Annotated in this window: 57 protein-coding genes (1 of these 57 only partly in view); 41 read left to right on the top strand and 16 right to left on the bottom strand. The window is 44.7% G+C overall.

The window, feature by feature from the left end; translation table 11 throughout:
• Nucleotides 1–311 (top strand): hypothetical protein (locus SLU01_RS17920; protein ID WP_176589725.1); only part of this gene is annotated, 311 nt, incomplete at its 5' end.
• Between the two features lie 263 nt (nt 312–574).
• Here SLU01_RS17920 and SLU01_RS07385 read toward each other — a convergent pair.
• On the bottom strand, nt 575–1,654 hold the full coding sequence (locus tag SLU01_RS07385) for a CdaR family transcriptional regulator (protein WP_147056813.1): 1,080 nt from the start codon (nt 1,652–1,654) through the stop codon (nt 575–577).
• Between the two features lie 144 nt (nt 1,655–1,798).
• On the opposite strand from SLU01_RS07385, the gene SLU01_RS07380 reads away from it, so the two are divergent.
• The 11 genes from SLU01_RS07380 (at nt 1,799) to SLU01_RS07335 (ending at nt 12,778) form a co-directional block, all read left to right on the top strand.
• Nucleotides 1,799–2,926, top strand: coding sequence for a glycerate kinase (locus tag SLU01_RS07380; protein ID WP_147056811.1), 1,128 nt, complete (start codon nt 1,799–1,801; stop codon nt 2,924–2,926).
• Between the two features lie 19 nt (nt 2,927–2,945).
• Nucleotides 2,946–4,292, top strand: coding sequence for a GntP family permease (locus SLU01_RS07375; RefSeq protein WP_147056809.1), 1,347 nt, complete (start codon nt 2,946–2,948; stop codon nt 4,290–4,292).
• A 321-nt stretch (nt 4,293–4,613) separates the two neighbouring features.
• On the top strand, nt 4,614–5,078 hold the full coding sequence (locus SLU01_RS07370; RefSeq protein WP_246110913.1) for a flavin reductase family protein: 465 nt from the start codon (nt 4,614–4,616) through the stop codon (nt 5,076–5,078).
• Nucleotides 5,079–5,251: 173 nt separating this feature from the next.
• Entirely contained in the window at nt 5,252–6,799 is a 1,548-nt protein-coding gene (locus SLU01_RS07365) for a 4-hydroxyphenylacetate 3-hydroxylase family protein (protein WP_147056807.1), read from the top strand.
• Nucleotides 6,796–7,656 (top strand): alpha/beta fold hydrolase, encoded by an 861-nt coding sequence (locus SLU01_RS07360; RefSeq protein WP_147056843.1) that lies wholly within the window; start codon nt 6,796–6,798, stop codon nt 7,654–7,656. Before SLU01_RS07365 ends, SLU01_RS07360 begins: the two co-directional genes overlap by 4 nt.
• Nucleotides 7,649–8,356 carry a carboxymuconolactone decarboxylase family protein gene (locus tag SLU01_RS07355; protein ID WP_147056805.1) on the top strand — a complete coding sequence of 236 codons (708 nt, stop codon included), beginning with the start codon at nt 7,649–7,651 and terminating at the stop codon, nt 8,354–8,356. Before SLU01_RS07360 ends, SLU01_RS07355 begins: the two co-directional genes overlap by 8 nt.
• A complete protein-coding gene (locus SLU01_RS07350) occupies nt 8,357–9,046 on the top strand; it encodes a CoA transferase subunit A (RefSeq protein ID WP_174842625.1) in 690 nt (229 codons plus the stop codon). It begins immediately after the preceding gene.
• 1 nt (nt 9,047) lies between these two features.
• Nucleotides 9,048–9,677: a 3-oxoacid CoA-transferase subunit B gene (locus SLU01_RS07345; RefSeq protein WP_147056803.1), complete on the top strand. Its 630-nt coding sequence runs from the start codon at nt 9,048–9,050 to the stop codon at nt 9,675–9,677.
• Nucleotides 9,658–10,773, top strand: coding sequence for a muconate cycloisomerase family protein (locus tag SLU01_RS18085; RefSeq protein ID WP_174842624.1), 1,116 nt, complete (start codon nt 9,658–9,660; stop codon nt 10,771–10,773). The genes SLU01_RS07345 and SLU01_RS18085 overlap by 20 nt, the downstream gene beginning before the upstream one ends.
• A 15-nt stretch (nt 10,774–10,788) precedes the next feature.
• Nucleotides 10,789–11,982 carry a thiolase family protein gene (locus tag SLU01_RS18080; protein ID WP_174842623.1) on the top strand — a complete coding sequence of 398 codons (1,194 nt, stop codon included), beginning with the start codon at nt 10,789–10,791 and terminating at the stop codon, nt 11,980–11,982.
• A gap of 4 nt (nt 11,983–11,986) precedes the next feature.
• Complete coding sequence (locus SLU01_RS07335; protein WP_147056801.1) at nt 11,987–12,778, top strand: dioxygenase family protein; 792 nt, start codon at nt 11,987–11,989, stop codon at nt 12,776–12,778.
• 59 nt (nt 12,779–12,837) lie between these two features.
• Here SLU01_RS07335 and SLU01_RS07330 read toward each other — a convergent pair whose 3' ends face one another.
• From SLU01_RS07330 to SLU01_RS07315, 4 genes are all read right to left on the bottom strand, one after another.
• The gene (locus SLU01_RS07330; protein ID WP_147056799.1) at nt 12,838–13,461 is read right to left on the bottom strand and encodes a hypothetical protein; all 624 of its coding nucleotides are present in this window, start codon (nt 13,459–13,461) and stop codon (nt 12,838–12,840) included.
• Nucleotides 13,462–13,482: 21 nt separating this feature from the next.
• A complete protein-coding gene (locus tag SLU01_RS07325; RefSeq protein WP_147056797.1) occupies nt 13,483–13,767 on the bottom strand; it encodes a hypothetical protein in 285 nt (94 codons plus the stop codon).
• A 1-nt stretch (nt 13,768) separates the two neighbouring features.
• The gene (locus SLU01_RS07320) at nt 13,769–14,332 is read right to left on the bottom strand and encodes a hypothetical protein (protein WP_147056795.1); all 564 of its coding nucleotides are present in this window, start codon (nt 14,330–14,332) and stop codon (nt 13,769–13,771) included.
• 97 nt (nt 14,333–14,429) lie between these two features.
• Nucleotides 14,430–15,065, bottom strand: a complete 636-nt coding sequence (locus SLU01_RS07315) for a BMQ_0737 family morphogenetic spore coat protein (protein WP_147056793.1) — start codon at nt 15,063–15,065, stop codon at nt 14,430–14,432.
• A gap of 202 nt (nt 15,066–15,267) precedes the next feature.
• On the opposite strand from SLU01_RS07315, the gene SLU01_RS07310 reads away from it, so the two are divergent.
• Nucleotides 15,268–15,924, top strand: coding sequence for a hypothetical protein (locus SLU01_RS07310; RefSeq protein ID WP_147056791.1), 657 nt, complete (start codon nt 15,268–15,270; stop codon nt 15,922–15,924).
• A gap of 126 nt (nt 15,925–16,050) precedes the next feature.
• Nucleotides 16,051–16,698: an exosporium glycoprotein BclB-related protein gene (locus SLU01_RS07305; protein ID WP_170232628.1), complete on the top strand. Its 648-nt coding sequence runs from the start codon at nt 16,051–16,053 to the stop codon at nt 16,696–16,698.
• 239 nt (nt 16,699–16,937) lie between these two features.
• Here SLU01_RS07305 and SLU01_RS07300 read toward each other — a convergent pair whose 3' ends face one another.
• Nucleotides 16,938–18,167, bottom strand: coding sequence for an MFS transporter (locus tag SLU01_RS07300; RefSeq protein ID WP_147056787.1), 1,230 nt, complete (start codon nt 18,165–18,167; stop codon nt 16,938–16,940).
• A gap of 136 nt (nt 18,168–18,303) precedes the next feature.
• Here SLU01_RS07300 and SLU01_RS07295 point away from each other — a divergent pair, with 136 nt between their 5' ends.
• The 3 genes from SLU01_RS07295 (at nt 18,304) to SLU01_RS07285 (ending at nt 20,794) form a co-directional block, all read left to right on the top strand.
• A complete protein-coding gene (locus tag SLU01_RS07295; RefSeq protein ID WP_147056785.1) occupies nt 18,304–19,587 on the top strand; it encodes a helix-turn-helix domain-containing protein in 1,284 nt (427 codons plus the stop codon).
• A gap of 19 nt (nt 19,588–19,606) precedes the next feature.
• Nucleotides 19,607–20,152 (top strand): HAD-IIIA family hydrolase, encoded by a 546-nt coding sequence (locus SLU01_RS07290; RefSeq protein WP_147056783.1) that lies wholly within the window; start codon nt 19,607–19,609, stop codon nt 20,150–20,152.
• Nucleotides 20,153–20,221: 69 nt separating this feature from the next.
• Nucleotides 20,222–20,794, top strand: a complete 573-nt coding sequence (locus tag SLU01_RS07285) for a carbon monoxide dehydrogenase (RefSeq protein ID WP_147056781.1) — start codon at nt 20,222–20,224, stop codon at nt 20,792–20,794.
• Nucleotides 20,795–20,985: 191 nt separating this feature from the next.
• Here the strand turns inward: SLU01_RS07285 and SLU01_RS07280 are convergent, their stop codons facing one another.
• Nucleotides 20,986–21,702: a dihydropteridine reductase gene (locus SLU01_RS07280; RefSeq protein ID WP_147056780.1), complete on the bottom strand. Its 717-nt coding sequence runs from the start codon at nt 21,700–21,702 to the stop codon at nt 20,986–20,988.
• Between the two features lie 97 nt (nt 21,703–21,799).
• Nucleotides 21,800–22,564, bottom strand: coding sequence for a class I SAM-dependent methyltransferase (locus tag SLU01_RS07275; protein WP_147056778.1), 765 nt, complete (start codon nt 22,562–22,564; stop codon nt 21,800–21,802).
• A gap of 126 nt (nt 22,565–22,690) precedes the next feature.
• On the opposite strand from SLU01_RS07275, the gene SLU01_RS07270 reads away from it, so the two are divergent.
• The 8 genes from SLU01_RS07270 (at nt 22,691) to SLU01_RS07235 (ending at nt 27,552) form a co-directional block, all read left to right on the top strand.
• Entirely contained in the window at nt 22,691–23,557 is an 867-nt protein-coding gene (locus SLU01_RS07270; RefSeq protein ID WP_147056776.1) for an aminoglycoside phosphotransferase family protein, read from the top strand.
• Entirely contained in the window at nt 23,547–24,041 is a 495-nt protein-coding gene (locus SLU01_RS07265) for a phosphoribosylanthranilate isomerase (RefSeq protein ID WP_147056774.1), read from the top strand. The genes SLU01_RS07270 and SLU01_RS07265 overlap by 11 nt, the downstream gene beginning before the upstream one ends.
• Nucleotides 24,042–24,330: 289 nt before the next feature.
• Entirely contained in the window at nt 24,331–24,873 is a 543-nt protein-coding gene (locus SLU01_RS07260; RefSeq protein ID WP_246110912.1) for a DinB family protein, read from the top strand.
• A gap of 74 nt (nt 24,874–24,947) precedes the next feature.
• Nucleotides 24,948–25,370 (top strand): cytidine deaminase, encoded by a 423-nt coding sequence (locus tag SLU01_RS07255; RefSeq protein WP_147056773.1) that lies wholly within the window; start codon nt 24,948–24,950, stop codon nt 25,368–25,370.
• 21 nt (nt 25,371–25,391) lie between these two features.
• The gene (locus SLU01_RS07250) at nt 25,392–25,904 is read left to right on the top strand and encodes a GrpB family protein (protein WP_147056771.1); all 513 of its coding nucleotides are present in this window, start codon (nt 25,392–25,394) and stop codon (nt 25,902–25,904) included.
• A gap of 18 nt (nt 25,905–25,922) precedes the next feature.
• Nucleotides 25,923–26,438: a nucleoside/nucleotide kinase family protein gene (locus SLU01_RS07245; RefSeq protein ID WP_147056769.1), complete on the top strand. Its 516-nt coding sequence runs from the start codon at nt 25,923–25,925 to the stop codon at nt 26,436–26,438.
• Nucleotides 26,438–26,785 (top strand): DUF6176 family protein, encoded by a 348-nt coding sequence (locus tag SLU01_RS07240; protein WP_147056767.1) that lies wholly within the window; start codon nt 26,438–26,440, stop codon nt 26,783–26,785. The genes SLU01_RS07245 and SLU01_RS07240 overlap by 1 nt, the downstream gene beginning before the upstream one ends.
• Nucleotides 26,782–27,552, top strand: a complete 771-nt coding sequence (locus SLU01_RS07235; protein ID WP_147056765.1) for a class I SAM-dependent methyltransferase — start codon at nt 26,782–26,784, stop codon at nt 27,550–27,552. Before SLU01_RS07240 ends, SLU01_RS07235 begins: the two co-directional genes overlap by 4 nt.
• A 53-nt stretch (nt 27,553–27,605) precedes the next feature.
• Here the strand turns inward: SLU01_RS07235 and SLU01_RS17915 are convergent, their stop codons facing one another.
• The 4 genes from SLU01_RS17915 to SLU01_RS07220 form a co-directional block, all read right to left on the bottom strand.
• Nucleotides 27,606–27,779, bottom strand: a complete 174-nt coding sequence (locus SLU01_RS17915) for a hypothetical protein (protein ID WP_170232627.1) — start codon at nt 27,777–27,779, stop codon at nt 27,606–27,608.
• 63 nt (nt 27,780–27,842) lie between these two features.
• On the bottom strand, nt 27,843–28,295 hold the full coding sequence (locus tag SLU01_RS07230; RefSeq protein ID WP_147056763.1) for an SRPBCC family protein: 453 nt from the start codon (nt 28,293–28,295) through the stop codon (nt 27,843–27,845).
• On the bottom strand, nt 28,264–29,070 hold the full coding sequence (locus SLU01_RS07225) for a LytR/AlgR family response regulator transcription factor (protein WP_147056761.1): 807 nt from the start codon (nt 29,068–29,070) through the stop codon (nt 28,264–28,266). The genes SLU01_RS07230 and SLU01_RS07225 overlap by 32 nt, the downstream gene beginning before the upstream one ends.
• Nucleotides 29,051–30,346, bottom strand: a complete 1,296-nt coding sequence (locus SLU01_RS07220) for a sensor histidine kinase (protein WP_170232626.1) — start codon at nt 30,344–30,346, stop codon at nt 29,051–29,053. The genes SLU01_RS07225 and SLU01_RS07220 overlap by 20 nt, the downstream gene beginning before the upstream one ends.
• Nucleotides 30,347–30,479: 133 nt before the next feature.
• On the opposite strand from SLU01_RS07220, the gene ccsB reads away from it, so the two are divergent.
• A complete protein-coding gene (gene ccsB, locus SLU01_RS07215) occupies nt 30,480–31,652 on the top strand; it encodes a c-type cytochrome biogenesis protein CcsB (protein ID WP_147056757.1) in 1,173 nt (390 codons plus the stop codon).
• Nucleotides 31,653–31,731: 79 nt separating this feature from the next.
• Here ccsB and SLU01_RS07210 read toward each other — a convergent pair whose 3' ends face one another.
• Nucleotides 31,732–33,252 (bottom strand): CoA-acylating methylmalonate-semialdehyde dehydrogenase, encoded by a 1,521-nt coding sequence (locus tag SLU01_RS07210; protein ID WP_147056755.1) that lies wholly within the window; start codon nt 33,250–33,252, stop codon nt 31,732–31,734.
• Nucleotides 33,253–34,623, bottom strand: coding sequence for an aspartate aminotransferase family protein (locus SLU01_RS07205; RefSeq protein WP_147056753.1), 1,371 nt, complete (start codon nt 34,621–34,623; stop codon nt 33,253–33,255).
• Between the two features lie 214 nt (nt 34,624–34,837).
• Here SLU01_RS07205 and SLU01_RS07200 point away from each other — a divergent pair, with 214 nt between their 5' ends.
• The 6 genes from SLU01_RS07200 (at nt 34,838) to SLU01_RS07175 (ending at nt 41,971) form a co-directional block, all read left to right on the top strand.
• The gene (locus tag SLU01_RS07200; RefSeq protein WP_147056751.1) at nt 34,838–36,079 is read left to right on the top strand and encodes a Zn-dependent hydrolase; all 1,242 of its coding nucleotides are present in this window, start codon (nt 34,838–34,840) and stop codon (nt 36,077–36,079) included.
• An 80-nt stretch (nt 36,080–36,159) separates the two neighbouring features.
• Nucleotides 36,160–37,563, top strand: coding sequence for a dihydropyrimidinase (gene hydA / locus SLU01_RS07195; protein ID WP_147056749.1), 1,404 nt, complete (start codon nt 36,160–36,162; stop codon nt 37,561–37,563).
• A gap of 28 nt (nt 37,564–37,591) precedes the next feature.
• The gene (locus SLU01_RS07190) at nt 37,592–38,935 is read left to right on the top strand and encodes an NAD(P)-dependent oxidoreductase (protein WP_246110911.1); all 1,344 of its coding nucleotides are present in this window, start codon (nt 37,592–37,594) and stop codon (nt 38,933–38,935) included.
• A gap of 12 nt (nt 38,936–38,947) precedes the next feature.
• Nucleotides 38,948–40,210 (top strand): NAD-dependent dihydropyrimidine dehydrogenase subunit PreA, encoded by a 1,263-nt coding sequence (preA, locus tag SLU01_RS07185; RefSeq protein ID WP_147056745.1) that lies wholly within the window; start codon nt 38,948–38,950, stop codon nt 40,208–40,210.
• A gap of 85 nt (nt 40,211–40,295) precedes the next feature.
• Nucleotides 40,296–41,753, top strand: coding sequence for an NCS1 family transporter (locus tag SLU01_RS07180; RefSeq protein ID WP_147056743.1), 1,458 nt, complete (start codon nt 40,296–40,298; stop codon nt 41,751–41,753).
• 17 nt (nt 41,754–41,770) lie between these two features.
• Entirely contained in the window at nt 41,771–41,971 is a 201-nt protein-coding gene (locus SLU01_RS07175) for a hypothetical protein (protein ID WP_147056741.1), read from the top strand.
• 96 nt (nt 41,972–42,067) lie between these two features.
• On the opposite strand, the gene SLU01_RS07170 is transcribed toward SLU01_RS07175, so the two are convergent.
• Nucleotides 42,068–42,637 carry a uracil-DNA glycosylase gene (locus SLU01_RS07170; RefSeq protein WP_147056739.1) on the bottom strand — a complete coding sequence of 190 codons (570 nt, stop codon included), beginning with the start codon at nt 42,635–42,637 and terminating at the stop codon, nt 42,068–42,070.
• A gap of 190 nt (nt 42,638–42,827) precedes the next feature.
• Nucleotides 42,828–43,307, bottom strand: coding sequence for a hypothetical protein (locus tag SLU01_RS07165; protein WP_147056737.1), 480 nt, complete (start codon nt 43,305–43,307; stop codon nt 42,828–42,830).
• A 278-nt stretch (nt 43,308–43,585) separates the two neighbouring features.
• Here SLU01_RS07165 and SLU01_RS07160 point away from each other — a divergent pair, with 278 nt between their 5' ends.
• From SLU01_RS07160 to SLU01_RS07115, 9 genes are all read left to right on the top strand, one after another.
• Complete coding sequence (locus SLU01_RS07160; protein ID WP_147056735.1) at nt 43,586–44,113, top strand: cysteine hydrolase family protein; 528 nt, start codon at nt 43,586–43,588, stop codon at nt 44,111–44,113.
• 12 nt (nt 44,114–44,125) lie between these two features.
• On the top strand, nt 44,126–44,905 hold the full coding sequence (locus SLU01_RS07155; RefSeq protein WP_147056733.1) for a nucleotidyltransferase domain-containing protein: 780 nt from the start codon (nt 44,126–44,128) through the stop codon (nt 44,903–44,905).
• 132 nt (nt 44,906–45,037) lie between these two features.
• Entirely contained in the window at nt 45,038–45,976 is a 939-nt protein-coding gene (locus tag SLU01_RS07150) for a nuclease-related domain-containing protein (protein ID WP_246110910.1), read from the top strand.
• A 221-nt stretch (nt 45,977–46,197) separates the two neighbouring features.
• Nucleotides 46,198–46,884, top strand: a complete 687-nt coding sequence (locus SLU01_RS07140; RefSeq protein ID WP_174842622.1) for a response regulator transcription factor — start codon at nt 46,198–46,200, stop codon at nt 46,882–46,884.
• A gap of 10 nt (nt 46,885–46,894) precedes the next feature.
• Nucleotides 46,895–47,917 (top strand): sensor histidine kinase, encoded by a 1,023-nt coding sequence (locus SLU01_RS07135; protein ID WP_170232625.1) that lies wholly within the window; start codon nt 46,895–46,897, stop codon nt 47,915–47,917.
• 100 nt (nt 47,918–48,017) lie between these two features.
• Nucleotides 48,018–48,794, top strand: coding sequence for an ABC transporter ATP-binding protein (locus tag SLU01_RS07130; RefSeq protein WP_147056727.1), 777 nt, complete (start codon nt 48,018–48,020; stop codon nt 48,792–48,794).
• A complete protein-coding gene (locus SLU01_RS07125; protein WP_246110909.1) occupies nt 48,772–50,712 on the top strand; it encodes an ABC transporter permease in 1,941 nt (646 codons plus the stop codon). The genes SLU01_RS07130 and SLU01_RS07125 overlap by 23 nt, the downstream gene beginning before the upstream one ends.
• Before the next feature lie 332 nt (nt 50,713–51,044).
• On the top strand, nt 51,045–52,436 hold the full coding sequence (locus SLU01_RS07120) for an alanine/glycine:cation symporter family protein (protein ID WP_147056831.1): 1,392 nt from the start codon (nt 51,045–51,047) through the stop codon (nt 52,434–52,436).
• A gap of 153 nt (nt 52,437–52,589) precedes the next feature.
• Nucleotides 52,590–54,209, top strand: the 5' portion of a protein-coding gene (locus tag SLU01_RS07115) for a methyl-accepting chemotaxis protein (RefSeq protein WP_147056726.1). The gene runs 483 nt beyond the window's last position; only the first 1,620 of its 2,103 coding nucleotides appear in the window; its start codon is at nt 52,590–52,592; the stop codon falls past the right edge of the window.

Here is a 54,209-nt window from a genome sequence, read left to right as displayed (position 1 = left end):
AACCACAGCCGCAGCCAGATCCACAGCCGGAACCGAATCCAGAGCCGCAACCGGATCCGAATCCAGAGCCGCAACCGGAACCGAATCCAGAGCCGCAGCCGGATCCGAATCCAGAGCCGCAGCCTGACACGAATTCGGAGCCAGAACCTGAGTCGGAAAATTTTTCAGACACTGACAAGGAATCCTCGGAAGTTACCGATAAAGTAAATGATTCCGATATCCAGGATAGAAAGAGTATAAAGGATCGAATAAAATCGAAAAGTGGTAGAATCATTTACAATGAAACAAATCCATCTTTTTTAGATTTATGAGATTGAGAGAGATGTATAATTATAACGTGGAACTGATTATGTATTGAGTGAAGCAATGCAACCTATTAATGGGTGCATTGCTTTTTGTCTCTTTATGTTAACAAGGGAGGCTGTAATGGAGCGGATTTGTGGCTAAGTGGTGATAAACCTGCTCTGAGTGGTGATAAAGTATGTTTAAGTGGTGATGAACTCATCCTGAGTGGTGATAAACTGTGGCTAAGTGGTGATAAACTCGCCTTACTCACTGGTAACACCCGAAGCTATCACGTTTCTCGTAGAGAAAGCGCGATATAGAAAAGGATGGCGTCTTGAAAGCGGGTTGGGTCAAGTGAAGTGAGCTCCTTCACCTTCCGCAATCGATAGGTAAGTGTGTGGCGATGGATGGAAAGTGCATCGGCGGTTTCACCGATTGCTTGGTTATGGTCGAAAAACACGGTCAATGTTTCAATAAGTTGATTGGACAATCCGGTGAGAATGCGTGGCGCGAATCGTTCTTTCGTTAAGGAGGAACTGCTTTTTAACAGGGCAAGCAATTCAATATCATCATAAAAATGAAGATGCTGATGTGCAGGCCCGTAGTTTATCGCTAACTTTGCGGTTTCGTAGGAATGTGTGATGCCCTCCAATTCATCCGCAAGGAGTCCGACTCCAATTTTAACAGCTGAATCCGCTTGGAATAAATTATGGATCTTATTAATTTTCATTTCCAATACAGAAGGTTTTACATCGGATAAAACGATGAACAGTTCATTAAGTTGAGAATATCCGATCAAAGCTGTATTCCGATCAAATTGCTCCTCCATGACCTCGATTAGACGTTGTGGCGATGTTGGGAGGTTTTTCGTTTGCACTAGCAAGGTCAAATAGGGCTCTTTCATTTCAAATTCCAATAACGAAAGTCTATCGATGACAAAGGACGATAATGACCCACCGCCGATCAATTCTTCAAAAACCAACTCCTTGATTTTCCGTTTCCACTCCACTTCAGATGTAATCATAGATTGGTGGACCATCATTTCAGTTGTCAATTGAACGAGAGTGGCGATATCCTTTAACTCTCCCGGATTCCCGGTGATGCCAATGATTCCGACCAATCTATCTTTGTAATGAATTGGCATGTTTACCCCAGGTTTTGTTCCATGCCATTCCGTACTATTTCCATCCGTGATCCAAAGTGGTTCCCGCGTTTTCGCGACATGTGCGGCCCCTTCGTGAATCCGGTCGACACGCTCCGCTTCCCCAGAGGCCAATATCATCCCATTCGTGTCCATCACATTCAAGTTCCTGTTCAACCGAACCATCGTCTGCTCCACAATTTCCTCGGCTAGCTTCTTTGTAATCAAATAATTCACCCCGTTGTATAATGAACATCCGAAAATCCTGTTTGAATTTATACAACAAGTATAATGTATTTTTTAGTATCTGAACATACAATCAATTGTAAGCGTTTCATTTGTTTTGCATAGCGCATTTAGGAGGTGCTAGTAATGAAGGTGATTTTGGCACCTGATTCGTTCAAGGGAAGTTTAACGGCTATTGAAGCTGCAAATGCGATGGCTGCTGGAATAATTGAGGTAGATGATAATATCCAGACAGTTTTATTACCAGCAGCGGACGGCGGAGAAGGAACGATGAGGAGCTTAGTTGATGCAACAAATGGTACATATATAACTGTCACAGTTGAGGATCCGCTTGGACGTCCGATTGCTGCCTCCTATGGAGTACTAGGTGACGGAAAGACTTGCGTAATTGAAATTGCAGAGGCGTCCGGATTGATTCGATTAAAGGAAGATGAACTGGATCCATTGTTCGCTTCTTCATATGGAACTGGTGAATTGATCGCGCATGCGCTTGATAATGGGTACCGGGAATTCATCATCGGTCTTGGTGGAAGTGCATCGAATGATGGAGGAGCGGGGATTCTTCAAGCGCTGGGCATGCGATTATTGGATGGGCTTGGCGATGAACTGCCGAAAGGGGGAGGCGCATTACATGATCTAGTCTTCTTGGATTGTGCGGATTGGGATGATCGCATAAAGGATAGCAAATTTCTAGTTGCGAGCGACGTCAAGAATCCATTCATTGGAGAGCAAGGGGCTTCGGCTGTTTTTGGACCTCAAAAAGGGGCTGCACCAGCTGACGTGGATAGACTTGATCGGAATTTATGGAAGTTTGCTGACGCGATTGAAAAAAAGACAGGAATTGCCCTTCATTCGAAAGAGGGGGCAGGGGCTGCCGGCGGTGCGGGCGGGGCATTTCAGGCGTTTTTCAATTGTGAAATGAAACAGGGCATTGAAGTTGTGCTGGAAGCGATTTCGTTTGAGGCGCATGTGAAGGATGCGGATCTTATCATTACCGGCGAGGGGAAGACAGATATGCAGACGCTTTCGGGGAAGACGCCGTTTGGTATTGCGAAAGTTGCGCATCGGTTGGGAAAGCCGGTCATCCTTATTTCTGGTGCCGTGGATGAGGAAAGCCGGGGACGATTAGTGCCTTTGTTTACGGAAGTCCATGCAATCACGGATGAGAATCTTCCGATTGAAGAAGCAATTTCACATGCTGCCGTTCATCTGCAGGCGAAGACTACAAAGGTAATGGGGAAATATATTAACTAAAGAAAAAGGGGTGTAAGAGATGTTATTTGCAATGATTCTTATAAGTGTTGTGCTCATCGTAGTGTTAACGGCTGTGTTCAAGGTTCATCCGTTTTTATCCTTATTAGCAGGTGCGTTTTTCGTTGGAATTACGTCAGGTATGCCGCTATTGGCTGTTGTTGAAAATGTCAATGATGGTTTCGGTGGGCTAATGAAGAGTATCGGGCTCGTCATTGTAGCCGGGACGATCATTGGCGTCATCTTGGAAAAGTCGGGTGCGGCGTTTAGGATGGCGGAGGTTGTATTGCGCTTGATCGGTGAAAAGCGCCCGCAATTGGCGATGTCCATTATCGGATATATCGTTTCAATTCCAGTGTTTTGTGATTCAGGCTTCATTATTTTATCCAGCTTGAAAAAAGCTTTGGCAAAACGGGCGAAGGTAGCGATTGCTTCCATGTCAGTAGCGTTGGCTACTGGTTTGTATGCGACACACACTTTAGTGCCGCCGACACCAGGACCGATTGCTGCAGCAGGTAATATTGGTGCGGAAAATTATTTGGGGACTATTATTCTCATTGGACTTATTGTTGCAATTCCGGCGGTAGTTGTCGGTTACCTGTGGGCTGTACGGGTAGGTTCCAACATCACTGTTCCTGAAGATGTTGAGGAGACGGGCTTGGAGTATGATGAAATCGTCAAATCATTTGGCCAGATGCCTTCGACTTTTAAAGCTTTTTTACCAATCGTGTTACCGATCGTTTTAATTGGGATAGGTTCTGTATCTAAATTGACGATGGCGGAAGGCGGTTTCAATAACTTCTTGCAATTCTTAGGGGCTCCTTCTGTTGCCTTGTTGGCTGGTGTACTGGCGTCATTCTTATTGTTGCCGAAATGGAATGAAGAGACAATGACGTCTTGGATTGGGGAAGGTTTGAAGGAAGCCGCACCGATTTTACTAATCACGGGTGCGGGCGGTGCGTTCGGTAAAGTGATTTCAAATTCTGGCGTAGCTGATCTGATCGGTAAAATGAACTTTGATTCATTGGCTGGTGGCGCATTATTCCTTCTCGTTCCATTCTTCATTGCAGCAGCATTGAAAACGGCGCAAGGTTCATCGACAGCGGCATTAGTCATTGCTTCCACGTTGGTTGCTCCACTTCTTCCAGCGATGGGAATTGAGGGTGCTATTCCATTGGCGCTTGTTGTCATGGCAGTGGGAGCTGGGGCGATGACAGTAAGTCATGTCAACGATAGCTTCTTCTGGGTGGTAACTCAATTCAGCGGCATGCAAGTGACAGAGGCTTATAAAGCACAAACGATGGCAACATTGTTGCAAGGTGTGACAACGATTGTCGTTACAATGATTTTGTGGATGGTGTTAGTTTAATGAAAGTGCTGATTCCTTTTGGGGATCAGCATTTTTTCATGAAGAAGGGTGGTATCGGTGGTAAAGTGCTGAGCATCGGTGGTAAACACGTTCGCACCGGTGGTAAAGTGCCAGGCACCGGTGGTAAACATCTCCGCACCGGTGGTAACCGGCGATGCGTGTGTAAAAAGTCCGTTCGTAGAGGGAAATAGTGAGTAAACGGTGATAACTGTCATGGTTTACCCGCAATCAGCATAACCTGTCCTTTTACGTGCATATAGTAAACTGTTTATATAGCTGTCCATATGCATAACAATCGTTTATTCGAAAGGAGATGAATGTATGGATGAAGCGGCTTTGGATGTGAGGGAGTTGCGGAATTGTTTTGGGCGGTTTGCGACAGGGGTGACGGTGGTGACTTGTGCGCATGAGCAAGGGAAGCACGGGTTTACGGCGAATTCGTTTACGTCGGTTTCGCTTGATCCACCGCTTGTGCTTGTATCAGTCGATCGAAGGACAAGGGCGTTGCCGTTTTTAAAGGATAATCATTTCACAATTAATATGTTGAAGGAAGAGCAACGAAGCGTGGCAATGCATTTTGCTGGTAAACCGGAAACGAATCCGCCGTTCGAATGGGAAGGGACAAGAGTTAAGAATTCGCTCGCTTATATCGAATGCGAACCGTGGGCTGAGTATGATGGCGGGGATCATGTCCTAATTGTCGGGAAGGTGAAAAAGTTCGATTATCATGATGGTGTTCCATTAGGTTTTTATAGTGGGAATTTCTCGAAAGTGGAGCCTCTCTGAATGAATGACTAGTTTTTCGGCAGAACGCATGTTAGCCGGAGCTAGTCATTTTTTATTGTGTCCAGCTTTTTACTGACGTCAGTTATACTCTGATTTTGTTTAGTCCCCTTCGGCATGTTTACTGTGAGACAGGCATACGTATGGATGTAGTGGGACAAGAAGGAGTGAACTCATTGACGGTTGATCAGGAAAAGAAGACGGTTGTACCTTTAACGGGAAAGGAGTATCTGGAAAGTTTACGGGATGGACGGGAGATTTGGCTTCATGGCGAGAAGGTGAAGGATGTAACGACACATCCGGCTTTTCGGAATGCTGCGAGATCGATCGCCCGGTTGTACGATGCGCTGCACGATGAAAAAACGAAAGCTGTTTTGACGACGGAGACGGATACGGGAAATGGCGGGTTCACGCAAAAATATTTCCGTGTGGACAAGAGCTCGGAGGATCTGTTGGCGTCAAGGGATGCGATTGCGCAATGGGCGCGCCTCACGTATGGGCAAATGGGGAGGTCCCCGGACTATAAAGCTTCGTTTCTTGGAACGTTGGGCGCTGACCCCGATTACTACGGCAAATACGCAGATAACGCAAGACGATGGTACAAGGAAGCGCAGGAGCGGAACTGGTTCTTCAACCATGCCATCATCAATCCGCCCGTCGATCGACATAAGCCGCTTGAGGCAGTTTCCGACATTTTTGTAAGAGCGGTCGGAGAGACGGAGGAAGGTGTCATTGTCAGTGGTGCAAAGATGGTAGCGACAGGCTCCGCTTTGACGAATTATAATTTCGTCGCTCATTATGGCGCTGCCCCAATTCAGAAGGAGGAATTTGCACTTGTTTTCGTTGCTGCGATGGACACGCCGGGGGTAAAGCTAGTTAGCCGAGCTTCCTATGAGATGAATGCCGCCGTAATGGGAAGTCCATTCGACTATCCGTTGAGCAGCCGTTTCGATGAAAATGATTCAGTCCTCATTTTCGATAATGCACTCATCCCTTGGGAAAATATCATTATCTACAAAGATATCGAAAAGGTGAATAATTTCTTTGCGGAGAGCGGTTTCTTGAACAGATTCACTTTCCATGGCGTGACGAGACTCGCAGTGAAGCTTGACTTTATTTCAGGATTATTGCTAAAAGCTGTGAAGATGAATGGAACCGACCAATTCCGTGGTGTCCAAGTGAATGTCGGGGAAGTGATCGCTTGGAAAAATATGTTTTGGGCGCTTAGTGACGCGATGGCATTGAATCCGGACGAAGGGCGCAACGGGTCGAAGCTGCCGAATTTGAATTATGGGCTTGCCTACAGGATGTTCATGTCAGAAGGGTGGCCGCGGGTGAAGGAGATCATCGAGAATGTCGTTGCGGGCAGTTTGATTGCACAGCCATCGAGCTCGAGGGACTTCCAAAACCCTGAACTGAAACCGCTATTGGATAAATTATATCGAGGTTCTTACGGGGTAGGCGCTGAGGAAAAAATCAAGCTCATCAAATTATTATGGGATGCAATTGGAACTGAATATGGTGGCAGGCATGAATTATATGAGCGTAATTATTCCGGAAACCACGAGAACATCCGACTTGAAAATCTTGTCGTTGCCAATATGAGCGGTCAGGCAGATCAGTTTGAGAAGTTCGCAGAGGAATGCATGAACGACTACGATTTGAAAGGCTGGACGAACGATACGTGGATCAATCCCGACGATGTGAGTTATTTCAAGCAATGACAAAAACGATGCATCAGATCGAAATTGATGGACGCCACTTTCAAGTCGCGGATTATTCTGGTGAAAAGGGACCGATCATTGCGCTTCATGGGCTGACCGGTACACATAAGAACATGCATCATTTTGCTGAAGCACTGCAAGGCGAGTATCGCTTCATTTCCATTGATTTAAGGGGCAGGGGCGATAGTTCGGGGATGGATGTTGATGAAGGGGGTCCCTCTATCTTCAGCCATGCGCAAGACGTGAAAGAAGTGATGGCTGCCCTCGACGTTGAAAACCCGATTTTACTGGGCCATTCAATGGGCGCTTTCATTTCCGCAATTATTGCCAGTGAATTAAGTGCAGTGAAAGGTCTTATTTTACTGGACGGAGCTGCGCAAATGTCTGAACGCCAATTTGAAATTGTGAGGCCGTCGCTCGGGCGGCTCCGGAAAACATACGAATCCAAGCAAGCGTATGTGAAAGAGTTGCGGCAGCTTTATGAGCGATTAGGCATCAAATGGACGAAGGCAGTGCAGGAAATTGTAGAGTATGAGATCCAACAAGTGAATGACGGTTGGGTGCATAAATCGTCAGGTGAGAAAATCGAAGAGGATTTTGGGAGTTTCGTTTCATTCAATCCGAAAGACGTGATGGGGAAAATAACTTGCCCGACTTTATTGATTCAGGCAAATGGGGAGATTGGACCTTTCCCACCGTTTTTCACAGAGCCGGATTACGAAAAGACGAAAAAATACACTTCGAATTTGACGACGTATAATTCGGAAAGCAATCATTACACGATGGTTTTTGAAAGGCAAAGCGATATTTTAGCTGCAATCCGACAGTTCTTGAATGGAGTGGATATTCTTGAGTGAAGGATTGGTTTATTTCAAGGAAGTGTACGGAACAGTGCCCGGATGGGTTGGCAAAATGTATGCATACCGCTCGGAGGCGCTTGACCATTACACGAATTTGCGCAGCGCGATTATGCAGGAAGGCTATTTATCCACAAAGGAAAAAGACCTTCTCCTCGTTGGGATCAATGCGGCAAGAAGATACGAACGAAGTATGGTCTACCATACGAAAGGCGCCATTGATGGCGAAGCCACTTTACCTGAACTGGCGGAGTACTTACTCGTCCCTTATTTGTATGGAGGAGTGGAAGCTGTCCGGACTGGCATGGAATCGGTTCGATATGCCTTGTCCTTAAAAGGGTTGCCGGATGAACAAATCCCGGACAACGCCTCCATGGACGAACTTCTACGCTACTTGCTATCCATCACGGAGGAAAATGATGGGGGCTATTTGATGGAGTTATTGAATGCGACGGAAGCAAGGCGAAATCAGTTGCTGTTAGACCATGGTGCTGTCAGTGCGAAGATGAAAGCCATGTTGATGGTTGGCGTTTATAGTACCGAACTTCAAGGAAGCGAGGCCGGTGTATGGATGGAGCTCGCGAGGGAGAATGGCGCATCCGACGAGGAACTGGCTGAAGTGGGTCTCATTTGCCTTCTGACGGCCGGCATCCCGGCTTGGTTCGAAGCGAGCGACTCATTGCAGGATAGAGGTGTTTGAATGGCGGTCATCCATGAATGGGTACAGGACGCATTATCCGATGTGAAAAGTGGGCAGACAATCATGGTTGGAGGATTCGGCCTCATCGGTGCGCCGCTAACGTTAATCGACGGGCTCACCCGAAAAGATGTTGGAGGCTTGACCATTGTCAGCAATAATCTTGGCGAGGCGGGGGAGGGACTTGGCATCCTCCTTCGCCAGCAGAAAATCCGGAAAGCGATCGGATCATATTTTACAAGCAATCGTGAAGTCGGGGAAGCGTTCAAGCAGGGTGAAATCGACCTCCAACTACTGCCCCAAGGGACGCTTGCAGAGGCGATACGGGCTGGCGGGGCAGGGATTGGGGGATTTTATACGAAGACAGGTGTCGGTACGGAGCTTGCGAAAGGGAAAGAGGAACGGCAAATTGACGGTGTCCCTTATCTGCTTGAAAAGGCGTTGCGTGCCGATGTTGCAATCATCCGCGCGCATAAGGCGGATACGCTTGGAAACCTCATCTATTACAAGACCGCCCGGAATTTCAATCCGCTTATGGCGACAGCTGCGAATCTCGTTATCGCTGAAGTGGATGAAATCGTAGCGCCTGGCGAACTTTCGCCTGAAGAGATTGTAACGCCGCAATTATTCGTAGATCGATTGCTTGTCGCGAAGAAAGTCTTGACGAAGGAAGGTGTTGTCAATCGTGCATGAAATGATTGCGAAGAGAGCGGCAGCCGAACTTCAAGGTCCTTGCGTCGTGAATCTTGGCATTGGCATCCCGACACTCGTTGCGAACTATATCGAGGATGACGTTGTTCATTTCCATACAGAGAATGGCTTGCTCGGCGTGACAGAAGTAGGTGAAGTCGATCCGAACTTGGTGAATGCAGGGAAATTGCCTGTAGGGGAAAAGGCTGGCGCTGCGTTTTTCAACAGTGCTGAATCGTTCGGGATGATTCGCGGCGGTCACGTCGATGTTGCGATACTCGGTGTCCTTCAAGTAGACGAAAATGGTCGTATTGCCAATTGGGCCATTCCGGGAAGAAATATTATTGGCGTTGGCGGAGCGATGGATCTGCTCGTAGGTGCGAAAAAAGTCATTGTGACGACGACCCATACAACGAAGGATGGCAAGAGCAAACTGCTGAAGGAATGCACGTTTCCAATCACTTCGACACGCAGCGTGGATATGGTCATTACCGATCTTGCGGTGTTTGATGTCGTGGAGGAGCGGCTAATTTTGAAGGAGCTCATGCCAGAGGTGACGCTCGAAGAAGTACGTAGGCGTACCGAAGCTCATTTCATAGTTGGAGGGCTGTTGGATGAACATCCAGTCACTTGATGTATTCATTGTTGACCTTCCGACAATCAGACCACATCAGTTAGCGATGCATACGATTGTCATGCAAACGATAGTCCTCGTTCGAGTTGCCGGGGGCGATGGGCTTGAAGGTTGGGGAGAGGTTGCGACAATCGGGGGTGCTTCTTATTCAGAAGAGACGCCTGAGGCGATTAAAGTAAACATCGAAAAGTATATAAAACCGCTAGTCATCGGAGAAGATGCAATTCATTTTGATGCCATTTCAACGAAAGTCAATCGGCAAGTCGTCAGGAATACGTTTGCCAAGGCGGCAGTTGAAACGGCAATTATCGATTTGGCAGCGAAGGCAAAAGGCGTTCCCGCATATGAATTATTCGGCGGTCAAATTCATGCTTCCTTGCCCGTCGCCTGGACGCTTGCAAGCGGTGATACAAAAAGAGACATCGAAGAGGCGCGGGAATGCTTGAAGGCGAAACGGCATAATATTTTTAAGCTGAAAATTGGCATAGGTGATCCGAAGCGCAATGTTTCTCATGTGCTTGCCATTAAAGAAGCCGTCGGCGATGCCGCAAGTGTCCGTGTCGATGTCAATCAAGCATGGGATGAAACGACTGCCCTTTATTGCATCGAAGCATTGGAAGACGGCGGAATCGATTTGATTGAACAACCACTTCCCGCTTGGAATAAAGAAGCGATGGCCCGCCTGACATCCAAGTTCAAAGTGCCGATCATGGCGGATGAATCGCTATGTTCGGTAAAGGATTCCTATCAGGTGGCGAAGATTCGAGCGGGGAATGTGTTTTCTGTCAAACCGGCACAAGTAGGCGGACTCACTGCAACGAAGAAAGTTGCAGCCATCGCGGAAGCAGCGGGAATCTCCTTATATGGAGGGACGATGATCGAGTCTTCATTAGGTACTGCAATTTCTGCGCAACTTTATTCAACAATTCCGGAAATGACCTATGGAACGGAACTTTTCGGGCCGCTTTTATTCACAGATACGATTACATTGAATTCCATTGTGTATGAGGATTTTCAAATGATTGTCCCTCGTGGTCCGGGGTTCGGGATGGAAATGGACAAGGAGAAAGTCTTTCATTATACAAGGGAATTGTAGCAAGGAGGTGGTTGCTTGACGAGTGTTGTCATCTTGGAAGCAGTACGGACAGCGATCGGGCGAATTGGTGGAACGCTTGCAGGTGTCCCGGCGGATTTCCTTGGGGCAGCTGCCATTCGGGAGGTTTTGCATCGTTCTGGAGTAACAGGCGATCATGTCGATGAAGTGATCATGGGACAGGCGAAGCAGACCGCAGATGCCTCGAATTCCGCGAGGGTGGCATTGCTCCGGGCCGGGCTCCCTGAATACGTTCCGGGTTATACAGTCCAGCGGCAATGCGGGTCGGGCAGCCAGGCGATCCATTCAGCTGCTCAGCAAATCCGGAGCGGCGAAGGCCAGCTGATCATAGCTGGCGGTATGGAATCGATGTCGACAGCGCCGTATTATATACGGCATGCCCGATTTGGATATGGAGCTGGAAACGGGTTGTTGCTTGATCCGAACACCGAAAGCCAGCCCGGTTCGCAGCCGGTTGAAGCGTATGGACAGTTGACGATGGGCATGACGGCGGAGAATTTGGCGGAAGCTTATCAGATCTCCAGGACCGAGCAGGATGAGTTTGCTTTGCGCAGTCAGTTGAATGCAGCGAAGGCGATTGCGAAAGGGCTGTTTGAAAGGGAGATTGCTCCTTTTGAAGTCATTGAGAAAAAGCGGACAACCGAGTTCCGGGTGGATGAACATCCCAGGGAAACGAGTCTTGAAATGTTGGGTCTATTGCGGCCGGTTTTCAAGACTGATGGAACGGTCACAGCGGGAAATTCCAGCGGTCGGAATGACGGTGCGTCTGCGCTCCTGCTCGCTTCAGAGGCAGATGCGTTACGATTAGGTATCCGTCCGAAAGCGAGGATCGTCGCGCAGGCAACTTCCGGTGTTCCGCCGAATCGAATGGGAATCGGTCCGGTTCATTCGACAAGGAAAGCCTTAGCGCTTGCCGGCTTACAGCTTGCCGACTTGGATGTAGTGGAATTGAATGAAGCCTTTTCCGCCCAGGCACTTGCTGTCATCCAGGAACTCGGTCTAGCAATTGACAAAGTAAACCCGAACGGCGGAGCGATTGCACTTGGGCATCCGATCGGAGCGACAGGGGCAATTCTACTGACGAAGTTAATTCATGAACTGGAACGGACGGGAAAGAGATACGGGTTGGCGACATTATGCATTGCGGGCGGAATGGGCATTTCAACAATTATTGAAAATATAGGGGGATGAGGAAATGAATCAAAAAGTAGTGGATGTTTATAATGCAATGGTCGTTAAATTTAAAGAAGTAATCCGTGAGCATGAACTGGGTCATAATGATTACCATGCACTTGTCGACTGGATGGACGCGCTAGGCAAAGCAGGGGAAATCCCTTTATTCATGGATGTGTTTTTTGAAACGCATGCGCTACAGGAAATGTACAAAAACGTGAAAGGAACAGAGCCGACGATTTTGGGACCTTATTACCTGGAAAACGCGGTTGAAATTAAAAATCCTGGCGTCCTGCCGATGCGTGATGATGAGCAAGGAGACATATTATACTTCACGGGAACTGTCACCGACGTGGACGGCAACCCATTGGCCAATACAAAAGTGGATATGTGGCAAGCGGATGCGAGTGGGGAGTATTCCGGATTTGCAGAAGAACTTCCTGAAGGAATTTTCCGCGCGGTACTATTCACAGATGAAAATGGCAACTTCGAAGTGAAAACGGTCGTCCCGGGCGATTATTCCATCCCGACAAACGGTCCGACAGGTAAATTCCTCGAGTGGATCGACTCTCATCCGATCCGACCAGCGCATTTGCACTTCTTGTTCAAGCCGCAAAATGGCGACAAACTCATTTCCCAAGTCTTCTTCGAAGGAAATCCGTACTTGGACAATGACGTCGCAAACGGTGTGCGAGGAACGCTTATTACAAAGTTGGAAAAGCATGATGGAGCGGACAAAGGATTGGATAAGGAATACTACACTGCCCATTTGGATTTCAAGCTGCGCTTACAGGATCAGCCTGTTTATAATTGATAGATTGAAAAGGCAATGCACATGGCGGGGGCTGTGTGCATTGCCTTTCATATGGCTTGTTAGTATTCCTGTTCAGAAGTAAGTGTGTCAATTCGTCCGTTCAAATACGTCACCAGTACTCTCTGTGCGTCTGCTTCCTTCTCCATTTGTTGGATATAATCCTCTAAAATAACGATAAGTTCGTAGAGCGCCGCATTCACTTTTTCGGACATATCCAATTCATACTGTAAACGTTTCAGCTTTTCCTCGGCGAGGGAAAGCTGAGAATGATCGACATTGCGATGGAGGAGGGTGTCCACTTTACCCTCAATATTCTCGATGGCATGAATTATTTTAGAAAGGTCATTATTGGATAAAGCATTAAATAACTCCTTATTCGTTATACGTAAATCCTGTTCTGTACGTTGAAAATGATTCAATTCAGAGAGAGATTCCTTTCGTTGGACATGCAAGGACTGTATTTGTCGTTCATATAAACTAATACGCTTTTCGTGTTTTTTGCTTTTATATAGAAGTTGCTTGTAGTCAGTGGTCAATTTTTCATTTTCCATATGGAGTTCATCAATGAGAGAAGAGGAGGATTGCCGTTTTTTGCTTTTATATTTATTCAGCTCGGCTTGCAAATAAATGATTGTCTGCTTCAATTGGAATGGATCATTGCTTTTGATATCAGCATGATTCATGCACCGGCCTCCTTTTTCGATCTAATTAGTATTCAATTCTTTCAATATTTCTTCAAAGGATTGTTTATTCTCTTTTATCATTTGTTCAATCTCTTCCACGATTTTCTTTTGCTCCGTGGGTTGGACGTTTCGGCTTGTTAACCTTGTCAGTTGCAGCTCTTTGTTCATAAGAATGTATAGGAGCAATAAGTTTATCGTTTTTGAGTCAAGAAAGACGAAGCTTTTGGAATCGGTCTTTCCCTTATCGACAGTCAGATCTTCTGTTAATTTGGCGATGAATTGATGGAGAATTTGATTTGTATCCATGTTATTCTTCCTCCTTTGACCCAGAAGTTCCGTTAATATTGATGGAATTCAATGCTGCCATGCCGTCAGGATGCTGGTCGCTAAAAAGTGTACCTGTCATGCTGCCTGAATAGGATATCTGCGGATGCCAGCTTAACTGGAAATTGGAAAATGAAATCATTTCACCCGGCGGAATGGTTGTGATGCCAATCGGCTTTAACTGGAATTCGAAACGGTTGGAACGGTCATTCATGCGCTCCCAGCCATTCGTCAGACTAGGGGAAAGGGCGTTGCGGTTGCTTGTGAATTTTCCGTGGAAGGTAAACGGAGCCTCTTCCGAAAGTGTAATAGTGATGAAAGGGTTTGTGATTGGTCGATTCCCGAGATTAATGATATGGAAGGAACCAAGGCAAAGGCTTTCTTTCGTCTGTTCATGTGATAGATCTAAGGCATATGTAAAATAACTGATGCACTCATAATGATAAACTTGCCGTGATACTGCCTCTTTCAACTCATTCAAATAGAATTGGGTCGATTGCTGGAGCTCCATCAATTTCCTCTCGACATCGCTTCCTATTGCATTCATCTATCAAACCTCCTTACAAATGAATAAAGAGAGGGAGGGCCCTCTCTTTAATCGTATGTGCCTACTTGTACACATAGTACAAATTTAAATGCAAGCGTTAGTCTGGATAAACGGCAGGGCACTGTGCCGGCCTTGCTGGAAGTGGACATGATCCAATTGCCAAGTCAGCACGCGGCGAACAGAAATCTGCTAGGAATTCAACTGTAACAGGGTATGTGGATTGGATGCTTTGGCATGTCATGACTGTTACGACTAAACCTGTAAATGTTACGACACCGGCACCTGGTACAAATGTACCCGGAGAACTAATTAAACAATCCAACTCTGTGAATGTCACAGTGACGTCTGTCCCTTCCGGTGCACATAGAATTACTTGTTCGGATCGCGAAACTGCAATCGGACTGCTTCGTAAAATAACACCAGTAGGCAATGTAAGAACGAGTACAACGGTAAAGTTTTTCTGGATGGTTAGTTGTTGTAGGCAAACGACGTTGCCATCAACTGTAAATTGACGGTTTTCACGCCGTAAAATGACAACAGGATTTGCAGTTGCCGGTGTTACTTCACACGTTACCATGGCGCCTGCTAAGCTTGTTGTTGCAGTAACTCCAGGAAATGCAACTGGGGTTGTCGGGAAATAGTCAAACGTATTCTCTTTCATGACCCAGTCGTATACTTTATCAACATTAATACAAATCAATTCCTGCTCTGGGATTTGGAAATTCTCTTGCATAGTAGCTGTCACCTCCATATTTTATTTGGTCTTGCATTCGTATCATATGTACACGCAAAAGTGTTTTGTAGGCAAAGAGAAGGCTTGCCTTATAAATTTTTCAAGAGATCAAATTAAGGTGGGCAAGCTGTCCATATGTAACAGAACATGTGGTTTCCAAATAGGATAGTAGAAGGGAATTAGAGATTAAAGAGGTGATACAATGGAAAAATCTAATTACGAGGTGGAATTGGAGAAGTTAGGACAGAAGATTGAAATGTATCGTATTGGACTTGCAGCATTGAAGGCTGAACGTTCTGTAGCAGATATCCATACGAAAAAAAGATTGTTGCAACTTGAGAAAAGTATGGATCAGTTGAAGGAAAAGATTCAACTCCTGGAAAAATTATTTGGAGAAGTTCTTACCAAACCGTCTCCTAAGAAAACAGAGGGTTTACCCCATGTTGATGCAAAACCGGAACACATTGCCCCAAATGAATCTATACCTCATCATCAAACTCCAACAAAACGAACTCAAAGCCATTCTCCTGTCCCATCCTTTAGACAACTACAGCAAATAGCCCAACAACAGGGCGTTATACAATCAAATGAATCCCCAACCCGTCCGGTCCCTCGGCACGATGCTCGTCTTTCGCATCAAGTAGATCCGGAGTGGAGGGATTCACCAAACGTTCAGAAAGAAAGGGTTTCAAGTGGTGAGAAGCCGCAAGCCCTGTCAGAAATAGCTGCTAAACGTGAAATGGAACCGCCGTATCCCAGAGAAGACGCTCCTCCTCTCGAAACTGTAAATTTCGAGCGGTATAATGTGGAACCGGAAACCCCAGCCTCTTCTTTATGGAAAAAATTTAAAAAGAAATAGTTGAAGCCCTCCGTCAATATGGAGGGTTTTATTACGTTCGGAATTTTATAGACGAACCACCGGGTGTTGATAGCCCGTCCTTTGGAAAATCACATGAATAATATAACGAAGAAGGGAGGTGTTACTATGGTTTGTTTTCAAGGAGGCGGATGTGGAGGACGGGTCGCAGGTTGTTGTGGAAACAACGGTACCTTCCAAAACAGATGCCAAACATTAGGTCCAATTCGTGCAATTGATCAATATTGTCTGCCGGCTGCAACTGCCCAAGGCTCTATCATTCCGTTTGCGTCAGGTGCAGTTCCCGTCGCATTGACTTCGCTAGTCGGAGGGGTAGTCGAAACTCCATTTTATATTGGTTTTGGAACAGCCGTACCAGGTGCTCTTGTAGGTGGTGTTATTGTACTGCCGACTGTCGGCGCACTATTGAATGAAGCCTTTACAGTGCCTCGAACCGGTTCGATCACATCGATTTCTGCTACATTTACAATTACAGTCGCATTGGCAATCGCCACAACGGGAACGGTACGAGCACAAATTTATCGAGCTCCTGCCGGAAGCGATACATTCAGCCCGACAGACGCATTTGTAGATTTGACACCTGAGATTTCAACTTTACTGGCAGTAGGAACAACTTTATCCGGATCAGCTGTCACAGCACCGGTACCAGTAAGTGCAGGTGATCGTTTAATGATGGTCTTCTCATTAGAAGGAACAACATTGGCTGCAGCCATAACCGGTACTGCAAGCGCTGGAATCGCAATCGCTGAAGCATAATAAAAACAGGATGCCCACTTTGCCGAGTGGGCATTTTTTATGGATTACTTTTCTTGAGGAATTCGAGTGAATCGGTGGTAAAGTGCTGAGCAACGGTGGTAAACCTGTGCGAATCGGTGGTAAAGAGCCAAGCAACGGTGGTAAACACTGTTTAAGTGGTGATAAAGTGTTGCTGAGTGGTGATAACCCTTGTTTAAGTGGTGATAACCAATTTCCACCTCCGCCACCCACTTTATATTTTATTCCCCAGAAACCTTCTCAATTCCCCGTATATCCGGATCCAACAATATATAAAACGAGAGCAGCAGCACCCAAATACCAGCACCTACAAATAAATAATTGACTGGGATTCCCCACTCCGCAATAAAGCCGCCCGCTATGGCGAAACCAGGCATGAGGAAGGAGGCAATTGCACTGTTCAATGTAAATACGCGCCCACGGAATTTGTCTTCTACTAAAATGATAAGCAACGCGCTATATAGGATTCCATACACCGTCATCAATACATTCATGATGACAAAAAAGAGGATACCCAAGTAGATAGCGGTTGTGAGTCCCATTGACATGAAAGCAATTCCACTCACAGACACTGTCAAAAACATGACAATGGCAGGTTTTGCAAAAGATGTAGCTTTATCCGCAATAAGTCCGATCAAAATGCTGCTGACCGCTGCAAATGCCCCGAAAAGTCCAAACTGAAAAGCATTCCCGCCATAATGATCTGTTATCAATACGACCGCCAATGCCCCGGCAATCGTTGTCGCATTCATGGCGGAGCCTAATAAAGTCAATTTGAAGATAGCCCGATTCTTCAGCAAAACGGCCCATCCCTCTTTCATTTCACTGAACATGGATGTCTTCTTCTTTTCAGACGTATCGATTTGTTCGCCCTCTTCCTTTGGTGCAGCGATATTAATGACAAAAATTAAAAGGATGCTTGCAACAACATACACCCCCGAATGGAAAAGCATTACCCCGACAAACCCCATGATACTAATCAAAACTCCACTAATTGCCTGCCCGATCAGGCTGGCAGTACTGCTTGTCGAAGAAATATACCCATTCACTTTCACGATTCGATGAACCCCGACAATCCGCGGCAACAGCTTATTTTTAGCCGGTCCGATGAACGTCATGCAAATATCATGAATGATAAGCGCCACGTAAATTGCAAAAGCAACCCCATCAAGCCAAAACAGATAGGCCAATGCCAAAAACACCCCGACAATCACCATTGCCAAATAGCCGATTTGCATGGAGGATTTCGGTTCCCGTCGGTCGACCAATACCCCAATGAACGGCGCGATAAAGACACTGCTCAATGATCCGACAGCTGTAATAAGCGCTGAAGAAAGCGGCGACCCCGTAATTTCGTACATATACCACATGATGGATATGGTGAAAATACTATCCGCAAGCACCGTTAAAAACTGGTTCGTCACAATCAACGACATATTTCTCTTAATCAAATCCCCCAACTCCCCTTGTTTAATATATTGAACATAACACGAAATAAAATGAAGTTCAATATATTAAACAAAATTGTTTTGATTATTAAACGATGTTATGATTAAAGGAATAATAAACGGTAAAGGGTGAAGTCAATTGACCCACGTTGGAGAAAACATTAAACGAATACGCACCGCTAAAAATATGACCATCTCGGATGTAGCGAATGAGCATGTCTCAAGAGGGATGATCAGTTTGATTGAAAATGGAAAAACGCAGCCATCCATCGAAAGACTGCAACATATCGCCCGTCAGTTGAACGTAGATATTTCCGAACTGGTAGAGGAAGTGCCGCGTGAAAAGATGAAGAGTATACTAAAACAGGCGCTCGGGCTATGGCAACAACCGGAGATTCAGCCGACAATAGAAGCGGCCGCTTTGCTCAAACCAATCTTAGAGAAGAATCCCACTGGCTATGAGGCTGCGCGGATGTATGAACTCTATGCAAGAATCCTTTATCACTTGTATGTAGTAGCGATTGACCAATATAAGGACATAGAGGAGAACGATTGGGAGCCATTCATTGGGGAAGCGATTAATTTATATCGCGATCTGCAGATGGATTGGCGGGTCATCGAATGTCAGGGCTTTTTATCCGAAATCCAGTTTGACATGGCCGATTACTATGGCACCGTGGAAATTATTGACCAGGCACTGGAAGAATTGACAGTGATGGATAGTCTCGAAACGAAATCAATGTATATCCAGTTGTTAGGGACAAAAACATTTGCACTGGAATCATTAGGCCGTTATGAAGAAGCGCATAAGCAGTTAGATGAAGCGATCCATTTTGCACGTGAACAGTTGGTGATGGATCAGTATTATAATTTGCTGAATGCAAGAGCCTTTCTATATTACGACAGTCAACAGCCGGAGAAAGCGCAGGAGTATGTTGAAGAATGTTCGTTATTTGTTAAGTTGATCAAGCATGAGGGCCTATCGTTTGATTATGAGCTGAATCAGGTGTTCAGGGAGGAATTTTATAAAAAGGACTATTTAAAAGCGCTTGCGATAGCTGAAAAGTTGATTGGAAAAATAGAAGCTTCCGAGGCATATCCAAAAGAGGTTAAGGCTGAGTTTAATACACTTCCCAAAAGTTTACTGGCAAGGGTATTAACGAGATTGGAACGATATGAGGAGGCACTTTTATTATTTGAAGATAATCCGATTGTCCTTCCTGAACGTATCCAACTAAATCCAATAGACGTTGCATTGCGAGTCTTATCGAACAGCTATGAAGCACTTTGCCACTATCACTTGGGCAATCCCAAAAAGGCAGAGGAACTTGCAAGATCCACAGTGGAACGAATGCACAATATGCCACATTCGTCCATTTACCATTTTGCACGGGAGGTATTGGCTGAAGTTGCGGCGAAGTAGGCGGGAAGGGGGGATCTGTATGAATAATAAGCTACAAGCAGTTTTCATCGACCGCGATGGAACGATAGGGGGAACTGGGCACTTCATTCACCCAAAAGACTTCACGCCCTATCCTTTTAGTAAAGAGGCTCTTGATCTCTTGAAAGAAAAAGGAATCAAGACCTTCGCCTGCACAAATCAGCACCGAATCAGCAGGGATGAGGCGACGATTGAAGATTTCATTAATGAATTCCAGGCGTTTGGTTTTGATGACGCCTTTATATGTCCTCACGGCTCAACAGAAGGATGTGAATGCCAAAAACCGAGCCCAGGAATGCTTCATGAAGCTGCGGAAAAATATGGATTAGATCTAACGAAAACGGCTTTCATCGGTGATGTCGGAGCAACTGATATGTTGGCGGCGCATGCGGTCGGTGCCATGAAAATTCTTGTTCAGACTGGTTGGGGCGAAAGTTCTCTAACACAATATCGACATAAATGGGCTGACATTGAGCCGGATTATATTGCTGGAAATTTGTTGGACGCGGTGAATTGGCTACTTCAACAGGAAAGGCATCCGAATTAGGATGCTTTTTTAATTGTATACTTTTCCTTCGATTAGCAACCCTAATCTGATAGAGGAGGTACTGATACAATGACTAAGAAACTTTATCTTTTTATACCTGTGATCGTTATGTTTTTATCGAACATAGGACTCCACGCGGCCGAGCAAGATTTACCCCCATCTTTTGAGGAAGGCTATGAAGAAGTAGGATACAAATCCGTAGAAGTAGCAGTGAAAGAATTTGAAGCCCATTTTGAGTGCAAAGTGGAGTTACCCGAAATGGTGCCACCGATATCTTTCACTCACCAATTCGGGAGTTTTTTTGAGGATAAACGTCACAGGATGAATGATAATCTTAGTATTAGATTTGTGAATAAAGACCATCGAAAAAACATCTTTAAAATTGATATTCGGCCAGTGCATAATAAAATTACATTCGATGGCAAAGAGTATGCGCTTCAATATGGCGGCAAAGGCATCTACTTTGAATTCCATGATTTTCATTTTTATGTTTTTGATAAAAATGGCTTGCAATACTTGCTTGGAATTCATCAAGAGGTGTCAGATATAGATACGCCTGACATGTTAGCGCGGCTTGCTGATTCTGTGAAAGAAATTCAAGGGGAAAATGCATGCACTATATATAGTGTAGAGAATTCATGAAAAACTTTCTTCCACTGTAAGGATGCTTATCGTGAATCAATGGAGTCGGAGAAATCCGTATTCCCACACCAACCCCTCTTAAGGAATTTTTGCCCGGATTACTAATAATAATCCTTCGAAAAATATAAAAAGCACAAATCCGTGTTATGGAATGTGCTTGCGAATCAAATATTTTAATCGTGGAATGCTGCTTAAATCGACAATTCAAAGGACAAAAACTCAGGCAGTTGTCCTTCACGCTTATCAAGCATGATTTGTTCGGGCTTAATGCCCTGTTCGCGCAATACTTCAATGTTTTGCACGAGGAATTCGTCACTGCCGACAATATAGAAGAGTCCATCTTTATCTGCGGCAAGATTTTTCACTTCTTCGTAGTAGTCTTTGCGGTTATCGACGAACTGTGCTGTGAACTTTTTGTCTGGAGTAGATTCAAAAACATCAGGGAATAAGAAATCCCTCGATGAATCGATGTTCAAAGAATGAATCTGATTGACGTTGTCAGCACGGTCAAAATAATCTAAGACAAGCGGTCTGAACGTTGCCAGGCCAACACCTGAAGATAATAAGTAAACATTTTTATCTTCTCTTTTTAGCGGTACATTCGAATGGATTTTGAATACTGCAACCTCATCGCCGATTTTGTGATTCCTTAGAGTAGATTTAAATTCGGAACACTGTTCTTTGATGCGCGTTGTAATGCCGATTGAATTTGATTGCGGTAAAGTGGAGATGGACATATGGCGAATCAGACTGCGGTTTGGTTTTTCACCGGCATTAAAACCTTCCAAAGCCAAGTGGATGTGTGCGCCTTCTTCCCAAGTAAGACCTTCTGGGCATTCGAGCATATACGTTTTAACCTCAGGCGTTTCTTCAATAATCTTATTTATTTTCGTCCAATAGATTTGCATAATTATCCCCCTAACTTATCGTTACTAGTTACTATACAGTAAGTGATAACAATTCTCAATTAAAAAGGTGGATTAGTTCAAATAATTTTGGCAACGGTCATGTGGAAACCCGATTACTCTTTTTTCTGGACTTGATAATCAACGTAGTCGGCATCATCTTAGCTTTCTCAAATGAATACCACCGATTCGCATGCCTTTCCTCATCTTTTTCCGTCAACGACACTTCCTCGATGACCTTCTCGATATCGAATCCACCTTCGATCAATGTATTGATATATGTACTCACTTTGTACTGCTGCATAATTGCGGGCGCATGCCAAGCCTCATGATCATAAGCACCTTCTTCATGATACGATTTATTGAAATGAAGCTCTTCACCTACCAAGCTTGCACGGCTGTGCAATGGATGCTCCCAACTGAAAATAAAAATGCCGCCTGGTTTCAAATAGTCGTGCACATTTGTGATGGTTTTACGCAAATCGGCCGTCCAGCCCAAAGCATAGATGGAATAGACAATATCAAAATATGCTAGTGGCAGTCCGGGGTTTTCCTCCATCGGCGATTCAAATAAATGAACAGGCGCTTTGCTCTCCTTCAACAACTCCTTCGCCGTTTCAATCTGAGTCTTTGAAAGATCAATTCCCCATAGTTCCGCTGCATCCCGAGCATCCATATACTGCAAAGAATGTCCGCTTCCGCAGCCAATATCCAAAACCTTCATGCCAGCCACATCGCCAAGTAAATTCAAATCCTCTTCTTGAGGCGCAAGCGGTCCATATTCAGGCAGCGGATTCCGCCCGAAAAACCGTGGTGCCACCTCATCCCAACTTTTTTTATTCAATACGAGTGATTCATTTCGCATATTCATCCCTCCAGCAATCTGTATGGGAATATACATTCGACAATGAAGCTATCTTCTCCTGCATTTAAATTAAAGGACTTTGCCAAACGTATAGAGAATTTATAATTGAAAGGGAAGGGATTTCATATGAATCAAACGATTATTGATTTGCAAAATAAAGGGCTTATTGGAAGCCAAGCCGAAATCAAGCAACTGACAAGTGGAACGACCGATGGACAGGTGTATGTAGTAAAAAGTGAAAAGTCTTCTAGTATTTTAAAATACGATCACTCGGCAGATATTGACGTCGTCGAACAATTTTTCAAAACATATAAAGACATTGAGCTGTTGCCTGAAGTTTATTATGTGGATCCGGAGAAGAGATTTTTTCTCTATGAATATTTTGAAGGAACAACTCACGTCAATCGTGGTACTAAAGCGGTTTGGATGAAGCTTCTCGTTGAAGGTCTGTTTACTCAGTACAAAAAATATGATTCGCAAGCGCCATGGGGTCGATTAGGGGGAACGCCTCGGCAAAACTGGATTGAGTTCAACAGAATAAGCTTGGACTATGCTTATGACAATGTCGGGGATTTGTTGCCGCATAAGGATTATGTACGAATGAAACAGATTGTCGAGCGTCTTGCGGAGAATGGACGACAAACCGATAAATATCTTCTCCATGGCGATACAGGCGTACATAACTTTGTGTTTCATCAGGATCAACTTGTCGGTGTCATTGATCCCGATCCAATGGTAGGTCCGGTGATCTATGACTTTACATATGCATTTTGTTCGTCGCCGGATGATTTAGATATGGAGACATTGCTCGGTTCATTTGCCTTATTGAAGAATGTGGAGATGGACACAGCGCGTTTAGTCGATGAAGTTGTTTTTCAGTTATATACGCGCATTGGCATTTGTAAGAAAGTGCATCCGCATGATTTGGCGGAGTATTTGAAGGCGTGGGAGTATTGGAAACAGAAATTGAAGGAGTATGAGGATGCGTTCTAATGAAAAGTTCAATGTGTTTTTACAAATTGCAAAGGAATTAAATGCTATCAATATTATTCCTTTATTAATGGGATCGGTTGGTTTTGAAATTGTCACGAATAGAAATTGGGATGCTGGGGATCTCGATATTCATGTCCCTGGAGATAGCAGGGGATGGGAAGCTCCTGCGGAGACAGCATTGCATAATTGGAGAGGAATTATGTCGATTATGGGGCACCTTGGCTATGAATTAATTGACCTACATGAACATGAATTTGCAAAGGGTAATCTTTCAGTTGAGTTTGGCATTATCGATACGCTCCCGGATTTCGCAGGGATCCAATTAAACGAGCTTGAAGTATATTCCACTGACGGCATAGAGTATTATTTACTTTCGCCCGAACAATACTCGGCAGTTTACCAAGCTTCCTCTAAAGATAGTTATAGGGCAGAAAAAAATAACTTCAAAGACCTTAAGAAGATTAATTATTTGAAGGGGATTTGAAATAAATTAAATTTCGAAAAATCCATTTACTATTGTCGGAATGTCTAGTAGAATGCAAGTAGTTGGGAAATTCGTGCAAAAAGGAAGGTGATATCATGAGTCGGTTTAAAATTCATAAGAGAACAATAAGATTCACGATGTCCAATTATGTACCTTCCTTTGGCGATGAAATATGACTACTTCATCGAAGACTATCGTAAATCGGTAGTCTTTTTTTCATCCGCCGGAGGCTGGTAATGGACTCTTTATCCTGACATTTTGTTCTCGCAATCCTAGGAGGAAGAGTGAAATGACAAAATTAGAAAATCAAGGATTATACGTAATCGACCAAAAAGATGGTCTGGGTTTGGAGTTTAGCAAATTGGCATCCATGATGGAATATACAAGGGAGACAACATTGGCTGAAGTGAGAGATCTAACAGTGGAACAATTGGATTTCCTCTTTAACGACGAAGCCAATTCCATCGGCATGCTGCTCGCCCATATGGTATCAGTTGAAAAAGCCTATCAAATCGATTCATTTGAAAACCGGGATTTCACGGATGAGGATATCCAACTGTTGAACCCAGCACTGGAACTTGGAGATGCTGCAAGGGAACAAATCAAAGGGAATCCAATTGAATATTACCTTGAAGAGTTGGAACAAACGAGGAAAAAGACAATCGATACATTCGAGACATTGCCTGATTCATGGCTATTCGAACAATCCCCATTTTGGTATGGGAAGCCTACAAATAATTACTTCAAATGGTTTCACGTATTTGAGGATGAATTGAATCACCGTGGGCAAATTCGATTAATCAAGAAAATGATGCATGCTTCGGAAAAATAAGTAAGAGACAGTGGTGGGGCTAACAATTATGCATTCTGTTAGCCCTTTTTCCGTGAGGGAAGGGTGGAATTTTTATGAGCTTTGAGAAAGCATTATATGATGCAGCTGTTGATTTGATAAAGAAACGATATCCTGCAGGCTGGGGCGGAGCAGCGGCTATGGGCCTGGAGGATGGTACGATTTTGACAAGTGTTGCTCCGGAAGTTATTAATGCATCTACGGAATTGTGCATGGAAACGGGGTCGATTTTGGAGGCGCATAAGTTGAATAAAAGGGTTACGCACTCCATATGCGTCGTCCGAGATGATGAAGTCTCCGAGTTCAAGGTGCTGTCCCCATGTGGTGTATGTCAGGAGCGTCTATTCTATTGGGGGCCAAATGTAAAGGTGGCAGTCACTTTACCTGGGCGGGAATTAATGTTCAAAAAACTGTCCGATGTTCAACCGTATCATTGGACTGCTGCTTATAAGGAGTATGAGGAGATGTGGAGTAAATAAGTGTTGGATAGGGGGTACGATATGCGGAAAGTAGAAGTAATACCTTTTTCTGAAAGATGGAGCGTTGCTTTTGACGAGGAGGCGGCTATATTAAAGGAGATATTTGGCACGGAAATAATCGAAATCCACCATATCGGCAGCACATCCATACAAGGTTTGTCCGCAAAGCCTATTATCGACATTATGCCTGTCATGAAAGATATTACACAAGTCAATCAGTATGACGGAAAAATGGCTGCAATTGGGTACGAAGCGAAGGGCGAGAATGGAATTGCGAGACGCCGTTATTTTCAAAAAGGTGGAGACGAGCGGACGCATCATATCCATATTTACGAGAATGGCTCTCCGGAAATCGATCGACATCTTGCATTTCGTGACTTCCTGCGAAAACATCCCGAGAAAGCGAAGGCATATGGGGATTTGAAAGAGAAGCTAGCACAGAAATTCCCTTATGATATTGACTCGTACATAAATGGAAAGGCCGAATTAGCGGTTCAAATTGAACGGGAAGCAATGGAATGGGCTAAGAAGTAAAAACGGGGTTGAGGAAAAATGAAAATCTTCATTATGGGTATCGTTGCGAGCGGGAAAACGACTTACGCGAAGGAATTGACGAAGCAAATGGGTTTGCCTTTTGTTGAGTTGGACTCGGTTGTTTATCATAACGTGGATGGTGAGCGGATCAAGCGGACGCCTGAAGAGCAAGTGCAAATCATTCACGAAATGGATGCCAAGGGATGCTGGGTTGCGGAAGGTGTTTACCGTCCTTCCTATCACATCCTTTTGGAGATGGCCGATATTGTCATTTGGCTGGACCCGCCTTTATGGAAACGGAAGTTCCGGAATTTGAGTAGACATGTGAAGCAAATGATCGGCGTGGAGGAATGTGCGTATAAACCGGATTTTCAAATGCTTCGCAATATGTATAAATGGACGAGGCAGTTTGAAGGAGATCGAGACGAGTTGGACGGGATCCTTCAACCTTATTTGGGGAAGTTGTTAGTTATAAGGGACAATCCTGTAAAGAATCAATTGCTGGTTAGCAGTATATTAGGGGGAACTGAATGATGAATATAGAATTGACAAGATTTCGCGTGAAGAAAGGAAAATCTGAGCGGGTTGATGAGTGGCTAACGTTTTTGAAAGATCATATGAAAGACGTTCTCGTAACATTAGAGGGCGAAAAGATGTATGTTGAAACTATTTTCAGAGAAGACCTAAACGGCGATGAGTATTTATATTGGTATTCAGTCCAAGGTGAAGGAGGACAAGAAGTAGAGCAATCCGAGCATTGGATAGATAAGAAACATTTGGAGTTCTGGGATGAATGTATAGATGAAACATTCCGACCGGTGGATTTAAAGACAGAAGTCGTTATGATACCTGAAAAAGTAAGAAGTGTGATGACTGAATGAACCAAAACATATTAGAAAAAAACCTAGAGAAATACGCCGATCCTGAAATGTACGATCATTTATATGACACGTATCAGAAGGACTTGGGCATCATTCTGAAATGGGCTGATCAGAAACATCCCATATTGGAACTGGCTTGCGGAACAGGCAGATTGACGATTCCAATGGCACAGCGCGGATTCCAAATGGTTGGAGTAGACTTGCATGAAGGCATGTTGGCAAGGGCTCGGCGGAAAGCCGAACAAGCGGAAGTTACGATTGAATTCATGCAGCAAGATTGCACGAACTTGAATCTTCCTGTCAGAAGTTCACTAGCGTTCATGACAGGAAATTCCTTTCAACATTTTTTAACGAATGAAGCGCAAGACGCTTTATTCCATTCTGTACGCGAGCACTTAGTAGATGGAGGCATTTTCATTTTTGATACACGGAATCCGGTATTGAAGGAGCTTTCTGCTATTGATGAATACGAGGAGACATATCTCGATAAAAATGGCGATCAGGTGATGGAGAGTCATCGTGATGTGTATGATCATTTGACACAGATATTGAATTGCCAAACGCATCGACGAATTTATCAAGACGATTCGTTAATCGCTGAGGAAGAGGACGGCATTTCCCTCCGTTATTCATTTCCAAAAGAAATGGAACGTTTAGTAGCCGCAAATGGGTTTGAAATTGTGCATGTGTATGGCGATTGGGATGAGAATGAATTGAATGCGAAGAGCGTTTCAATGGTGTATGTATGCAGGGTGCAAACGGCATAAGTTTCTAATAAATCCTGCGGGAAGAAGACATCCCGCAGGAACGTCGATCTATTTCAATAGTGTTTATCCCTCTCCGACTTCTGCCGCTTATTCGGTGTCATCGGCTCCTGTTTCGGCTTCAAATTGCCAAGTTCCGACAACTCCATTGAAATTTCTTCTTTTACTTCTTGTCGATTACCCGGCGTTTTCGGATTTGAATATAGATTGCTGTGCGCGCCTTGTTTCATTACGAAAACCTCCCATATCATTTTGCATTCTTAATATGGCCTGGTTTATTCGTTTTGATGTGTCTAACATTCTTCTGCTATCTTTTTCAATTCAATTGCGCGGTTTGCAATAAATTTCCTCATATATGTTTCCAAAAACAATCGATCGGCTAGTTTTCCAATGCTCCCAAAAGGGGATCTATATTCAAACGTATCTTTCATAATCGTTCCTGTGTCGTTTTCAATAAAATCATGGGTATGTGTAAAAGAATGGAACGCACCTTTCACCATGATATCCTTGAAATGATAAGGTCGATCCATCTCGATAATTTTCGCGGTCAATCTTTGTTTAATTCCCAAATGAACGGCTTCCCACGTAACTATATCACCGTTCTCCATTAGTCCGGTCCTCACTCCTCCGACAGCTCTTTCCTTCGTCTTTGCTGTTGTTTCCGTGTGGACGTCTACATTTCTGGCAAGGTCAAAACAAATATGGATGGGTGCATTAATTACAATCTCGTGTTCGATTATTGGCATGGTTTTTCCTTTCATCCATCCAAATTTCCTGATCAGTTGATGGCAAGTCCAGTAATCTTTTTTGCAATTCCCGTAGCTGGCGAAATGAAATAATACATTCAGTCCCGTTGGTCATCTTCACAATCCGATCTTTTCTATTGATTTCCTTAACGTGTCGGAGATTGATCAGATAACTTTTGTGACAACGGAAAAATGATAGGTCCACATTCTCAAAGTCTACTAGTTTGCCATAGAATTCGTAGTACCCATTTCGTTCGTGTAATGCGAGCTTATGCGGAATTGAGGAGCTTTCAATAAAATAAATATCTTGCATAGCGATGTTTTTAATCCGTTCGCCGATGGCAATTTGAATCATTGCTGGATGATCGATTTCACCTAGCTGTTTGTATTTTGTGAATGCAGCTTGCAATGCTTCCCGTACATCTGAAGCGATTTGATCAGGTGTCTCTTTCACGATGAAATCAAGCGCAGCAAGCTTATAGGTAAATGTTAGCTTCAATTGGTCAGCGTGTGAAGTGATGAAGATGATTGTGGCTAAAGGATCCAATCTGCGGATTTCCATAGCCACCTCCATTCCGGATAATGGGTGATTGAGCTCAATATCTAAGAAATAACAATCCGCTTCTTTGCTCTCCAAGTAAGTGAAAACCTCATCGGGTGTGTTTGTGCATAAAACAACTTCAATGCTCGGCTCATGAAAGCTGGCATAGTTCATAATTTCTTTGTGTAAAAATTGTTGCTGACGTATTTCATCTTCACATATGATGACTCGCATGTTCATTTGCCCCCTCAATCACAATTTCATGGATCATCCATTGATCTTCAGTTCGTGAGTTGAAAATAATTGACGGGTAGCTTGATAAAATACTTCTAACAGCAGGCAAGCCTTTCCCTCTATCATTCCCTTTCGTTGAATACCCATCCTCAAATAATCGATCGAATTCTATATCGCCCGCAAACCGATTTTCAATGACAATCACGGATTTTTTGGAGACGGTGAGGAAAGCCAAGTTAATACAGGGCTGTTCCATAGAAGCAGATGCTTCAATTGCATTATCGATCAATATTCCTAAAATACGAGATAAGTGAATTTTGTTGATGGATATAACTTCAATCGTCTCAGGTACCTCGACATTGAAGGGTATTCCAAGTTCATCGGCTAATAAAATCTTCGTTGCGATGATCCCTTTGATTTCTACTAGCTGTAAACGATCAAGTTGGCTGAAGACCTGGTTTTTAAAAAGAGTGCGCTGCTCTACCTTTACGATTTCTTCCTGAAAGTAGTTGCGAAGTCCTTCCATATCTTCGAGTTCGATATAACCGCGTAAAGACAGGAGGATGTTCGCATAGTCATGTCGAAACGTCTGCATATCACGATTCACTTGTTCTAATGCCTGCATATACATCGCGAATTGTTGCTGTTCTACCATTTTTTCATGTGCGCGGTTTTCCTTGCCGATTGTATGCAACAGGATGCTTACGAGTCCGACCATAATGAAAAAATAAAAAAACAAAAGAAGAAGCGTCGCCACTGAAACTTCCAACTCTTTATTTCCGAAAGGTACGAAAACCATTGCATAAAAAACAACAAAAGTGATGCAGACAATTACGGTCAGGACTATACGGGATTGGATGGAAAACCGAATATCTTTCTTATAATAAAGGAGAAGTCTTTTATATAAGATAACTACAAATACGACTTGAATAATGATCAAACTTCCGTGAATAAAAACGGATAAATTCAAGGCCTCGACAAAAAGCAATGCTGTATATTCGGCTAAAATGCTTATGATATGTATGGTGACCAGGTGAACTAACACAATCTGCTGTCTCGTTAGTAAATAAAAGATACCGCTGCTGAAACAAATGCTACAAATCATTGGTATCCAAAGAGATTGCGGGAATTGAACCGCCAATAAAGAGACAATCGTATTGACGAGTAAACACGAAAGAACTCTTTGTATTGTCACTTTGAGCTGCATGACGTAAAAAATCGATCCATAGATGATAAGGAAATTCAAAAGGCTTAGGAGGAAAAATGTGGTTGTCATCATGTCACCTCGTATTTACGTTAAAGATGCTTTTTGGCACGTTGAAGATAAAAAAACCTCAAACCATTCAATCAGACCTATAATGGGCATGAACTTAGTTATTGAATCGGTGTAAAAGGTGGAGGTTTGTCGAATGAACGCATATGGTCTTTTAGAACTGAGTAACCAATTTTTATTGTGGGCATTTATTCTATTATTAATTGCTATTATACCAGCAGGCATTGCTGTGAAATCAAAACATAGAGTGTCTGGACGAATCTGTATCGGGTTGACCTATCTCTCTTTATCCCTATTATTTTTATACGTTATTCTTAGATGGACGGCGACTGGACATGCGCCAGTCAGTAATATGTATGAATTCATGACGTTTTTCGGCATTATGCTCATCGCAAGTACTCTTCTACTGTACCAAATCTACAGACAAATTGTAGTCGTACTATTTTCAATCCCTGTTTCGCTGATCATTATTGGGTTTGGAGGTGTTTTTACAAGCGAGGCAACTCCGTTGATTCCCGCCCTGCAAAGTCACTGGCTCACCATTCATGTAATTACGGTTGCGTTTTCGAGTGCCATCTTTTCCATCGCGTTCGCAACCGGAGTCATTTATTTGCTTCGGGTCCTGGATGTGGGGGAGAGGACAAAGCATACAATGTCTTTGGAATTTGTCATGTATTGTCTATTCCTAGTTATTGGATTCACGATTAGCTCCATGACATTTTCTGCTTTCACCGAGGAGAAGCATGTCGAGTTTGAAAACAAGGTGCAAAAAATGGAGCAAGTCACATATAAAATGCCGCCTATTATTGTAAATGACGGGGCGCGGCTTGGGGAAGATGAACAATCAATCGGATTCATTAAAATTACAAATTCACTGGACGCCAAGAAGATCAATACGTTAGTATGGTCATTTATCGCAGGGTCCGCCCTTTATGCGCTCATTCGGCTATCTACACGAAAAAGAGTGGTTCAATTACTGAAGCCCTTTACGAATAAAGTGAACCCGATCGTAATGGATGAAATGTCATACCGAATTGTCATTATCGGCTTTCCGTTGTTCTCGTTAGGTGGACTTCTGTTTGCCATGATATGGGCGCATCTTGCATGGGGCAGGTTTTGGGGTTGGGATCCTAAAGAAGTTTGGGCATTGATAACGTGGTTGTTTTATGCAGGAATGCTGCATTTAAGGACATCCAAAGGCTGGGAAGGGAAGCGGACAGCATGGATGTCCATCATTGGCTTCGGTCTCATCGTATTCAATCAAGTATTTGTAAACCTAGTGATCGCAGGATTGCATTCATATGCGTAGGTCTATGTGCGGCAACAGATTTGATAGTAAAAAAACAGACCTTAGGCATCCGGCCTAATAGGTCTGTTTAACGTTGTTCTCAGTCTTCATTACTCGGAAAAGCAAAGGTCGACGCAGATTCGCTGTTTTCTTCAAACCACTTTTCTGAAATAATTTTGGTTTTGGTGAAGAAGCGGACTTGGTCAGGGCCGAACATATGCCCTTCACCGAATCTGGATCGTTTCCAGCCGGCGAAGTTATGGTAACCGACAGGAATAGGGATGGGCACATTTACCCCGACCATGCCAACGTTAATATCCGTTGTGAATTTGCGGGCGGCTGCTCCGTTATTCGTGAAAATCGTCACACCGTTGCCGAACTCATGCGCATTGATCAGGTCGATTGCTTCCTCTAAAGAATCTACCCGAACGACATTACGGGCAGGACCAAATACTTCTTGTTCATAAATTTCCATACCGGGTTTGACGTTGTCCAGCAGTGTAGGGCCCAGATAGAAGCCGTCAGGGTTTCCAGTAATGTCCGGGTTGCGGCCATCACATACGAGCGTAGCTCCCTCATTCAGGCTACGATCGATAAAGCCGATGATCGCATCCTTTGACTGCTTAGTAATTACAGGTCCGAAGTCAACGTCTGCATCTGTGTAAGGCCCGACTTTTAACTTCGCAATTTTTTCAGCCAGTATTTTGACAAGTTTATTCGCTGTTTCTTCGCCAACGGGCATAATTGTCGAAATGGCCATACAGCGTTGGGAAGCGGCCCCAAAAGCCGCGCCTAAAAAAGCATTTGCCGCCTGTTCCAGATCTGCATCCGGCATGACAATCATATTGTTTTTGCCGCCGCCTAAAGCTGTAACGCGCTTGCCGTATTGTGAACCGGTCTTGTAAATATACTCAGCGACCGGCGTAGATCCGACAAACGAAATAGCTTCAATAGTAGGGTTTTCCAACAGTTCGTTGACTGCATCCTTGTCGCCATTAATGACTGTCCAAACGCCATCGGGCAAACCCGCTTCCTTCCACAGTTCCGAAAAGAACAATGCGGAGCAGGGTACACGCTCTGAAGGCTTTAATATGACAGAGTTGCCGACTGCGACCGCCATACTTGTTATGGCAAGCGGCACCATCACCGGAAAATTGAATGGAGAAATCGCTGCAACAACGCCGAGTGGAGCTTTTGCCGAATACGCATTAATATTCCCGCCGACATTGACAGAGTACTCGCCTTTTAATAAGTGAGGAGCATTGATGGCTAAATCCACAGATTCCAGGCCGCGTGTGATTTCGCCCCTCGCATCCTCGACTGTTTTCCCGCTTTCGGTACAAATGACATCGATGAGCTCATCCATACGTGCGGTCAGCAATTGACGGAACTTCATAACAATATCGATCCGTTTGCTGACAGACAGTGCACGCCACGCCGGAAAGGCTGCTTGAGCAGTTGCGATGGCACCTTGCACTTCCTCTTTCGTTGCAATAGGGACATGTGCGATCACTGCGCCTGTACTTGGATTGAAAACATCTGAGAAGCGACCGCTTGTGCCAGCTACGATTTCACCATTAATAAAGTGCCCCAGTTCTTTTATCTCTGTATTCGTCACCATTTATTCATTCCCCCCTTGTGGCAGTAGTTCATGCAATGCATGTGTGAGTTTTTCAACGATCAAGTCTTTTTCTGCCGACGAAATAATGAGTGGGGGAGCTAGCGTTAACACATTGTTGAAACCTGCAACCGTGACACCATTCTTCCCGATGATGACCCCTTGTTCTTTACAAAGAGAAATGACTTTGTTGACAGCAGACACATCAAGCGGCGCTTTGCTGTTTTTGTCACTTACAAGTTCAATGCCGATCAGTAAGCCTTTCCCGCGTATGTTGCCGACATGTGGATGGTCCTTTAAACGTTCTTGCAGTTCCGCATGGAGAATAGCACCCAGTTCTTCTGACCGGACGAATAAATTTTCACGTTCCATGATTTCAATATTTTTCAGCGCAACTGCACAAGCAGCTGGAGAACCGCCGAATGTGTTGACGTGGCGGAAAAAGTCGTACTCCTCGCTCCCAATAAAAGCCTCATAAATTTCACGGCGCACAGCTGTAGCAGATAGTGGCATATAGGCGCTTGTTAAGCCTTTTGCCATTGTGACAATATCCGGCTGAATGCCGTAGTTCTGGAAGCCGAATGCTTTCCCTGTACGCCCGAAGCCACAAATGACTTCATCGACAATGAGCAATGCCCCATGCTTTTCACAGACTTTTTTTACCCCGCGCAAATAATTCTCATGCGGCATAATCACGCCGCCGCCTGTAATAATGGGCTCAAGAATAACACCGGCAATCGTATCGGACATTTCCCACGTTATGACATTTTCAATCGCCTGAACAGACGGAAGAGCAGTTGGCTCCGTAATATGATCTTCATTCGCACGGTAGGCATCCGGCGGTGCAACATGAACGAAACCGGGTGCCAACGGCTCATATTTATATTTGCGCTGTGCTTGCCCTGTTGCCGCTAACGCTCCCATTGTGCTGCCATGGTATGCCCGATAGCGGGAGATGAATTTTGTACGATTGGTGTGCCCTTTCTGTTGATGGTACTGCCGTGCGATCTTGAATGCGGTTTCGTTCGCCTCTGAACCGCTGTTGGAATAAAAGACAACATAATCATCACCCAACAATTCGCTGATCTTTTCACTTAGTTCGATGGCAGGAACGTGCCCAACGGATAGAGGTGTATAGGCGTTTTCAAGTAATTGGTCGTAAGCGGCTTTAGCGAGTTCCTCACGTCCGTAACCGACGTTTACACACCATAATCCGGACATGGCATCCAAGTAACGTTTCCCGTCAATATCAGTTATCCAAGCACCTTCCGATTTTTGGATAATTGACGTAGCTTTCGGGTTGTACGGCTTCATGGCATGCCATACATACTGCTCATCTTTTACTTGCCAGTTTTGACTTGTTGAGTTCGTCATGGAAATCATCACTCCTTCAATAATCCTCTGCTTAATCTACAATTCCTTAGAGAAACAGCGTTATATACACAAGTCCCTTATTATATAAACAGCATCCCGTAAATATGCGCTTGACCAAACTTTTTAGTCTTATATACGCTTATGCCGAATACACTTACTTTATAGTTTTTAAAGTGGCAGGTAGTTCAATAACTATGAAAGAGAGGACTTGCATATGTATGCATCTGATAGGAGTCGATTGCAGGCACTAATTGAACGGTTCAGTCAGTTTGGTGCTACTGCTAATGGGGGCGTAACCCGTCTGTCCCTGTCAAAAGAGGACGTTTCGGCAAGAGACTGCTTTGTTGAAATATGTAAAGAGCTGGGCATGGATATCAAAACAGATGATATGGCCAATATCTATGCGACGCTGCCAGGGAAAAAAGAGTGTCCGCCAATCGTAATCGGATCGCATCTGGATTCCGTTGAAAAAGGCGGCAGGTTTGATGGAGTGTTAGGTGTTTTAACAGGAATCGAAGCGATACGGACATTAAAGGATAACAATATTGAACTTGAGATTCCATTGATGCTTGTGAATTTTACGAATGAAGAAGGTGCGCGCTTTGATCCGGCGATGATGAGTTCCGGTGTCATTGCTTCAAAGTTCAATAGAGAAGAAATGCTGACCTCTTCCGATAAAAATGGCATTACTTTTCAAGAAGCATTACAAGCAAGCGGCTATGAGGGGGAGCAAGAAAATCGTTTAACAGAAGCCCTTGCTTATATTGAGCTCCATATTGAACAAGGACCGGTGTTAGCTGCTAAGGATTGTAATATTGGAGTTGTCGAAGGCGTTTTAGGCATGGTGTGCTACGAAATTACCGTGACAGGTGAATCAAATCACGCCGGTACAACACCGATGTCGATGCGCAAAGACCCAATGATTGTAGCGTCTCGTTTAATTTCATCTTTGCACGAGCAGTTGGGCAAGATTGACGATAAGCTTGTGTTCACTTTTGGACGTATGAATGTGACGCCTAATATCCATACAGTCATTCCGAACAAAGTAGTGTTTACCATTGATTCGCGTCACCAATCTCCAGAGGTTATGCGTCAAGTGGAGAAGGTATTGACAGGGGTAGCCGCAGAGGAAAACGGTTGCCGCATTCGACCGGTTAAGTTATGGGGGCGGGATACTGTATTCTTTGATGAAGCTATTTGCGATGAAGTGGAAAAGTCATGTCATAACTTTGGTTATTCCTTCAATAGGATGTTCAGCGGCGCGGGACACGATGCCCAGTATATTGCGAGCATCATCCCATCCGCAATGATTTTTGTGCCAAGCATTGGTGGAAAAAGTCACTGCGAGGAAGAAGAAACGGAATTTGAAGACTGTGCAAAGGGAGCAGACGTGTTACTCAGAACTGTATTGGCACTGCAAACGAAATTTAGCAGGAGTACTCTAAACCAATACTGAATGTGACACGTCATGGTACTAAATCTTTAAGTCTGAAAATACATTAAACGTACAGTCATTAATCGAAAGGTGAGGATAGTATGAAAAAAATGATTACAGGCGGACTCATCGCGACCTCTTCAGATCTATATGAGGCAGATATCTTAATCGAAAACGGTAAAATTGTACAAATCGGCAAAAACTTATCAGCTGACGGAGCGGAAATTGTAGATGCAACAGGCAAATACGTCCTGCCAGGCGGAATTGATCCGCATACGCATTTGGATATGCCTTTCAACAACACGGTAACAGATGATGATTGGAAGTCGGGTACAATTGCAGCTGCCTTCGGCGGAACGACGACCATTTTAGATTTCTGCTTATCCGCTGGTGAAGAAAAACTAGCGACAGCTGTGGAAAAGTGGCATGAAAAAGCAAAGGGAAATTCAGCCATTGACTACGGATTCCATTTAATGATTAGTGATTTAACGCCTGAAACAGAGGCCGAGTTGCCTGTATTGTTGGAACGTGAAGGGATTACATCGGTCAAAGTATTCATGGCGTACGCGAAAGAATTCCAAGCATCGGATCGTACGCTGTTCAAAGCCTTTAAAATCGCAAAAGACATGGGCGCTGTTGTCATGGTGCACTGTGAAAACGGCTCGGTCATTGATGAATTAGTGGAGGAGGCGAGACAAGCTGGCAAGACGGCACCAATTTACCACGCCTTGACGCGTCCCGCTGAAGTAGAAGGTGAGGCAACGAAACGGGCTATTGAGCTGGCGCATATCGCAGGTGCGAAACTATACGTTGTCCATGTGACGTGTAAAGAAGCATTAGATGAAATTATCGCAGCGCGTGAAAAAGGTTATGACGTGTATGGGGAAACATGCCCACCTTATTTAACGCTTGATCAGTCTGCGTTAGCGCAGCCAGGCTTCGAAGGGGCGAAATATGTCTGGTCACCGCCGCTTCGCCCAAAATATCATCAAGAGCATTTATGGAATGCTTTAAAAGCTAAGCAACTGCAAACAATCGGCTCGGACCAATGTTCATTCAGCTTTAACGGAAAAAAGCAATTAGGGTTGAACGACTTCTCCAAGATTCCGAATGGTGGACCTTTCATTGAAGACCGCTTCAGCATTTTATATTCTGAAGGCGTAGCAAAAGGACGGATTTCCATCCATGACTTCGTCGATATGATTTCGACAAGTGCCGCCAAGATTTTCGGCTTATATCCGCAAAAAGGGACGATTGCGATTGGTTCTGACGCGGATATCGTGATTTTTGATCCTAGCGTAAAACGTGAAATTTCCGCAGAAACCCACCATATGAATGTCGATTACAATCCATATGAGGGATGGGAAGTGACAGGGGAGCCCATCAGTGTACTTGTACGCGGGGAATACATCATTAAAAACAGACAATTCGTAGGCGCATTAGGCAGCGGCCGTTATATCAAGCGTGCACTACAGCCGGCGACTGCAGAACGGATCAATGTCTGATCATCAATCCATTAGGGGGAATGGTTTAATGAGTTCGCAACTCGAACGTAATTTTGTGGAAATGACGGGCAGGATGACGAAAAATGAGGCAATGGAAGAAGCAAATCGCTGTCTGTACTGTTATGATGCACCTTGCATTACGGCTTGTCCGACAAGTATTCAAATTCCGAACTTCATCAAAAAAATTGCTACTAGCAACATGAAAGGTTCGGCCATGACGATTATGGATGCTAATCCGATTGGTGCAAGCTGCGCGCGGGTGTGTCCGACCGAGATATTATGTGAAGGGGCATGCGTGCTGAATTCATCGACCAAGCCTATTAAAATAGGAGAATTGCAACGTTATGCAACAGACTGGGCGATGGAAACAGACGTGGAGTTGTTTGAAAAAGGTGAATCAAATGGAAAAAGGATTGCGATTGTGGGGTCTGGTCCAGCTGGTTTGTCTGCGGCGCGGGAGCTCAGTCGTTTCGGTTATCGTGTCACGATTTTCGAAGCGGAGGCGAAGGCGGGCGGCTTGAACGCTTATGGCATCGTGTCCTTCAGATTGCCGAATGATGTAGTGGATTGGGAAGTGGCTCAAGTTGTAAAGCTCGGCGTGGACATTCAAACAAACACAAGAGTAGGCGTGGATATTTCCGCTGAGGAAATTTTAACGCAATATGACAGTGTTATTTTAGCGGTTGGGATGGGATCCGTGCCTGATCTTGGCATTGAAGGTGAGGAACTGGAAGGCGTCCATGATGCCATTGAGTTTGTAAAGCGCACGAAAATGGGTGTACTGACAGAAGACTTGATCGGGAAACGCGTTGCGGTTATCGGTGCTGGTAACACAGCTATAGATGGAGCGACTTGTGCTGTCAGGCTGGGTGCAGAGCAAGTGGATATTCTCTATAGAAGAACAGAAAAAGAGATGACTGCTTACCAATATGAATATGAATTTGCCAAGCAGGACGGTGTTGGATTCAAGTGGCTGACAGCGCCGAAGCGAATTATTGGTGATGGGGCAGGAAAAGTGGTGGGCCTTGAATGCGTCAAGATGAAACTTGGTGAGGCAGGAGCAGACGGCAGGCAACGACCTGAAGTCGTCAAGGGGTCTGAGTTTGTTTTAGAAGTGGATGCCGTCATTAAAGCAATTGGACAAACGCGTTTTGTCCCGTTCATTGAAGCGTTTGGATTGCAGCATACGAACGGAGTAGTAGACATTGATGAAACGACTATGCAAACGTCGAATGACAAAGTGTTTGCCTGCGGGGATGTCGTGTTCGGCAACGGTCAAGGTGAGGCGATGGTTGTGACAGCCGCACAGCAAGGGAAAGATGCTGCGTACATCATTCATGAGCGTTTAAGAAAACCGAGTGGGATCGCATAGGGGGGATAATGCATGGCAGACTTACGAATTGACTTAGCGGGGATTAAATCACCGAATCCATTTTGGTTAGCATCTGCACCACCGACTAATTCAGGTTATCAAGTGCAACGGGCATTTGAAGCGGGATGGGGCGGCGCGGTATGGAAAACGCTAGGTGAACCGATTTTGAATGTTTCATCGCGCTTTGCGGCTGTTAACTTCAACGGACAAAGAGTAGCAGGCTTCAATAATATCGAGCTGATTACAGATCGTCCGTTAGAGGTAAATCTGAATGAAATTCTTGAAACGAAAAAAAAGTTTCCCGATCACGCCATTATCGCTTCGTTAATGGTAGAGCCGCAGCAGGAAAAGTGGCATGAGATTGTTAAAAAAGTAGAAGCGGTTGGGGTTGATGGACTAGAACTGAATTTCGGTTGTCCGCATGGGATGGCGGAACGGGGAATGGGATCTGCCTCCGGTCAAGTCCCTGAATTGGTTGAAAAGCAAACGTACTGGGTGAAGGAAGTTGCACGCACGCCTGTAATTGTCAAGCTGACGCCGAACATAACGGATATTACGATGACGGCAGAAGCGGCAGTGCGCGGAGGGGCAGATGCCGTCAGTATGATTAATACGATCAACAGCTTAGCTGGGGTCGATCTGGATACATGGAATACGGTGCCGCATGTAGGTGGGAAAGGTGCCCATGGCGGATATTGCGGTCCGGCCGTCAAACCGATTGCACTGAATATGGTCGCGGAATGCGCGCGGAATCCACTCGTCAATGTTCCTATATCTGGTATTGGCGGTATTTCAAACTGGCAGGATGCTGCAGAATTCTTGCTGATGGGTGCAACAGGCGTCCAAGTTTGTACAGCAGCGATGCACCACGGATTCAGCATTGTCGAAGATATGATAGATGGACTGAATAATTATTTGGATGACAAGGGCATTGCCTCGGTGACGGATTTAGTCGGTCAGTCCGTGCCACGTTATTCAAATTGGGGGGACTTGGATCTCAACTACAATATTGTCGCTCAAATCAATAACGATGTCTGCATTAACTGCAATAAGTGCCATATCGCGTGTGAGGATACGTCACATCAATGCATTGACCTGTACTCAGAGAGTGGTCGTCCGATGTTGAAAGTGCGTGAACAGGATTGTGTTGGCTGTAATTTATGCGCGATTGTATGCCCGGTAGACGGTGCAATTTCAATGGTTGAAAGAAAGTCTACGATTCCGCCGATGACTTGGAACGAACGTCAATCACTTATCAGCAATTTTACCCGGTGAAGAGGGCCAGAATTTTGATGTAAAGTGAAAAAGAAGAGAATTGGTTGTGCGTTAACTGGAAATCCACTAAAAAGGAGAGACATGTATGGCGAATGGCGGAGATTATTTAAAATCCCCAGATTTACTTCCAGTGACACATCAAAAAAGAAGCGTTGGCCCATTCGGTTTTGCAGTGATTTGGATAGGAATGGCGATTGTATTAGCCGCCTTTGCAATTGGCGGCTCAGCTATTATGAGTTTGTCATTGCCGATGGTGATTTTAGCAACGTTAGCCGGTTCCGTTTTAATCGGCGTATTCATGACGTTGATTGGCGATATTGGCGTTGAGCACGGCTTGTCTTTCCCTGTGTATATGCGTGCCCCGTTCGGCACAATCGGTACGCATATACCTTCGCTCGTCCGCGGCGTGACAGCAGCTTGTTGGTTCGGGCTTAACACCTATTTTGGCGCTCTGGCCATCAACGGGATTTTGAATTTATTATTCGACTTCAATAATTGGTTTTTATGTTTCCTTGTGTTCGCTGCATTACAGTTATTCAATACATCACTCGGCATTAAATCCATTGAGCGCTTTGCGGATTTTGCAGCGCCGGTTATTATTTTAATATCGTGCTGGATGTACATTACACTCGCCGATCAAGCGACGGTTCAAGGGAAAGACGTGTGGACTTGGATAGAATCCCCGACAACAGGGATCGCGGCTTTTACAGCTTTCATGGTTGTGATGATGGCGAACATGGGGTTCTGGGCAACATTGGCGGCTGATATGCCGACACTGTCACGTTTCTTTAAAGCACCAAAAAATGAACGCAACTGGTTCAAGCGTAATAAAACACAGTTAGTCGGCTCTTTGATCGTGATGCCGATTACAAATACATTTATCGTAACGATCGGGGCAGTGGCTTACATGGCAACAGCCTCTGCTGATCCTATAAATGCCTTGCAGAATAGTGCAAGTGGGATTGTGCTGGGGGTTTTATTGCTGATGATCGTGTTGGCGCAATGGTCAACAAACACATCCGCAAACGTTATTCCTGCAGCAACGATTTTCTCGAACGTTGGCGGACCGAAAGTGCCATTCTGGGCTGCTGTCATCATCGCGGGGATAATTGGGGTTTTAGCACAGCCATGGAATCTGTTTGATGTGTTAGTTAACGTGCTATTAATCATTGGCGGCATTTTAACTGCAATTGTGGGTATTTTGTTCGCCGATTATTATTTAATCCGTAAACGCCGTGTGAACGTGAAAGATCTGTACGAGTTAGACGGCCAATACAAGTATATGAGAGGCTTTAACTTAGCTGGGCTATTTGCTTGGGTGATCGGTGGAGCGTTAGCGAATATGTTCCCAACGTATTCTTCGTTGGTTGGCTTTGTTGTCGGGGCGATTGTCTACTATGTACTGGCAAAGTATTGGTGGTATAAGAAGTACCCGCAAGCTGAACTGGATAATCCGAGTGATACGGAGTATTTAGGGATTACGGTTGGTCACGATTGGGACGATATCGTTGTGCAGGAGCTGGAAGAAAAAGGTGTTAAATAGAAAAGCGGGGTGTTTGTATGTCAGACCATTTGTTGAGTTTGGATGAAATGAAACAAGTAGATGCCTATTTTGAAAAAGGCTTTACGGTCGATTCAGTACAGGAAAATCTAAGTGGAATGTTTGTTAATTTTAAACGGCAGGATGAAGTTTGTCTGCAAATCTTGACGGCAGAAGCACGTAAATATTTTGCTGCAAAACTTCTGGAGCAGAAGCTGTAAGTGGTAAAGACTCTATTCTGGTGCGTACTAGAATAGAGTCTTAACTATGTAGCTTGATCGGTCATATACATTCTCTTAGCAACACTCAAGGTATTATCATTGAATTGCAGCCTTTACGAGCGTTAAATCTTCCACTAATAATCCATACAAATTCGGCCGGCGTCTGACGGCTAGCGGGTGGTAGGCGACAGTGGTTTGATAGCCCTTCACGTCATGCCAGCTGCCCCGCAATCCTTTTACATCGACTTCCGCGTTTTCAAAAAAAGATTGCACGGCAACATTGCCCATGCATAGTAGGATTTTGGGTTTCTGCCGCTTGAGCTGTTCATCCAGATGGCGGTGCATGCAGATTTCCCGTGTCCTTTCTTTATCGTATTTTCGGATGGGCCTTCTTTTTAAGATATATGTTACATAGATTAGCTCTTTATCCAACCCGACTTCATGAACGGCCTGCTGCAAAGTCTGCCGCGTGCCACACACATAGGCATTTCCTTCTCGATCTTCACGGGCTCCGGGATTATCGAGAATCACCATGATCGGCGCGTTTGGATTCCCTTCCCCAAACACCATCCGTGTTCCTTGTTTATATAGCCCACATTCCTCGCAATTACGCTCGCTCGCCGGTGTCGGATCCTCCGGCCAAATTATTGGGCAAAATGATGTCATTTTTATCTACCTCCTGGCATTTTAGAATACCCTTTGTTGAGTCAAACATGTCATCTGAATGAATTATTGCGTATGAAAAAAGAGTGCCGAGAAACAGGATCTGTTTCCGGCATTCTAAGTCAACCTCTTCCGATTCAGTTTCTAAACAATTTTCACCAGTCTACGGGGGCTTTTGAGGACTAAAATAGCTTTACACATTCGCCCTGATATCTGCCCCGGTGAAACTGGCACTGACAATACTAATGCCTGCAGATTGAGGGTCAGAGCCTGTGAATCTTGCAGTGAGATAATAGGTAGTCAGTCCTGTAGGCGGAGCAACATCAACAAAGGAAAATGTAGTGGCGTTAAAATTCAAATATCCACTATTAACGACTGCATCGTCGAGGCGATAAATTGGAGTTGTTATAAAAGTTGGGTCGTTTCTATAAATCTCTAATTGCAATTGAACAAAACTTGGCCCTGCATTTGTCCCGACTACTGACTGAAGTGTACCGGTTAACCATACACGATCACCAATATTGTCAATATCTAACTCAACTGTAGCCACGAGTTGTGGTGAGGTAGATAGTTCTATTGAAAGCGTATCAATTATATCCTGATCAAATTCTGTTACAACCCCCGAAGTTCCAGATGGCGGTCCGGGTGGCCCAGGTGGTCCAGGCGGTCCCATTGGTCCCCTACTCTTATTACAGCAATCACAACAAGGATTGTGATCGTTACGGTATGGATAAATATTCTTATTGGACATAATTCAGTCTTCACCTTCTTTCTAAGTGAGTTACTTTATTTTATGGAGATAAATGACAAGGAGGGAGGCTTGTATCTCATAAAGCAATAAGTTCAATTCATAAACCGGAAGATTTATCTGAAAGGTCGATTTATATTTCCCGAAATGAAGGATAACTCACAATCTATATAGAATCTAACATTGCAAAGGGGTGTATACATATGGAAGCTTTATTAGTAATTGATGTGCAAAAGGGAATTGTTGAATCTGGTGATTTTACTGGCGAATTGGACTTGATTACCAATATAATTGAGGACTTTAACAAGGTGGGAAAGCCAGTTATTTTCATCAGACACTTCGATGAGGAAGAGGAAAGCCCGCTTTATCGGGGTTCGGAAGGTTCTGAGCTCCATCCTTCCGTTAAAGGGTTTGCAGAAGTAGTGGTGGAAAAGCAGACGCCGAGTTCATTTTTTAAAACCGAATTGGCGGGTTTGTTAGAGGAGTTAAAAGTGGATCATGTATTCATAACTGGCTTCAATACTGAGTTTTGCTGTATGTTCACGGCGATTTCTGCTTTTGATCGTGGGTATAAGGTGACATTCATTGAGGACGCAACTGGGACTGCAAATACAGACGAAACGTATGAGATGCCGGGCTTGGATATTCGGGATTTTGTCGGAACGGTGCTGCATTGGTCGGATGTGATTGAAGTACTGGATTATGAGGAATATGTGGAAGTGTACAAATAAGGAGTGATGGTTGTGCTGCCGCAAGATTTGGCTGTTGAAAGGATTAGTGAGAGTTTGAAGAGTGATCCTGCCGTCCGGGCAATCTTTTTGAAAGGCTCGATGGGCAGGGGAGAACATGATGCGCATTCGGACGTTGATCTTTATTGCTTGGTTGGGGAGGAAGATAAGAAGGAATTCCTTGCTAGGCGGATGAAGCATTTGCGTGCGTACCGCGACATCATTTTAGTGGATGATATTTTCATTGTCGCTCCGCAAATTATCGCGGTGTTTGATGATTTATTACATATTGATTTATTCACAGTGAAAAAGGAATCCTTTGTTGGCGGTGACCATTTCAAGGTGCTGTATGATCCAGATCATTTAATGGGCGGATTTGTGGAGACGCAAGGTTTGGCGTTGACGGATGAGGAGTACCGGGACGATGTCATGGATGTGGAGTGGTTTTTATTCCAGTACTCGAAGACGGCTGCACGAGGAAATGACATTTGGGCGGTTCGGATGTTGACGAATGTCGTGCACCATTTGGGAAGGGTATTGCTTCATCGATATGCGCCGGAGCGGGCGAAGTTGGGGCTGAAGACGATTGAGCGGTCGTTGCCGGAAGATGTTGTATCGGAGTTGAAGGGGATATTAGAGTTGATTACTCCGGGAGGGCATACGCAGGCAGTTGTTTTGATCAGTCGCATGTTGCATCGCGAATATGGATGGATTCGTTTGCAGTGGAATGAAGAGAGCCGGGAGATGAGATTTTTGCGGAGAATGGTTGATAGATATGTAGGGGAAGAGGGATAAGGTGATTTTACGGGGAAGTAGTTAGAAAAGTTAGTTTTCTTTCGGATGAATATGCTAAACTAGTAAATAGATAAATACTATTTAAGGAGTTGAACCATATTCATCCATAAACAAAGGAAGGCACCTCTACTGTTGGAGGGTCTGGAGGCTGCGATAAGGAGATTGCCGAGCCACCATGAAGCGATTCCTGCGTTGCGCGCAAAGCATGCGGCGGTCCAAGCCGGGTTTGGCGGCGAGCAGGAATTGGACAAAGTGTTTGAGAGCTATGCTTTTTCAATGAAGCATGGCATTTTTCATGATTTATCGTTAATGTCTAGCACTCATTTTCAAATTGACTCACTGTTTATTACCCCGTCGTATGCGGTTTTGTTTGAAGTGAAAAACATTGCGGGCGAATTGACCGTCAGGAAAAATCCGCCGCAGTTAATCCGCACGTTGGAGACCGGACAAGTGAGCGGATTCAAAAGCCCGATTGCACAATTGGAAAATAACTGCTCATTATTTCAAGACTGGTTGCACAGCCGAAACTTGTCCCTACCGGTATATGGCGCCGTCGTGATGGCCTATGCGAGTCAGCGCATCGAAGTATTCGACTCCAAGATCCCTGTATTATTCCCGAGTACGGTTCCCCTATATATCCGTAAATTGCCAACAACCTCCCCATTGTTGGATGATGAAACATTCGTCACCCTTTTATCGCAACTCAACAGCGGCCATCGCCAATTCATCCCAGCACCTATTTGTGAAACTTATTCCATTCGACGCAGCGACATTCGGACGGGTGTGATTTGTCCGGGGTGTAACGTCTTAGGTATGAGTTGGCATAAACGGAAATGGGAATGCTTGAAATGTGGATTCCGATGTAGTAAAGCACACATTCAAGCGATTCGTGACTGGTTTTTACTGTTTGGCGGAAAAATGACGAATAGGGACTGCAGGGAATTTCTTCATCTTGAAAGACAGCAAAATGCAAATCGGCTGCTCCGAGATATGAATTTACATACTGAGGGAGCAAATCGCAATCGAACGTATAAGATGTGGCTATCAGCAAGCAAGCAAAAGCGCACCTAATCGTGCGCTTTTTTGTTGGTAAATGGCTGAGTGGTGATAAAAGCGTTGTGAGTGGTGATAACACCCTTCTGAGTGGTGATAAAGCGGCTCTAAGTGGTGATAACTACGTGCTGAGTGGTGATAAAGCCGATCCAAGTGGTGATAGCCCCACAATCTGATGATAATCTTTTCCAAGCCGGCCAGGCATGATTATAATGAACTTAGGAAAGGGTGTGCATCGGATGGATATGACGATTTTTATTGTGGAAGACGATGAGGCGATATTTGATTCGCTGAAGGAGCGGCTGGGGCAGTGGTCGTTTCAAGTGACGGGGCCGGAAGACTTCCACGACGTGATGGGAGCTTTCGTCGAAGCGAAACCCCAGCTCGTCATACTGGATATTCAGCTCCCAGCGTATGACGGCTTCCATTGGTGCCGGGAGATCCGCGCGGTTTCGAAGGTGCCGATCATCTTTCTGTCGTCGCGCGATCATCCGATGGATATGGTGATGGCGATGAATATGGGGGCGGATGATTATATTCAGAAGCCGTTTCATACGGATGTGCTGCTTGCAAAAATTCAGGCGACGCTCCGGCGTACGTATGCGTATACGGAGGAGGCTGCAGCGGATGTACTTGAATGGAATGGCGCGATGATCGATATGAAGCGTGGCGTAATTCGGCTTGATGGCAATGAAGTGGAGTTGACGAAAAATGAGTTTTTCATCTTGGCGGTTCTTGTCCAGTCGAAGGACGTGATTGTGTCGCGTGATGAGTTGATCCGCAAATTATGGGATGATGAACGGTTCGTGAACGATAACACATTGACGGTCAATGTGACGCGGCTGCGTCAAAAGCTTGCAGACATCGGACTGGGTGACGCGATTCTCACAAAAAAAGGTATGGGTTATATGGCGGTCAGCTTGTGAGGGGGATTTGATGTTCATTCAATATGTAAAAGATATGAAGAGTTGGATGCTGCTTTTCGCCACGGTTCTTATATGTACAGACGTGCTTATTTGGATCGATAAAGGCATTTCGATGGAACTGGGCTCTCTCATGTATCTGAATACGTTGCTCGTTGCGATCTTCGTTTCATTCATCATTTGGCGCTATAAAAGAGAAACGAAATTTACGAAGGCGCTGCTTCGTATTTCAGAAGAACGTGTGGGGGATTGGCAGGAAGGCTTGCCCACTCCACTTTTTAGCCGCGATGAGACGATTAATGAGTTATTGCGTCAATTGGCGAAGGATCAGTTAGAAAAACTTTCGGAATTAAGGGCGAAGAACCTTATGGAAAGCGATTATACCGCTGCGTGGGTGCATGAAGTAAAAGCGCCGCTCACGGCAATGAAAATGACAATTGATGCGAACCGGCAAGATCCGGCCATTCGGAAAATCGAGTCCGATTGGCTGCGGGTTTACCTTCTCATCGACCGCCAACTCTACATTTCGCGATTGCCTGCACTCGAAACGGATTATACTTTGGAAAAAATCAGAACGCCTCAACTGATTACTCCCGAAATCCGTGAGCTGCAATCTTGGTGCATCGAGAAAAATATCGCGGTGGAAATCGAAGGAGAAGAGATGGAAGTGATCACGGACAGCAAGTGGTGCCGTTTCATCATTCGTCAAATGCTGACGAACGCGGTGAAATATAGTCCGCCTGGAGGCACCATCTGCATAATGACCGACCATTCGGCAGGGGGGCATCCGGTTTTAATGATCAAAGATGAAGGTCCGGGAATCCCGGCTCACGATCTTCCCCGTATTTTCGACAAAGGGTTCACCGGGGGCACGGGAAGGCTTCATAATGCGGCGACAGGGCTCGGTTTGTACCTTGCCCATCAAGTCGCGATGAAAATCGGGATTACGCTTTCCGCTAACTCTGTGATGAACGAAGGAACAACAATGAAAATGACGTTTTCTACCGAAAATGAATTTGATGCTACACGAACGTGACAACATTGTCACATTGGCCGACCTGTTTGTCATCTAAATCAAACGACCGAAAGAACTTCACACTTTAAGATAAGGATATAGCAAACAGGGAGGAATCATGATGGATCAACACAAAACAGTACTACATGCTCAAAATATCCGGAAATCGTACGGCACGCGGGGCAATGTGCAGGAAGTTTTAAAAGGGATCGATTTGCGTGTGATGGAAGGGGAGTTCGTCGGGATTATGGGGGCATCCGGTGCCGGAAAAACGACGCTGTTGAACGTTCTTGCGACAATTGACCGCACGACGGAAGGTTCGATCCTTATCGGCGACTCAGATATTTCAAAGATGAAGGATCGAGAATTATCCGCATTCAGGCGCGATAAGTTAGGGTTCATCTTCCAAGACTACAATCTTCTTGATACGTTGACGGTAAAGGAAAATATCCTATTGCCTGTGTCGCTCGGCAAAATGAAGAAGCGGGTAGCGGAGGATCAATTCAAATCGATTGCCGATATTTTAGGAATTAAGGAATTGGCGGATAAATACCCACATGAAATTTCGGGCGGTCAAAAACAGCGGACTTCCGCGGCGCGAGCGCTCATCAACAAGCCATCCATGGTGTTCGCGGATGAACCGACAGGCGCGCTTGATTCGAAATCTGCGTCTTCGTTGCTTGGAACGTTGGAAGATGTCAATAAACAACGTGGCGTCACGATCATGATGGTAACGCATGACCCGGTCGCATCGAGTTACTGCAGCCGAGTCGTGTTCTTGAAAGATGGCAATATCTATTCGGAATTGTACCGCGGCGATAAGACGAGACAGGCCTTCTTCCAGGAAATTCTGAAGGTGCAAGGTGTTCTCGGGGGTGACAGCGTTGACGCTCTTTGATCTCGTCATCCGCAGTATGCGGAAAAACATCAAGCATTACTATCTTTACTTTTTTGCGCTCATTTTCAGTGTCGTGCTGTACTTCGTTTTTGCGACGTTGCAGCATGATCCATCGGTCATTGCACGATCAGGCGGCAGTATGGGTTCGGCATTTAAAGCGGCAGGCATCCTGTTGTTGTTCATCGCAGGGATTTTCGTTGTCTATGCAAATGCGATTTTCTTGAAAAGAAGAAGCCGGGAAATTGGGCTGTATCAATTGATAGGGCTCACTAAAGGAGCAGTTGCACGTCTTTTGATTATCGAAAATACGTTACTAAGCGCCGGAGCCCTCGCGATTGGAATTGGTGTAGGAATTCTAGTTTCACGCTTGTTTTTATTATTGTTAATGAAGCTCGTTGGATTTGACGGGTTTATTGAAATGACGTTTTCGACGGAGGCAGTCGTCCAAACGGTCTTTGTATTCCTAGCAATTATCGTTCTTACGTCGATCCAAATGGTCGTCGCTGTATACCGCAATACATTGCTTGGGTTATTCAATGCGGATAAGACGGGCGAGCATCCGAAAAAGCCAAAAGCGTTTATGTCAGGAATTCTTGCAATTATAGGGATGGCGCTTATCGCATTCGGATATTGGTTGTCCGGCAGAATGTTAAATGAGCTGTTATTCGTCAATATGCTGGTCGTTTTGGCTTCGACAATTCTTGGCACGTATTTACTATTCCGCGTGACAATCAGTTGGTTGTTTTATCAAATCCGTAAGCGAAAGCAAGGTCATCTTGGCCTGTACAACAGTTTGTCGCTAGCGCCGATTATGCACAGAATGAAAGGCAATGCGAATTCATTGACGATTATTACGGTATTGTCCGCAATGACGTTGGCGATGCTGGCGGGCGCATATTCCCTGTATTATTCAACGGAAAAAGAAACGCGTTTAATCTATCCTGTCGACTTTTTATTCATACCGACTGGCGGAAGTACGGGAGAAGCGGAAGCGAAGCAATTTACTGATGAACTGCAGCGTCAAGACATCGCTTATCAGTATTCCCCGATTGAAACGTTGCAGTTAGATGGGGAGTTTGAGGAGAACAGCGTGAATAAATTGTTGAATTCGCGATTTTGGGTCAGTGTTGTGAATGAAAAACAATTGCAGGAAGCGGGCGTTGACATTGAAATCCCCGATGCTCAATCAGCCTATTACTACGGAGCGTCAACTTATTGGTTAATGAAGTCAACTGAAGTTCCGGTTAACTTCAAGCTGTATGCGCCGCATGACGGACTTGATATTTCCATTGTCAAAATCGGAGAAGGGAATGTACTCAATCCACCAAGCGGAGGTTCACAACTGGTAGTGAAAGAAGAACTTTATGAGGAAATAAAGGAATTTTCCTCCGATGAAACGATCGACAGCCAAATTATGATGGCTTATGGTGTTAATCTGAAGGATAAAAAAGATCTTGTCAAAGCATCGGATATCTTTATGGAGATGACAGATAACAATCGCGCTAGGTTTGATTACTATTCGAATTATCTTGCATCCATGCAAAGCAATGGACTGCTCATCTTCATCTCAGGCTTCTTAGGTCTTGTGTTCCTTGTTTCAACGGGCAGCATCTTATACTTCAAGCAAATGACGGAAGCAGAGCAGGAAAGAAGCAGCTACGCAACGTTGCGTCAATTGGGCTTCACAGTACAAGACATTATGGGGGGCATTGTGCGCAAGCAAATGTTTGTCTTCGGTGTACCTCTCCTGATCGGCTTGCTGCACTCCATCTTTGCGATGAAAGCGGCGTCGTTCATCTTCATGTCTGACATTACGTTGCCGGCATCTATAGCGATGGGGATCTATGCTTTGATTTATCTCGTTTTCGCGTTCTTGACGGTCGGCTATTATCGGAAAACGGTGAAGGCAGCACTTTGATGAATAGATCGGTTCAATGAGCGAGTCGCTTTCGGGCGGCTCGCTTTTAGCTGTTTTTGAAGCGAAATTGTAGTCAATCAGTGGCAACCAATAAGTGGTAACCAAAAACGCCCCATTATTGCCTAAAAAAGGTTGAAAAATGATGGAGCGATGGTAAAATGTATCAAGTCGGTAATCTGTTTTTGAGAAGTGGTATATGTCATCACCAGCTTCTGAGCCTCCGAGTCTATTTTGACTTGGTGGTTTTTCTTTTTTGCAAAGTGAGTTTTTTTAGCGTTGGAGGGGTAAACAGATTAGTAAAAGCTTGTTTGATCAAGAAGGGAGTGTTGTTGATGGGCGTTTTAGAGTGGTTGGTCGGTCCAGCGAATGATTTCTTATGGACATACATACTGATTGGGCTTCTATTGGCGATTGGTCTTTATTTTACATTCAGGACGAAATTTGTCCAAATTCGTTTATTTAGAGAGATGTTTCGACTTATTTTCGAAAAGAAGGGGAGCGACCATGGCGTTTCGGCATTCCAGGCGTTTACGATCAGTGCGGCTTCCAGAGTTGGAACAGGGAACGTAACCGGGGTTGCGCTGGCAATTGGGATTGGCGGACCGGGTGCCGTCTTCTGGATGTGGGTCATTGCCGTTATCGGGATGGCGACGGCGTTCGTAGAAAGTACGCTTGCGCAAGTGTATAAAGTGCGCGACGGCAATACATTCCGCGGAGGTCCAGCCTATTATATGGAGAAGGCGCTCGGCCTTCGAAAATTGGGTGTCGTTTTCGCGATTCTCCTGACGTTGAGTTTTGGGTTCATCTTCAACTCGGTTCAATCAAACACAATTAGTCAGTCATTTCATGATGTGTTCAATCTTCCGTATTGGGTAGTCGGACTCATTCTTGTTGCTTTGACAGCAGTTATTATTTTTGGCGGCGTGCACAGAATCGTTAAGGTGACGCAATCGATTGTTCCGATTATGGCTGTATTTTATCTGCTCATTGCGCTTTTCGTTGTGGCTATAAATATTACAGAAATTCCTGCGATGATTGCTTTGATTTTTGAACATGCTTTCGGCATTAAAGAAATGGCTGGCGGCGGTGTCGGCGCTGCGATGATGCAAGGTGTCCGACGTGGTTTATTCTCAAATGAAGCAGGTATGGGGAGCGTGCCGAATGCCGCTGCGACTGCGAATGTCACCCATCCGGCAAAACAAGGGCTCGTTCAAAGTCTTGGTGTGTTTTTTGACACAATTATTATCTGCTCGGCAACCGCATTCATCATTATACTTGCAGGCTTGTATGATAAAGGCGAAGAGAGCGGTATTTTGTTGACGCAGTCTTCGATGGCTGTTCACGTCGGTTCATGGGCACCGTATTTCGTTGCGATTGCGATTATGTTCTTTGCATTCAGTTCGATCGTAGGGAATTATTATTATGGAGAAACGAATATTGAATTCATTAAAGCCCATAAATCATGGATGACGATGTACCGGATCGTAGTTCTAGGCATGGTCATGTTCGGCGCGATGGCAAAAGTGGACATCGTTTGGAGTATGGCGGACTTGTTCATGGGTCTGATGGCAATTATGAATCTCCTTGTCATTCTTTTATTAGGAAAAGTGGCCTTTAAAGTGTTGGATGATTTTACAGCGCAGCGGAGACAAGGAAAGAATCCGGTGTTTAAAGCAAGTACGATTCCTGGCTTGAAGGGCGCTGAATGCTGGGAGGAAGAATGAGGATAAAGAATGGTATCGCTGAACCTGGCGAACCATTCTTTTTTTATTGTGTTTTTAGAAATATGGAACTTTACTTTAGTTATTTATAATTATTTTTGCGTCTGCTATAATACTACTGTTCTACTACTATGGTACTAATGGAGATGTTTCAGTATGAAAAAGCGAAAGAGTATTGCTTGGAAGTTATCTGGATTAATTATCGGTCTGTTTTTACTGCTGTTCATCGCCTATACGGTTATAACGAGCACAATTTTACACGGACAAACCGTAGCAGACGCTGAAAAGAATGCAATAGAAAACACTCAGTTGAGCGCAGCGGAAATAAGCAAGAGATTCAGCAAAACCGATGAAATGCTGCATGCTACGAAGCGTATTTTTGAAACATTGCATTCGCAGGGAAATCTTACAACTGTAGAAATCCTTGATATTATGGAAAGAAATTTAAAAGATAACACGGATGCGATCGGTATGGCTGCTGTATTCGAGAGCGGTATGATTCCACTTGATGATCAGGTTGATAAAAACATAGTTGATTCATCCAAAAGGCTTATCCCTTACTTATACAAGGAAGGCGATAGCATGGATTTGAGAGGGCTAGTGGGATACGACGTCGCAGGCAACGGGGATTGGTATGCGATTCCTAAAAGTGAAAAGCGAGCTGTACTGACAGAACCTCACGAATATGATGCAGGCGACAAAACAGTGCTAATGACGACTATGGCTGTGCCGCTTGAGACTGAATCCGGTCAGCTTCTTGGAGTATTGGCGGCAGATATAACAATCGACTTCCTTAATGAATTGGTGACATCGATTCAGCCTGACGGTGGGTATGCTTCAATCATAACGGAGACAGGCAACTTGACGGCGAATAGCTTGAAAGCAGAAATGATTGGAACGAATATGAGCGATTCAGTTGATTGGGAAAGTATGAAAGAAAAATTGGATCAAGGGCAAACCGCAACATTGTATGTGGATTCCCAAAGCTTGAATGAGAAGTCATTTAATGCTTTCGCGCCAATCATGCTTGATCATATAGATGATGTATGGTCCGTGCAAACGGTATTGCCGCGATCCAAAATCCTTACTACTTTCAATAAGATTCTGTTAGTGACTTTTATTGCGGCAATTGTGATCGTTGTATTGATGGCGGGAGTGACATCGTGGTTCATCTTCAAACAGCTGAAGCCGTTAGCTTACTTACAGCGATCTATTGAAAAAGCAGCAACTGGTGACATAACGCAATACGTTGAGGAGCAATATATCCGCAACGATGAAATTGGGGCTGTGGCGACCGCTTATAACGATATGTTGCGTCAAACGAATCAGGCAATGAGTGCAGTACGCTTTTCTTCAAATGAATTAAGTGATTCCACGGCGCATATCCACCATGCATTTGAGGAGATTGTCGCGTCCAGCGAAGAAGTATCGTTGGCGACAAATGAAATTGCGCAAGGTGCTTCCACTCAATCAGAGGATACGGAAGAAACGAGCAACCGGATGACTGAATTGGCGGAGCAGATCAACACGCTTTCCCGTCTTGCCGATAGCATGGATGCGTTGTCTAAACAAACAGTCGCATCGACGGAAAAAGGAATTACGGAAGTGCAAAGTTTGCGAGAGCATAACGAAACTGCGAATGAAATGAATACGAGAGTTCAACAGCAAATGGATGCGCTCTCGACTAAAATTGCTGCGATCGATCAAGTCATTACTTCGATTCAAAGCATTACCGGGCAGACGAATCTTCTCGCTTTGAATGCGAGCATTGAGGCA

This window comes from Sporosarcina luteola (assembly GCF_007991495.1).
GTDB lineage: Bacteria > Bacillota > Bacilli > Bacillales_A > Planococcaceae > Sporosarcina > Sporosarcina luteola.
This window is presented reverse-complemented; position numbering and strand designations above follow the sequence as displayed.

What these genes read in the sequence shown, in the direction of transcription:
- SLU01_RS07345 (WP_147056803.1), top strand. Translation starts at nt 9,048, where the DNA reads ATGATTGCGAAGAGAGCGGCAGCCGAACTTCAAGGTCCTTGCGTCGTG.
- SLU01_RS07140 (WP_174842622.1), top strand. Translation starts at nt 46,198, where the DNA reads ATGGATATGACGATTTTTATTGTGGAAGACGATGAGGCGATATTTGAT.
- SLU01_RS07370 (WP_246110913.1), top strand. Translation starts at nt 4,614, where the DNA reads ATGGATGAAGCGGCTTTGGATGTGAGGGAGTTGCGGAATTGTTTTGGG.
- SLU01_RS07135 (WP_170232625.1), top strand. Translation starts at nt 46,895, where the DNA reads ATGTTCATTCAATATGTAAAAGATATGAAGAGTTGGATGCTGCTTTTC.
- SLU01_RS07335 (WP_147056801.1), top strand. Translation starts at nt 11,987, where the DNA reads ATGAATCAAAAAGTAGTGGATGTTTATAATGCAATGGTCGTTAAATTT.
- SLU01_RS07260 (WP_246110912.1), top strand. Translation starts at nt 24,331, where the DNA reads ATGACAAAATTAGAAAATCAAGGATTATACGTAATCGACCAAAAAGAT.
- SLU01_RS07275 (WP_147056778.1), bottom strand. Translation starts at nt 22,564, where the DNA reads ATGCGAAATGAATCACTCGTATTGAATAAAAAAAGTTGGGATGAGGTG.
- SLU01_RS07230 (WP_147056763.1), bottom strand. Translation starts at nt 28,295, where the DNA reads ATGCCAATAATCGAACACGAGATTGTAATTAATGCACCCATCCATATT.
- SLU01_RS17915 (WP_170232627.1), bottom strand. Translation starts at nt 27,779, where the DNA reads ATGAAACAAGGCGCGCACAGCAATCTATATTCAAATCCGAAAACGCCG.
- SLU01_RS07170 (WP_147056739.1), bottom strand. Translation starts at nt 42,637, where the DNA reads ATGACATCATTTTGCCCAATAATTTGGCCGGAGGATCCGACACCGGCG.
- SLU01_RS07325 (WP_147056797.1), bottom strand. Translation starts at nt 13,767, where the DNA reads ATGGATACAAATCAAATTCTCCATCAATTCATCGCCAAATTAACAGAA.
- SLU01_RS07180 (WP_147056743.1), top strand. Translation starts at nt 40,296, where the DNA reads ATGGCGAATGGCGGAGATTATTTAAAATCCCCAGATTTACTTCCAGTG.
- SLU01_RS07225 (WP_147056761.1), bottom strand. Translation starts at nt 29,070, where the DNA reads ATGCGAGTCATCATATGTGAAGATGAAATACGTCAGCAACAATTTTTA.
- SLU01_RS07310 (WP_147056791.1), top strand. Translation starts at nt 15,268, where the DNA reads ATGGAAAAATCTAATTACGAGGTGGAATTGGAGAAGTTAGGACAGAAG.
- hydA (WP_147056749.1), top strand. Translation starts at nt 36,160, where the DNA reads ATGAAAAAAATGATTACAGGCGGACTCATCGCGACCTCTTCAGATCTA.
- SLU01_RS07375 (WP_147056809.1), top strand. Translation starts at nt 2,946, where the DNA reads ATGTTATTTGCAATGATTCTTATAAGTGTTGTGCTCATCGTAGTGTTA.
- SLU01_RS07320 (WP_147056795.1), bottom strand. Translation starts at nt 14,332, where the DNA reads ATGAATGCAATAGGAAGCGATGTCGAGAGGAAATTGATGGAGCTCCAG.
- SLU01_RS07265 (WP_147056774.1), top strand. Translation starts at nt 23,547, where the DNA reads ATGCGTTCTAATGAAAAGTTCAATGTGTTTTTACAAATTGCAAAGGAA.
- SLU01_RS07330 (WP_147056799.1), bottom strand. Translation starts at nt 13,461, where the DNA reads ATGAATCATGCTGATATCAAAAGCAATGATCCATTCCAATTGAAGCAG.
- SLU01_RS07285 (WP_147056781.1), top strand. Translation starts at nt 20,222, where the DNA reads ATGACTAAGAAACTTTATCTTTTTATACCTGTGATCGTTATGTTTTTA.
- ccsB (WP_147056757.1), top strand. Translation starts at nt 30,480, where the DNA reads ATGAACGCATATGGTCTTTTAGAACTGAGTAACCAATTTTTATTGTGG.
- SLU01_RS07200 (WP_147056751.1), top strand. Translation starts at nt 34,838, where the DNA reads ATGTATGCATCTGATAGGAGTCGATTGCAGGCACTAATTGAACGGTTC.
- SLU01_RS07315 (WP_147056793.1), bottom strand. Translation starts at nt 15,065, where the DNA reads ATGCAAGAGAATTTCCAAATCCCAGAGCAGGAATTGATTTGTATTAAT.
- SLU01_RS07380 (WP_147056811.1), top strand. Translation starts at nt 1,799, where the DNA reads ATGAAGGTGATTTTGGCACCTGATTCGTTCAAGGGAAGTTTAACGGCT.
- SLU01_RS07175 (WP_147056741.1), top strand. Translation starts at nt 41,771, where the DNA reads ATGTCAGACCATTTGTTGAGTTTGGATGAAATGAAACAAGTAGATGCC.
- preA (WP_147056745.1), top strand. Translation starts at nt 38,948, where the DNA reads ATGGCAGACTTACGAATTGACTTAGCGGGGATTAAATCACCGAATCCA.
- SLU01_RS07255 (WP_147056773.1), top strand. Translation starts at nt 24,948, where the DNA reads ATGAGCTTTGAGAAAGCATTATATGATGCAGCTGTTGATTTGATAAAG.
- SLU01_RS07160 (WP_147056735.1), top strand. Translation starts at nt 43,586, where the DNA reads ATGGAAGCTTTATTAGTAATTGATGTGCAAAAGGGAATTGTTGAATCT.
- SLU01_RS07305 (WP_170232628.1), top strand. Translation starts at nt 16,051, where the DNA reads ATGGTTTGTTTTCAAGGAGGCGGATGTGGAGGACGGGTCGCAGGTTGT.
- SLU01_RS07210 (WP_147056755.1), bottom strand. Translation starts at nt 33,252, where the DNA reads ATGGTGACGAATACAGAGATAAAAGAACTGGGGCACTTTATTAATGGT.
- SLU01_RS07270 (WP_147056776.1), top strand. Translation starts at nt 22,691, where the DNA reads ATGAATCAAACGATTATTGATTTGCAAAATAAAGGGCTTATTGGAAGC.
- SLU01_RS07360 (WP_147056843.1), top strand. Translation starts at nt 6,796, where the DNA reads ATGACAAAAACGATGCATCAGATCGAAATTGATGGACGCCACTTTCAA.
- SLU01_RS07165 (WP_147056737.1), bottom strand. Translation starts at nt 43,307, where the DNA reads ATGGGACCGCCTGGACCACCTGGGCCACCCGGACCGCCATCTGGAACT.
- SLU01_RS07220 (WP_170232626.1), bottom strand. Translation starts at nt 30,346, where the DNA reads ATGACAACCACATTTTTCCTCCTAAGCCTTTTGAATTTCCTTATCATC.
- SLU01_RS07280 (WP_147056780.1), bottom strand. Translation starts at nt 21,702, where the DNA reads ATGCAAATCTATTGGACGAAAATAAATAAGATTATTGAAGAAACGCCT.
- SLU01_RS18085 (WP_174842624.1), top strand. Translation starts at nt 9,658, where the DNA reads ATGAACATCCAGTCACTTGATGTATTCATTGTTGACCTTCCGACAATC.
- SLU01_RS07235 (WP_147056765.1), top strand. Translation starts at nt 26,782, where the DNA reads ATGAACCAAAACATATTAGAAAAAAACCTAGAGAAATACGCCGATCCT.
- SLU01_RS07120 (WP_147056831.1), top strand. Translation starts at nt 51,045, where the DNA reads ATGGGCGTTTTAGAGTGGTTGGTCGGTCCAGCGAATGATTTCTTATGG.
- SLU01_RS07190 (WP_246110911.1), top strand. Translation starts at nt 37,592, where the DNA reads ATGAGTTCGCAACTCGAACGTAATTTTGTGGAAATGACGGGCAGGATG.
- SLU01_RS07250 (WP_147056771.1), top strand. Translation starts at nt 25,392, where the DNA reads ATGCGGAAAGTAGAAGTAATACCTTTTTCTGAAAGATGGAGCGTTGCT.
- SLU01_RS07350 (WP_174842625.1), top strand. Translation starts at nt 8,357, where the DNA reads ATGGCGGTCATCCATGAATGGGTACAGGACGCATTATCCGATGTGAAA.
- SLU01_RS07240 (WP_147056767.1), top strand. Translation starts at nt 26,438, where the DNA reads ATGAATATAGAATTGACAAGATTTCGCGTGAAGAAAGGAAAATCTGAG.
- SLU01_RS07205 (WP_147056753.1), bottom strand. Translation starts at nt 34,623, where the DNA reads ATGACGAACTCAACAAGTCAAAACTGGCAAGTAAAAGATGAGCAGTAT.
- SLU01_RS07290 (WP_147056783.1), top strand. Translation starts at nt 19,607, where the DNA reads ATGAATAATAAGCTACAAGCAGTTTTCATCGACCGCGATGGAACGATA.
- SLU01_RS07245 (WP_147056769.1), top strand. Translation starts at nt 25,923, where the DNA reads ATGAAAATCTTCATTATGGGTATCGTTGCGAGCGGGAAAACGACTTAC.
- SLU01_RS07130 (WP_147056727.1), top strand. Translation starts at nt 48,018, where the DNA reads ATGGATCAACACAAAACAGTACTACATGCTCAAAATATCCGGAAATCG.